Here is a 44,325-nt window from a genome sequence, read left to right as displayed (position 1 = left end):
AGGACATCGAATCTGATTTGCGCAAACTTGGGAATCCAGATTCAGTCAAAAGGCGAAGCGCTCTAGCCCGCAATTCTCACATTCCATGTCGCCTGCGTTGCTCTTCGGCGCGGCAGATACGGTGTCGGCCTGCGAAAAGCGTATAGAGACCTACGGTTGAGCAGCGCCACACCGTATCTGCCCGCCGAAGAGCAACCCGAAGGGCCGGTTGAAGAAGCCGCAGGCTGTGTCGCGGTGCTTGCCCGATGGGACTGCATCGCTCTGCGCGCGGCTCCTACCCTGCCGGCTTCTTGAACCGGCGCAGGCCACATCGAGTGTGAGAATTGCGGGCTAGCGCATGACCCCAAAATCGGGTTCGATTTGCAAAGGATCATGCGCAAAGTAAAAGTGCTACAGCGTCCTTTACACGTCCAAATGGGCGCACGGCGCTGTAGGCCTGTTGCCTCGGCGCAACAGGGGCGGACCCGTCACAGCTTTGCCTTTGTTTGTCCTCCGTCAGGCCAGAATCGGAACCGCCTATCGCGCCAGGCATTGGTAGGGCTGGCGCCGTACTGATCGGCATATTCATGTTTTGTTTCGATTTGAGACTAAAAAGGCAACCATGTTCACAACCGAAATCGAATCTTATCGCCTGAGCCGTCGCGGCTTTCTCAACGCCGCTGCGCTCGGTGCCGCCTCGATTGCGGTTTCCGCCTGCACCACGGTGGGAGGGCAGCCGGTCGAGCCGCCGCCGCTAACTAATGTCGAGCCGCCGCTCCTGGACTATGCAACAATGTACGCTCCGGTCAGCGACGGTGGGTTCGAGCTCCCGGGCATACCGTACGAGAAAATCGACGAGCAATTTCTGCGTCAGATCGTTCCCGATCCGACCGGCCAACCGCCCGGCACCATCATCGTCGATACGGCCGGCCACCACCTCTATCTCGTGCGTCCGGGCGGCCAAGCTATCCGTTATGGTGTCGGGCTGGGTCGCGCCGGTTTCGAATGGTCTGGCGACGCCGTCGTCCAGTGGAAGCAGAAGTGGCCGAAATGGACCCCGCCGGCCGAAATGATTGCCCGCCAGCCCGAGCTCGCGAAATACAGCGCCGAAAATGGCGGCATGCCCGGCGGGCTCACCAACCCGCTCGGAGCGCGGGCGCTGTATCTCTTCGAGGGCAACGAGGACACGCTTTACCGCCTGCACGGCTCGCCGGAGTGGTATTCCATAGGCAAATCGGTGTCATCTGGCTGCGTTCGCTTGATAAATCAGGACATTATCGACCTTTATGACCGTGTGCCCAACAAGACGCCGGTGATCGTTACCGCCGGTGTCGGTCAGGAGCTGGTTGCCACGGCAGACCGCAAAGCCATTCCAATCGATGCGGGCGTCCCGGATGGATCCATCCTGCTCGGCCCGGCAAGGTCGATCTCGGACTCGATCTTCTGAGCTGTTTGAAAGCGCTGGAGCGGCCGGCGTACCTCTGAACCCGATGCTCTTGCTTGAGCATCGGATATTCTCAAACCGAGGTCCAATACTGTCAGCGCCCTCTTGCCAGACTGCCGAGGATACCCCTCACAATCGCCCGGCCCACGGACGAGCCGACCGAGCGAACCACCGATTTGATCGCCGCCTCCGCCACCGTCTGGCGATTGGACGATCGCGGCGCCGGTGCCCGCCTGCCGCCGGTGGGTTGGGGGGCGGAATCGTCATTGCCGAAGCCTGGGATAGTCCAGCGTGAGCGGCCGCTCTCCTGCTGCTGCGCCTCTGCGTCGAGAGCGTCCTTGGCTTTTTTCTGCAGCATCTCGAAAGCCGATTCACGATCGATGGTTTGGTCGTATTGCCCGCTAACCGGGCTCTCAGTGATCAGCTTGCGGCGCTCGTCAGGCGTGATCGGGCCAAGGCGTGAAGACGGCGGGCGAACCAGCGTACGCTGGACCATGGACGGAACACCTTTGGCTTCCAGAGTCGAGACCAGCGCCTCTCCGGTGCCGAGCTGCGTGATCACGGTTGCACAGTCGAAGTCGGGATTTGGCCTGAAGGTCTCGGCGGCGGTTCTCACGGCCTTCTGCTCCCGCGGCGTGTAGGCGCGCAAGGCGTGCTGCACCCGGTTGCCGAGCTGGGCCAGAACCGTTTCGGGGATATCCAGCGGATTCTGGGTGACGAAGTAAACGCCGACGCCCTTCGAACGGATCAGGCGGACCACCTGTTCGACGCGGTCGATCAGCACCTTCGGCGCATCATCGAACAGAAGGTGCGCCTCGTCGAAGAAGAAGACCAGCCTCGGCTTGTCGGGATCGCCGACTTCGGGCAGCTCCTCGAACAGTTCCGACATCAGCCACAAAAGGAATGTCGCATAGAGCCGGGGATTCATCATCAGCTTGTCGGCAGCCAGCACGCTGATGGCGCCGCGGCCGTCGCGGGTAGTGCGCATGATGTCGGCGATCCGTAGTGCCGGCTCGCCGAAGAAATTCGTCGCTCCCTGCTGCTCCAGAACCAGCAGCGTGCGCTGGATCGCGCCGACCGAGGGCTTGGTCACGTTGCCGTAGCGAGCGCCGATTTCTTCGGCGCGTTCTGCGATGTTGGCAAGAAGCGCTTGCAGGTCCTTCAGGTCCAGCAGCAACAGGCCTTCCTCGTCGGCGATGCGGAAGGCGATGTTCATGATGCCTTCCTGCGCCTCGGAGAGGTTCATCAGGCGCGACAGAAGCAGAGGCCCCATTTCCGAGACGGTGGCGCGGATCGGATGGCCCTGCTCGCCGAACAAGTCCCAGAAGATGACCGGAAATTCCTGGAAATCATAGGGATCTAGCTTGACCTGCTCCGCACGCTTGACCAGAAAATCCTGTGGCGTGCCCATCATGGCGATACCGGACAGGTCGCCTTTGATGTCGGCGCAGAAGACCGGCACGCCGGCATTGGAGAAACCTTCCGCCAAAATCTGCAAGCTCACGGTCTTGCCAGTACCGGTCGCACCGGTGACCAGGCCGTGACGATTGCCATACTGAAGCAGCAGATTTTCGGCGCGCTGGTAGCTGTCGTCGGGCTTTCGGCTGGCTCCTATGAAAATACTGGTGTCGTCAGCCATGTGTCCGGTCTCCGCAAACCTGAAGTGTTGAAGCCCTGGTCTATTGAAAGTAGCGGGGCTCGCCGCAGGTATAATGACGCCATTGCGCAGCGACAATGGCCATGGTCGAAATTGAGTTTTTGGAGCTTGCGGATTTTGCGTATGTTTGGCAATCGGTTGACGGTTCATCGTCGCAGGACGCGTGTTGCATTGTGATATGGGACGGGGAACCGTAGACTGACGTTCCAGGCCTATCGGCCGAGAAGACGAGGAGAGCGGATGGGCGCCGGTGCCTTGAACCACGATGCCGAACTTCCGAACCCTGACCGGCAGCGGTGGCTGGGCCTTGCGGAAAAAGCCTTGGCCGGCGGATCCTTCGAGGAAAAGCTCGTATCCCATACAGACGATGGCATCCGCATCGAACCGCTCTACGACCGTTCGGTCACCGCAGAGCCTCTGGCGCGGGCAAATCCCGGTTCGCCGTGGATCGTCAGCCAGCGTATCGATGATCCGGATATCGGCCGCGCCAAAGCCCAGGCCCTGGAAGACGTCGCACAGGGCGCCACCGGATTGTCGCTTGTTTTCGAAGGCGCGCCGAATGCGTTCGGCTACGGCCTGCCGAGGACTGCCGAGGCGCTGGAGACCGTGCTCGACGGCGTGCCGCTCAACCGCATCCAGGTTCGCATCGACGCGCATCCCTGGAGCCGCGCCGTGGCCGACTGGCTGGTTGCGTTCTTGAGCAAGCGCCGGTCAGACCCGGCAAAGCTCAACCTGTCCTTCGGTATCGATCCGGCGGCGATCTTTGCCGGAACCGGCCGGTTGCGCATGTCGATCGAGGCCCTGCAGGCGTCGATGCCGCAGTCCCTGGCGCATTTTTTCTCGATGGGCGTGCCCGGGGTCCTGCTGGAGGCAGACGGACGCGTCTTCCACAATGCCGGCGCCACCGAAGCGCAGGAGCTGGGCACCATGATGGCTTCGGCGGTCTCCTATCTCAGGATGTTCGAGGAGGCGCGCCAGCCGCTTGTCTATGCGGCGCCCCATATCGGCTTCGCGCTCAGCGTCGACCATGACCAGTTCGTGTCGATGGCCAAGGTCAGGGCCCTGCGCAGGCTGTGGGCGCGGGTCCAGGAGGCATGTTCGATCGCCGCGTCCACCGCCAACATCCATGCCGAGACCTCCTTCCGCATGATGACTTCGGCGGACCCGGAGACAAACATCCTGCGCACCACGATCGCCGCTTTTGCCGCGGCAGCCGGCGGGGCGGATTCGATCTCCATCCTGCCGCATACGATCGCGCATGGCCTGCCGACGGGCTTTGCCCGCCGTGTCGCCCGCAATACGCAACTGATCATGGCCAACGAAAGCCATATCGATCATGTCGCCGACCCTGCTGGCGGTTCGGGCGCCGTTGAAGCGCTGACCGCCGAACTCGGCGAAGCGGCGTGGGAGGAATTCCAGCGGATCGAGGCGGAAGGCGGCGTGCTGTCCAGCCTGCAGCAAGGACACATCCAGAAACGAGTTCAGGCGGCGTCCGCCCGCCGCAATGCTGCCTATCAAGCGGGCGAGCGGGCCATCATCGGCACGACGCTTCACCCTTCGAAGACCGAACGCCCGGTCGAAACGCTGGCGGCGGAGCGGCGGCCTGCCGTCACCGAGGGCGTGGCGGTGTGCGAGCCGCTGTTTCCGATCCGCCTCGATCAATCGATCGGAGCAGCGCCATGATCCCGGACTTTAGCCAAATCGGCTGGTCGGCGCCGCGCCGGGCGCCGATCGAGGTCAAGGGCCAGCGGATGACCCCGGAAGGACTGGCCATCAAGCATCTGTACAACCAGGGCGACCTCAAGGGGTTGCCGCATCTCGACACTTATCCGGGCCTGCCGCCATTCGTGCGCGGCCCCTACCCGACCATGTATGTCCAGCAGCCCTGGACGATCAGGCAATATGCCGGCTTCTCGACGGCGGAAGAGTCGAACGCCTTTTACCGGCGCAACCTTGCAGCCGGCCAGAAGGGACTGTCGGTCGCTTTCGACCTCGCCACGCATCGCGGCTACGACAGCGATCATCCGCGTGTTGCCGGTGATGTCGGCATGGCGGGCGTCGCCATAGATTCCATCCTCGACATGCGCCAGCTCTTCGACGGCATCCCGCTTGACGAGATGACGGTGTCGATGACCATGAACGGCGCGGTACTGCCGATCATGGCGCTCTACATCGTGGCGGCGGAAGAACAGGGCGTTGCGCAGAAGGACCTCACTGGGACCATTCAGAACGACATTCTGAAAGAGTTCATGGTGCGCAACACCTACATCTATCCGCCAAAGCCTTCGATGCGGATCGTGTCCGACATCTTCTCCTACACGTCGCAGCACATGCCGAAGTTCAATTCGATTTCGATCTCCGGCTATCACATGCAGGAAGCAGGGGCGACCGCCGACCTCGAGCTCGCCTACACGATCGCCGACGGCATCGAATATGCCCGCGCCGGTGTCGCGGCGGGTCTCGATATCGACCGTTTCGCGCCGCGCCTTTCCTTCTTCTGGGCGATCGGCATGAACTTCTTCATGGAGGTCGCCAAGCTGAGGGCAGCCCGCCTTTTGTGGTCGACCCTGATGCTGAAGAACTTCTTGCCGAAGGACGAGCGCTCGCTGTCGCTGCGAGCCCATTGCCAGACTTCGGGCTGGTCGCTGACGGCGCAGGATCCTTACAACAACATCATCCGCACCATGATCGAGGCGATGGCGGCGACGCAGGGTCATACGCAATCGCTGCACACCAACTCCTTCGACGAGGCGATGGCGCTGCCGACCGACTATTCGGCCCGCATCGCCCGCAACACACAGCTCATCCTGCAAAAGGAATCCGGCACCACCCGCATCATCGACCCGTGGGGAGGCTCTGCCTATCTCGAACGGCTGACGCATGATCTGGCGGCGCGCGCGCTTGCCCATATCGAAGAGGTCGAGAGCCTGGGCGGCATGGCCGTCGCAACCGAAAAAAACATACCGAAGCTGCGCATCGAAGAGGCTGCCGCGCGCACGCAGGCGCGGATCGATTCCGGCGAGCAGATACTGGTCGGCGTCAACGCCCATCGTCCCGAGACGGATATCAAAGTCGACGTGCTGAAGATCGACAATGCCGAAGTCAGAGCCCGGCAATTGTCGAAACTGCAACGGCTGAAAGGCACGCGCGATGTCGGCGCCGTCGAGAGCGCACTGAGTGCGCTGAGCCGGGCCGCGGAGAGCGGCGAAAATCTGCTGGAGTTCGCCATTCGCGCCGCGCGCGCCAACGCCACGGTCGGCGAGATTTCGCTGGCTCTGGAAAAGGTTTTCGGCCGTCATGTCGCCTCGGTCCAGACGATCTCCGGCGTCTATCGCAAGGCGCTCGGCGACAATCCCGTGGTCGACCGCCTGCAGGACAAGATCGTGGCATTCGAGGAGAAGTCCGGCGGCAAGCCGCGCATTCTCGTCGCCAAGATGGGACAGGACGGCCACGATCGCGGCCAGAAGGTCATCGCCACGGCCTTTGCCGATCTCGGCTTCGACGTCACCGTTGGGCCGATGTTCCAGACGCCGGAGGAAATCGCCAGGCTCGCGGTCGAGCACGACGTGCATATCATCGGCGCCTCGTCGTTAGCGGCAGGACATTTGACGCTCATTCCCGAACTCAAGGACGCGCTGAAGAAGCTCGGCCGCGACGATATTCTGATCGTCGCCGGCGGCGTCATCCCGCCGCAGGATTACGATGCGGTACGTCAGGCAGGTGCCACCGAAATCTACCCGCCTGGCACGGTCATTCCGGAAGCGGCGGATCGGCTGATGGACCGGCTGCTGCAGGTCGGCTGACACCGGAGAGGGAGATCTATGGCGAACCCAACCTCTGCGAGCTGGCATCCGCTTATCTTTTCGGCATCGTCAAGAATCCATTCGTCGACGGCAACAAGCGCACCGCTTTTACCGCAGCCGATCTTTTTCTTTATTTCAATGGGCTAAGCATCGAAGCCGAGCAGGCGGACATCATTCAACTGGTCATGATGGTCGCGGCCGGCGAGATCGACGAGGCTGGCGCGGCAGCGTTCTTCCGCGACCATGTCGTCAAGGTCGAGGCCTAACTGGCAGTCAGCTTCACAATCTCCCATTCCTTGCCGTTCACCACGGCAATTTCGCCGACCTTCTTGCCGAACAAGGCCAGGGCCATAGGTGAAACATGGGAAATTGTGCCCTTGCCCGGATCGGCCTCATCCTCGCCGACAATCTTCCAGTGTACCTTCCTGCCGTCATCGCCTTCCAGCGTGACGCCCATGCCGAAGCGAACCAGATTGCTGCCCGATTCCGGCACGGACAGCTCGGCGCTTTCACGCCGCGCGGTCCAGTAGCGCAGGTCGCGCGAAATGAGCGCGATACGCTCGCGGTCGGCCCTCTTTTCCGCTCTGGCCAGATCATCACGCAGGGCCGCCAGTTCGGCGTCGATCAGCGCCAGGCCGCGTTGCGTCACCAGATTGCGGTGCTGACTGATCGGCCGCTCGCCGATGCCGGCGATGGCGTTTTCGCTATCCTCTTCGCGTGTGAAGGCTCTGCTCATCAGTCGAGCTTATGCCTCGCGCGGCGACTTCACAAGCTATTGCCGGCAAACCGGATCGGCCGATCCGGTCTGGCACGATTCCTGCGGCGCGACGGCCGAACGCTGGGGATCTGTGCCGATGTTGAACAGACGAAAATTTCTCGCACGAACCGCCGGCTTTGCCGTCCTGGGCCTCTCGCTCGGCAAGGCAGCTGCGGGCAGCCTGCCCGGAATCGACAATGCCTCGATGCGCGGCTCGATCAACGCTGCCGACCTCGGCGTGCGGCCCGGCGCGCTTGACGACCAGAGCAAGGCCTTCGCCAGGCTGCTGCGCGACGCAAACGACCGCGAAATGCCGGTGTTCCTGCCGCCGGGAACCTATGTCGTATCCAACCTGTCGCTGCCCAGCCGCGTCAGGCTTTCCGGCGTGCCGGGCGCATCGCGGATCGTCTATGGCGGCAACGGCCATCTGCTCATGGCCGAACAGGCCGGGCACATCGAATTCACCGGGCTGGTGTTCGACGGCACCAACCGCTGGATGGGCGATTACGCGCAAGGCCTGCTCGACCTCCGCCGCGTCGCTCACCTCGTCATCGACAATTGCCATATATCAGGCAGCGGCAAGAGCGGCCTCGCGCTCGAGCACGCTTCGGGCCGCATCGAGCGCTCGGAAATATCGGGCGCGGCCGACGCGGGAATCTATTCGGTCGAAGCCGCCGGCCTGGAGATATCAGGCAACACCGTGTCCGACTGCGCCAATGGCGGTATCCTAGTGCACCGCTGGCAAGCGGCCGAGGACGGCACCATCGTCAGCGGCAACCGCGTAGAACGCATTCAGGCGCGTAGCGGGGGAACCGGCCAGAACGGCAACGGCATCAATGCGTTCCGCGCCGGCAACGTCGTCATCTCGGGCAATATCGTCTCGGACTGCGCGTTTTCGGCGATCCGCGCCAACAGCGCCAGCAATCTGCACATCACCGGCAACACCTGTTCGCGGTCCGGCGAAACGGCACTCTATTCCGAATTCTCCTTCGAGGGAGCGATCGTCAGCAACAACATCGTCGATGGCGCCGCCAACGGCATCTCCATCGTCAATTTCAACGAGGGCGGCCGCATGGGCGTGTGTTCCGGAAACATCGTCCGCAACCTCTCGACCAGCGGCCCCTACCCTGCAGATGCGCCCGGTTTCGGCGTCGGCATCAGCGTTGAGGCGGATACCACGGTCTCCGGCAACGTCGTCGAGAATGCGCCGCTCTACGGCGTGCACATCGGCTGGGGGCCGTTCATGCGCAATGTGGTCGCTACCGCCAACATCATTCGCAAGGCCGGAACCGGCATCGCCGTCACCGTGGTCGAGGGCGCCGGGACGGCGGTCATCTCCGACAATGTCATCGACGGCGCCCAAAACGGCGCGATCGTTGGCCATCGCTGGGCCGAGCCGGTGACCGGCGATCTCGCCTCATCAGGCAATGCCGGCTATGCGCATCTGACTGTCGAGCGCAATCATGTGAGCTAAGCCGTTCTCAGCTCAATGCGGCGGTGGGGCGGAGTGCGCCGACTTTGGCGCCGATCCGGCTTTCGATGGGCGGATGTGCCTGTTCGATCAGTTTCGCCGCCAGCGCCTTGTCGGCGTGCAAAAGCCTGGCAATGCATGCCGCGACCATGACTTCAGCGGCGCGGCCAGCGCCATCATCGCATTTGAGCGCAATGCCAAGGCCAAGCTCCGGAAGTGCCGCGCAATAGACGCCTTCAGCCCCTCCCTTCACAAAAATCCGGTCGGGTGCGGCCTCCATCAGTGCAACATCAGCCCTGCCTGTGCCGGCGACCAGAAAGGGCTCGGCCATGCAGGCGGAAAGCAGCCGCTTTGCGGCCTTGGCGCGCACGGGTTCAAAGCCGACACCGGTCGCCATGCGGGCAAAGCCGAGCGCGAAGCTGCGTAGCGGCACGGCATAGGTCGGGATCGAGCAGCCGTCAGTGCCGCAATGATCGAAATCATGGGCAGCACCTGTCACCGCTTGCAATGCGTCGCGCACCATCTCCTGCGAGGCATGGCCTGATTTAACATAGCCGCGATGGGCGATGCCGGCGTGGACGCAGGTGCAGAGAAAGCCCGCATGCTTGCCTGAACAATTGTTGTGCAGTGCGTTTGGCGCCTTGCCGGCACGGGCGAGCGCAATTGTCTTCGCATGGCTGGACGGCCAATGGGCGCCGCATTCCAGCGCGGTCTCGTCCAGCCCGGCCTTCGCCAGCATCGCCCACGCAAGTTCGACATGCGCCGGCTCGCCGGAATGCGAAGCGCAGGCAAGCGCCAATTCGCGGTTGCCGAAACCGTACGCATCGGCCGCGCCGCTTTCGACCAGCGGCAGCGCCTGGATCGCCTTGACCGCCGAGCGCGGAAACACCGGGCGAGCCGTATCGCCGATTTCCCAGACCGGCTTTCCGTCGGCCTCGAAGACCGCAATAGCGCCACGATGCGCGCTCTCGACCACGGCGCCGCGCAAAACTTCGACCAGAACCGGATTTGTCATGAATTCCCCGCTAGAGCGGGATGCGTTCGATGGAACTTTGGCATCCCGCTCTATCTCTTTGTTTAGCCGCATTTCTGCGACGCCAAGCGATTCCACTTTTTGGCTGCAAAATGCTCTAGCGCATGACCTCGAAAATCGGAATCGATTTTCGAAAGGATCATGCGTAAATCAAAGTGTTACAGCGTCCTTTGCGCGCCGGAAGGGCGCGCGGCGCTGTAAGGCGGGCCGCTTTTATCTGATCCGATCGAGAATGGAAACGTAGTTGGCGACCGCGGCACCGCCCATATTGAAGATGCCGCCGAGCTTGGCCCCCGGCACCTGGTTGCCGCCGGCTTCGCCGACGAGCTGCATGGCGCTCAGCACGTGCATCGAGACGCCGGTGGCACCGATCGGATGCCCCTTGGCCTTCAGCCCGCCGGACGGATTGACCGGCAGGCGGCCGTCCTTCGCCGTCTCGCCGTCCAGCGCCAATTTTGCGCCGTCGCCCGGTTTCGCCAGGCCCATCGCCTCATACTCGATCAGCTCGGCGATGGTGAAACAGTCATGCGTCTCGACGAAAGATAGATCATCGAGCGTCACACCGGCGTTCTTCAGCGCCTGGTTCCATGCATGCTCGCAGCCTTCGAACGCCAGGATGTCGCGCTTCGACATCGGCAGGAAATCCTGCACATGCTCGTTGGCGCGGAAGGCAACGGCGCGGCGCATCTTCAACGCCGTCGCCGTGTCGGCAAGGACCAGAGCTGCGGCGCCGTCCGAAACCAGCGAGCAATCGGTGCGTTTCAGAGGGCCAGCGACGAAGGGGTTCTTCTCGCTCTCGTGCCGGCAGAACTCATAGCCGAAATCCTTGCGCATCTGCGCATAGGGATTGTCGACGCCGTTCTTGTGGTTCTTGGCGGCGATCATCGCCAGCGCGTCCGACTGGTCGCCATAGCGTTGGAAATAGGCTTGGGCGATCTTGCCGAAAACGCCGGCGAAGCCTGCCGGCGTGTCGCCCTCCTCGGGCAGATACGAAGCCTTGAGAAGGTTCTTGCCGATTTCTGCGCCTGATGTAGTCGTCATCTGCTCGGCGCCGACCACCAGCACGATACGGGCCGCATTGGCGTCGATGGCGCGGATGCCTTGCCTGACCGCTGCCGAGCCGGTGGCGCAGGCGTTCTCGACGCGCGTCGCCGGCTTGAAACGCAGCCGGTCGTCGGCCTGCAGGATCAGGCTTGCGGTGAAATCCTGTGCGGAAAAGCCGGCGTTGAAGTGGCCAAGCACGATCTCGTCGACCTCGTCCGGACCGATGCCGGCATGATCGAGCGCCTCGCTAGCCACCTTGGTGATCAGGCCCTCCAGCGTCTCGCCTTCGAGCTTGCCGAAGCGCGAATGCGCCCAGCCGACGATGCATGCTGTCATAGTTATCTCCATCCTGCGGGCCGGGCTACGCGACGTCGCGGCGCGCCAAAGCATTGTTCAAGCATGAACCGTTCCTGCGACTTCGTGAAGGGGCATAACCACACAATCGCTTGATCTTGATATCTGGTCACGGCACCTGACTTTTGCCACCAATTCAGCCCGGATTTTTGTTGATTGATCCGTCAATAAAAAATAACCTTGTCGCCACAGGCCGGAGCAAACTTGTCGCCACAGGCCGGAGCAAAGATGCCGAAAATTGGAATGGAGCCGTTGCGCCGCAAGGCGCTCATCGACGCGACGATCTCGGCGATCGGCGAGCGCGGCTCGCTTGATGTGACCATGTCGGAAATCGCCGGGCGCGCCGGCGTGTCCTCTGCGCTTGCCCATCACTATTTCGGCGCCAAGGACGAACTTTTGCTGGCGACGATGCGGCACATCCTGGCCGAGCTGACCGCCGATATGCGGCGCGCGCTTCGATCGGCCAGCACGGCGCGCGAGCGCGTTTCGGCGGTGGTCGCCGTCAATTTCTCTGACGGCCAGTTCCGCCCGGAAACGATCGCCGCCTGGCTCGCCTTCTATGTCGAGGCGCAGAAATCAGCAGCACTTCGCCGGCTGCTCAAGGTCTATGCGCGGCGGCTGCATTCCAATCTGTTGAGCGGGTTGACCGGCATCCTGCCAAGAAACGAAGCCGACCGCGTCGCCGAGGCGACAGCGGCGCTGATCGACGGGCTCTATATCAGGCGCGCGCTGAAGGACGGCGTGCCCAATGCCGCGACCGCGATCGCACTGATCGAGGATTATCTCGAAACGAAACTCAGCCGGCGGAGCGCACAGTGACGTCCAAGCGACCCAATTTCCTGATCGTCATGGTCGATCAGCTCAACGGCACATTGTTCCCGGATGGGCCGGCGGACTTCCTGCACGTGCCGCATTTGAAGGCATTGGCCGCCCGCTCGGCGCGCTTCAAGAACAACTACACCGCCTCGCCGCTCTGCGCGCCGGGCCGCGCCTCGTTCATGAGCGGCCAGTTACCATCGCGCACCGGAGTCTACGACAATGCCGCCGAATTCGTCTCGTCGATCCCGACCTTCGCCCATCACCTGCGGGCAGCCGGTTACTACACCTGCCTGTCGGGCAAGATGCATTTCGTTGGGCCGGACCAGTTGCACGGTTTCGAGGAGCGGCTGACCACCGACATATATCCCGCCGATTTCGGCTGGACACCGGACTATCGCAAGCCTGGCGAGCGGATCGATTGGTGGTATCACAATCTCGGCTCGGTGGCCGGTGCCGGTGTCGCCGAGATCACCAACCAGATGGAGTATGACGACGAGGTCGCCTTCCACGCGGTGCAGAAGCTCTATGATGTCGCCCGCGTCTCCGACGACGCTTCGCGCCGGCCGTGGTGCCTGACCGTTTCCTTCACCCATCCGCACGACCCCTATGTCGCCCGGCGGCGCTATTGGGATCTCTACGAGAACTGCCCGGCGCTTGAGCCTGAAGTGGGCTTCGTCGCCTATGAGGAACAGGACCCGCATTCGCAGCGGCTCTACCGGGCAAGCGACTACGATAGTTTCGATATCAACTCGGAGCAGATCCGCCGCGCGCGACGCGGCTATTTCGCCAATATCTCCTATGTCGACGACAAGCTCGGCGAGCTTCTGGATGTTCTCAAGCGAACACGCATGCTCGACGATACGATCATCCTGTTCTGCTCGGATCACGGCGACATGCTCGGCGAGCGCGGCCTGTGGTTCAAGATGTGCTTTTTCGAGGGCTCGGCGCGGGTGCCACTGATGATCGCCGGCAAGGGCGTACCAGCAGGACTGATCAAGGCCCCAGTCTCCAATCTCGATGTCACCCCGACGCTTTGCGACCTCGCCGGCATCGACATGAGCGCGATTGCGCCATGGACCGACGGCCAGTCGCTGCTGCCGCTGCTCGACGGCAAGACGCGCACCGCACCCGTGCTGATGGAATATGCGGCCGAAGGCTCCAACGCGCCGATGGTGGCGATCCGCGACGACCGATACAAATTCATCCATTGCGAGATCGATCCGCCGCAACTGTTTGATCTTGACTCGGATCCGCGGGAATTGACCAATCTCGCCGCCGACCCGGCTCACGCCCCCTTACTGGCTGCTTTCACCGAAAAGGTCCGGGCGCGCTGGGACATGGCCGCTTTCGACGCCGCCGTCCGGACCAGCCAGGCGCGCCGCTGGGTGGTCTATCCGGCGCTGCGCAACGGCACCCATTACCCCTGGGATTTCCAGCCGCTGCAGAAGGCATCTGAGCGCTACATGCGCAATCACATGAACCTCGACAATCTCGAAGAGAGCAAAAGGTATCCGCGAGGCGAATGATGACACCCCTTGTGCCCTCCCTAGATCATCTCAGGCAGGCCTATGCCGTCACCGCCAAGGCGACGCAGGTCACGCCATTGCTGGAATCGGCGGCGCTCGCCAGGGAGAGCGGAGCTGCCCGTGTCTTCGTCAAGCCGGAATCGCTCCAATGGGCGGGATCGTTCAAGGTGCGCGGCGCCTATTGGCGGCTGAAGCGGCTGTCGCCCGATGAAGCCAGGAAGGGCGTCGTCGCCTATTCCTCCGGCAATTTCGCGCAAGGACTGGCCGCCGCCGGCCAGGCGCTGGGCATTCCGGTCACCATCGTCATGCCGATCGACGCGCCGGCCGCCAAGCGCGACGCAACGGCCGGCTATGGCGCGCGCGTGGTGCTGACCGACCATGGCGAACGCGCGCGTGAGGAGGTTGCCGCCGCCAAGGCGCGCGAGATCGCCGAGACCGAGGGGCTGGCGCTGCTGCATCCGTTCGACGACCCCGAGATCGTCGCCGGCCAGGCTGGTGCGGGGCTGGAGGCGCTCGAGCAACTCGATGCCAGGAATGCCAGCGCCGATCTGCTGTTCTGCGCGGTCGGCGGCGGCGGGCTGATCGGCGGCGTTTCGCTGGCTTTCCACTATCTGTCGCCGGCGACCGAGATCATCGGCGTCGAGCCGGAAGGTTTCAACGGCATGGGTGCGTCGCTGGCGAATGGCGCCATCGAGACCATGCCGATCGGGCCGAAATCGATCTGCGACGGGCTGATGGCGCGAAAGCCCGGCGACGCGCCGTTCGCAGCGGTCAGGACCGCGGGCGTTCGCGGCATCACCGTCGACGACCGATCGGTGCGCTGTGCGATGCGGATCGCCTTCGAGCGGATGAAGCTGGTGCTGGAACCTTCGGGCGCTGCATCGCTGGCGGCGCTGCTCGGCGGCAAGGTGGATGTGAGCGGCAAGACGGTGCTCGTGGTGGCAACCGGCGGCAATGTCTCGCTCACCGATTTCATGGCGCATATGAACCATGCTTGAGGCGGATTTCGTCATCATCGGCGCCGGCTCGGCCGGCTCGGCCATGGCCTACCGGCTGTCGGAAGACGGCAAATATTCGGTGATCGTCATCGAATTTGGCGGCAGCGACATCGGGCCGCTGATCCAGATGCCGTCGGCGCTGTCGATCCCGCTCAACATGAGCCTCTACGACTGGGGTTTTGCCAGCGAGCCGGAGCCGCATCTCGGCGGCCGCGTGCTGGCGACGCCGCGCGGCAAGGTCATCGGCGGCTCGTCCTCGATCAACGGCATGGTCTATGTGCGCGGCCACGCCCGCGACTTCGACCACTGGGCCGAACAGGGCGCGGCCGGCTGGGGGTTTGCCGACGTGCTCCCCTACTTCAAGCGCATGGAGGACGCCAACGGCGGTGAGAATGGCTGGCGCGGCCACGGCGGCCCGCTGACCGTGCAGCGCGGCTCAAGAACGAATCCACTCTACGGCGCCTTCGTCGAGGCAGGCCGTCAGGCCGGCTTCGAGCTGACCGACGACTACAACGGCGCGAAGCAGGAAGGCTTTGGGCCGATGGAACAGACCATTCGCGGCGGCCGCCGCTGGTCGGCGGCGAGCGCCTATCTCAGGCCGGCGCTCAGGCGGAAAAACGTCAGCCTGGTCAAGGGTTTCGCCCGGCGGGTGATCATCGAGAATCAACGCGCCACCGGAGTCGAGATCGAAACGCGCAAACGGATTCAGGTGGTCAAGGCGCGACGTGAAGTGATCGTTGCCGCCTCCTCGATCAATTCGCCCAAGATCCTGATGCTGTCCGGCGTCGGCCCGGCCGAACATCTCAGGGAATACGGCATTCAGGTAATCGCCGACCGGCCCGGCGTCGGTCGCAACCTGCAGGACCATATGGAGCTCTACATCCAGCAGGAATCGACGCAGCCGATCACGCTGAATTCGGTGCTGAATCCCTTCTCCAAGGCAATGATCGGCGCGCAATGGCTGTTCTTCAAGTCGGGTCTCGGCGCAACCAACCATTTCGAGGCGGCCGCCTTCGTGCGCTCGCGCGCCGGCGTCGACTATCCCGATATCCAGTATCATTTCATCCCGGCGGCGGTCCGCTACGACGGCAGGGCGGCGGCGAAGGCGCACGGTTTCCAGGCGCATGTCGGGCCAATGCGATCGAAGTCGCGCGGTACTGTCACGCTGCGCTCGCCAGATCCCAAGTCGAAGCCGGTGATCCGCTTCAACTACATGTCGCATCCGGACGACTGGACCGAGTTCCGCCACTGCATCCGGCTGACGCGCGAGATCTTCGGCCAGTCGGCATTCGACCCTTATCGCGGCAAGGAGATCTCCCCGGGCTCGCACGTTCAGTCAGACGACGATCTCGACGCCTTTATCCGCGATCACGCCGAAAGCGCCTATCACCCTTGCGGCACCTGCAAGATGGGCCGCAAGGATGATCTGATGAGTGTCGTCGATCCGGAATGCCGTGTCATCGGCGTCGAGGGGCTGCGGGTCGCCGATTCCTCGATCTTCCCGCGCGTCACCAACGGCAATCTCAACGCACCGTCAATCATGACCGGCGAGAAGGCCGCCGACCACATTCTTGGCCGCACGCCGCAGGCGCCGTCCAACCAGGAACCATGGATCAACCCGCGCTGGCAGGTGTCGGACAGATAGGCGATGATCCGGCGGACTGTCCGCCCGCCGGCCCCCGGCGAAAGACAATTTGGAGAAGCTCCCATGCGCGCCCAGCCAAAGGCATCGCACTATGTCAACGGACGCTACATCGACGACGAGCAAGGTGCGCCGCTGCCGGTGATCTATCCGGCAACCGGCGAGACCATCGCGATGCTGCGTTCGGCGACGCCGAACATGCTGGAACTCGCGATCGAAGCCGCGCGTGCAGCACAACCGGCCTGGGCGCGGCTGAAGCCGGTCGAGCGCGGGCGCATCCTGCGCCGCGCTGCCGACATATTGCGTGCGCGCAACGCCGACCTGGCGCGCATCGAGACGCTGGATACCGGTAAGGCAATCCAGGAGACGCTGGTGGCGGATGCGCCATCGGCAGCCGACTGCCTCGAATATTTCGGCGGCGCGGTCGCTGCTTATAATGGCGAGTCCTTCGATCTCGGCGGACCCTTTGCCTATACAAGGCGCGAGGCCCTCGGCGTCTGCGTCGGTATCGGCGCCTGGAACTACCCGATCCAGATCGCCGGCTGGAAATCGGCACCCGCGCTCGCCATGGGCAACGCCATGGTGTTCAAGCCGTCGGAGAACACGCCGCTGTCGGCGCTGGCGCTCGCCGAAATCTATACCGAAGCTGGGCTGCCCGACGGGCTGTTCAATGTCGTGCAAGGCTACGGCGATGTCGGCGCCGGCCTCGTCGGGCACGATGTCGTCGCCAAGGTCTCGGTGACCGGTTCGGTGCCGACCGGCCGCAAGGTGCTGTCGCTCGCCGGCTCGAAGATGAAGCATGCCACCATGGAGCTCGGCGGCAAGTCGCCGCTGATCGTCTTCGACGACGCCGATCTCGAAAACGCCATTGGCGGCGCCATGCTCGGCAATTTCTATTCGACCGGCCAGATCTGCTCCAACGGCACGCGGGTCTTCGTGCAGAAGGGTATCCACGACCGTTTCGTCGAACGGCTAGTCGAGCGGACCAAGAAGATCCGTATCGGTGATCCGCTCGACCAGGAGACGCAGATGGGGCCGCTTGTCTCCAAGGACCAGCACGAAAAGGTCATCGGCTATATCGAAGCCGGCAAGCAGGATGGCGCCGTGCTCGCCTGCGGCGGCAACGTGCCCTCGCTGCAGGGTTTCCAAGGCGGCTTCTTCGTCGAGCCGACGGTCTTCACCGGCGTCACCGACACGATGCGCATCGCCCGCGAGGAGATTTTCGGGCCTGTGATGAGCGTGCTGAAATTCGACGATGAGGACGAGGTGATCGATCGCGCCAACGACACCGAATTCGGCCTTGCCGCCGGCGTGTTCACGCGCGACTTGCGACGCGCCCACCGCGTCATCGCCGAGCTGCAGGCCGGCACCTGCTGGATCAACGCCTACAATCTGACCCCCGTCGAAATCCCGTTCGGCGGCTTCAAGCAGTCCGGTATCGGCCGCGAAAATTCGCTGGCGGCGCTGGCGCTCTATTCGCAGCTGAAGTCGGTCTATGTCCAGATCGGCGATGTGGCGAGCCCGTATTGAGGCTCGCGGCTACTGCTGGTCAGCCGCTGTATTTGCCCGACTGGAAATCCGGTCGGATGCAAGCACGATGAATGCCTTGACGAGGGGCGAAAGATGCCGGCTGCTCGGATATAGAACATGCAGCCCGCCGACCGGCGTCGTGTAGTCCCGGAGAACGCGGCTCAGCCGCCCTCCATTGATGAGGGGCTCGGCGATGCTGTGCGGCAATTGGGCGATGCCGAAGCCTGCGAGCGTGGCCGCAACGACCGCCTGCATTTCATTAGCGGCGAAGCGCCCGGCCACCGTGACCGTTTCCTGACCGTGTGGCCCGTCCAGCACCCAATGGGTGCCCGAGGTCGAAGGGCCTGCGATGACGCACTGGTGGTGTGCGAGATCCGCCAGGCATTCCGGCATCCCGCGCCTTGCGAGATAGTCCGGGCTGGCGCAGAGCAGCCTGTGCGCGGAGCCGAGCTTGCGGGCGATCAGCGTCGAATCCTGAAGAACCCCGGTGCGGAAAGCGAGGTCTATGCCGTCCTCGACCAGGTTGAGCTTGTCGTCAGTCAGGCGAAGTTCGACTTTGGTCTTCGGATACATTGCCAGAAAGTCGACCACAGCAGCTGTGAGGAAATGACCCCCGAAGCCAACGGGCGCCGAGATGCGAATTGTGCCCGATGGCTCCGCCCTCGCTTCCGCGAGGCGCAGATTTGCTTCCTCGATCGTCCGCAGGGCCTGGCTGCTCTGCTCGTAATAGAGACGCCCGGCATCCGTCACGTTGAGGCTGCGCGTCGTGCGCTGCAGCAGGCGAACCCCAACCTCACGCTCGAGCGCGGCAACGCGTCGACTGACCGTCGTCTTGGGCATGGCAAGCATGCGCGCAGCAGCGGTGAAGCTGCCAGCTTCGACTACGCGAGCGAACACCACGATATCATTAAGATCGAGCATTGTATCATTGCATGGCACAAAGTTTTCCAATTGTAGGCAATTATGAACCAATGTGACAAACCCTAATTTTGCTCCATCGGAAAAAGAAGGAGCAAACACATGACCACCAAACGAAGCGTTCTGGTGACCGGTGCCACAGGCCAGCAAGGCGGCGCAGTTGCGCGTGCCTTGCTGTCGAGTGGGCACCGCGTCAAGGCACTAACGCGCAGGCCGGACAGCGATGCTGCGCGGCAATTGGCGTCGGCAGGCGTCGAGATCGTGGCCAGCGATCTTGGCGATACGGCCTCCGTTGTGAAGGCAGCAAAAGACGTCGATACCATGTTCCTGATGGGCAACAGCTACGAGGCTGGCATAGCACAGGAAACCCGCCAGGGGATCCTTGCCGCCGACGCGGCGAAGGCTGCCGGCGTCGGGCATTTGATCTATTCATCCGTTGCCGACGCCGACAAGAACACCGGCATTCCGCATTTCGAGAGCAAATATCTTGTCGAGCAACATGTCGCCGGGCTCGGCATCCCCTACACGATCAGCGCGCCGGTTGCCTTCATGGAGAATATCGTCGCGCCGTGGTCGATCGGCGCGCTCATCCAAGGCACGCATGCCTTTGCGATGCCTGCCAAACGTGTCCTCCAGCTGGTCGCACTTGCCGATATCGGAGCCTTCGTTGCCGCCCTGGTCGAGCGGCGCGAGCGCGTGTTCGGCAAGCGCTTCGATTTCGCCGGGAGCGAATTGTCCGGCGAAGACCAGGCCAAGATCCTTTCGCAGTCCATCGGCCGCCCGATCAACTATCAGGCAATTCCAATCGCGGTGGCCCGCCAACAAAGCGAAGATACGGCGCTGATGTTCGAGTGGTTCGACCGCGTCGGCTATGACGTCGATATCGCGGCTTTACACCGAGATTTCCCGGAGGTCCGCTGGCACAGTTTTGCCGACTGGGCGCGGGAGTTCGACTGGCGTGCCCTTGAGCGGGCTTATTCCGCTGCCTGAGTTCCTGTAGAGATCATCGGCCGATGAAAACCTGGGGGAGCGGACCAGCTGCAACCGGAAACCCGTGATCCGCTTCCCCATAGTGGCCTTTCTCGCGCCGCGATGAAATGAGAGAACCTAGAACGTCTGGTTGTAGGCGCCGACCTCAGGGCTGCGGCGCAGCACCGCATCGACGCCTTCGAACATCTGCCGGCGCCGCTCGGACGACACCGGGCTCTCTACCACCACGACCAGCTCCGGCTTGTTCGACGACGCCCGTACCAGGCCCCAGGTGCCGTCCTCGGCAACGACGCGAACGCCATTGACGGTGATCAGATCGGCGATCTTCTGGCCGGCGAAGACAGTGCCATCCTGCTTCATTGCCTGAAAGTCGGAAACGACTCGCTCGACCACGCCGTATTTCAGCTCGTCGGCGCAGTGCGGCGACATGGTCGGCGTGCCGAAGGTCAGCGGCAGGGCGCGATAGAGATCGGCCATGCTGCTGGTCGGGCTGCGATCCAGCATCTGGCAGATGGCGATAGCCGTGATGAGACCATCGTCATAGCCGCGCCCGATCGGCGGATTGAAGAAGAAATGACCGGATTTCTCGAACCCGGCGATGGCGCCGAGCTCGGCCACGCGCCGTTTTATGTAGGAGTGGCCGGTCTTCCAATAGTTGGTGACGGCGCCATCGGCACGCAGGGCGGCGTCGGTGTTGAACAATCCCGTCGACTTGACGTCGACGACGAAGGTCGAGCCGGGATGCAGTCGCGCGATGTCGCGGGCGAGCATGACGCCGACCTTGTCGGCGAAGATCTCGTTGCCTTCATTGTCGACCACGCCGCAGCGGTCGCCATCGCCGTCGAAGCCAAGCCCGACGTCGGCTCCCGTTTCCAGCACCTTGTCGCGGATGGCGTGCAGCATCTTCATGTCTTCGGGATTTGGATTATAGTTCGGAAACGTATGATCGAGCTCGACATCGAGCGGAATGACCTCGCAGCCGATCCGTTCCAGCGCTTCAGGTGCAAAGGCGCCGGCGGTGCCGTTGCCGCAGGCGGCGACCACCTTGAGCTTTCTCGCTATGCGCTTGTCCCGGGTCAGGTCGTCCAGATAGGTTTTGCGGAAATCCGCAACGAAGTCATAGGAGCCGCCGCCGACAAGGTCGAAGTCGCCGGCAAGGACGATCGTCTTCAATGCGCTCATTTCCTCCGGACCGAAGGTCAAGGGGCGCGCCGCCCCCATCTTGACGCCGCTCCAGCCGTTTTCGTTGTGAGAAGCGGTGACCATGGCGACGGACGGCGTATCGAGCGCGAACTGGGCGAAATAGGCCATCGGCGACAGCGCCAGCCCGATATCCTTAACTCGCGCGCCGGCGGCCATCAGCCCGGAAACCAGCGCCAGCTTGATCGCAAGCGAATAGGAGCGGAAATCATGACCGGTCACGATATCCGGCCCGGCGCCCAGGCGCCGGATCAGCGTGCCGAGCCCCATGCCCAGCGCCTGGACACCGATCAGGTTGAGCTCAGGCGGCTCCGCAGAGCCAGGATGGCCGAACCACCAGCGCGCATCATACTCACGAAAGCCGGACGCCTTGATCAGCGCCGAGGTTTCAAACTCGAAGGTGTTGGGACGGGCTTCGCTAACGATCTTCAGGGGCAAGACAGCAACTCCAAGCGGCTGGAATCAGGGTGTTTCAAGGTGGGTGGCCGATACCTATTACACGAGCCTTTAAGCAGTGTTTATCGCGCAGGAAACTGAAACCCGTATGACCTTAAGGCGAAAGCGGAAGAAATGCGACAGAAGCGCCGCCATTGGCGCTTGCAGGAACGAAGTGCGGCGGCTATAAGCCCGCGGTCTGGTCACGGAGTGTAGCGCAGCCTGGTAGCGCACATCGTTCGGGACGATGGGGTCGCAGGTTCAAATCCTGCCACTCCGACCAGAAGCTCCTCTCCTCTCCCATCAAGTTGGCCTGCCCGGGGTGATCATGTATCCCGGCGAACAGCGGTTTTGCCGAAGAACTCGCGTTTCGCGGCCTCACCGACCAGCCGCAGCCGTGAGGCATTGCGAAGCAGTCGCCTGGGTCGTTTGAGCGCGCCCCAGTTCAGGAAATACTTGGCCATGATACCGGGCGTCCTGCTGTGCGAGCCGGCATGGGCGACGCGATAGACGGCGCCGCGAAACGGCAGCGTCGCCAGAGGCGTACCGCGCTCGGCCAGAATGTCTGCAATCCGGATATGACTGCCGAGCATCGACTTCATCCAGTCGGGAGAGGCATCCCCGTAACGGTCGGGCAGACCATAGAGGTCCGACCGGATTATCAATGACGTCCCGCAAAGATGGTTAAAGTCGTCATAGCCGAGCAGGAGCTTGCCGCCGTCGTCCCAGACATAGCCGCGGTCGATGGTCCATCCGTTTGCGTTTCGGTTCTCCGACACGTGCTGGACAAGGCGGGCGCTCACGAAATCGTCGTCGTCGACGATCATGAAGAAGCGGCTGTCGCGTGCCCGCAGCATGCCCTTCAGCACGCGGCGGCCCTTGTCGACGCGGAAGGCGTCGTAGAAGTCCTCCTTGCTCGCCCCACCGCGCTCATGCGCATCGTTTGGCGGAAAGGTCACGCGTTCGACACTGAAGCGCTCGGGGAGATTTGGCAGATCGGCGCCCTCGTTTGCGACGATGATGCCCCGCCAGTCGTCGTTGGTCTGGCTCGATATCGAGCGAACCGTCTGGGCGAGATTCGCCTTGAGCCTGCTCCAGTCGCGCGCATTGTCCTGGTGGCGCACGGGAATGATGAAGGTGACGAGTGTCATCTCAACCTCAGCAAATGTCTTCTGCGTGCCAAAGATCACGCGGCGACAGCGGCTGCCTGCCGCGCCCAGCCGATCCCGTCGTCGAGCGAGGTCGCCTTGTAGGAAAGGTCGGTTCCGCCCGAGAATGCCGCCATGAACCGCCGTATCTTGCCGTAGCTGTTGTCGAGGACCGCATGCGGCCGACCGATCAGCAGCGAGCAGATATGGACGTGCAGGCGATCGGTGACGATCGCACGCCCGCGCGAAATCTGCCGGATGCCTCGCCGGAAGCGATTGTGCGCGGCCGCGTCCAGCTTGCGCAGCCGCACCTCTGCCGGTTTGAGCGCCAGTAGCGCGGAGGCAGCACCAATCGCCTTGGCGACGCGCACCTGCCGCGCAGATTCGGTGATCCAGTCCTCCATCGGAATGTCGGGGTAGGCCGAGCGATCCGCGTCACCTGCCTTCTCTAGGTCCGCCCTCAACATCGCCAGCACCGGAAACTCGGCTGCTTCCGGTTCGAGCGCGCCGATGCAGAATGCCATATCTGGGCAAAGCCGCACCTCGCAATCGAAGTGCTTCTCCGCGAACGCCTTCGATTCCTCGTCGCGCACCAGGAGAACAAAGTTCTTGTGCCCGCCGATGATGCGCGCGCTCCTTTCGCGGCGCTCCTGCGACTTGTAGTGAATCGATTGCGGAAACTGGATGATCCGGCGGTTGGGGAATTGCTCGAGCACGCGCTCGCGGAAATCCTGATGCGTGATCCAGAGGTCGCCGAAATTGCCGCCGCCATGGATGAAGATCGGTCCAGTCGGGACGGCCCGTTCGAGATCCTCCGCCGAGAAGTCGCGCATGCGCGAGACATAGGCCGGTCGCTTGTCGCAGCGGTCTTTCAGGTAGGCCATCTCGCCGAGCCAGATGGCTGAGTCGCCGCAATTGCGGATATCCGGAAAGTCGAGGATCGCCAGCGGCTCGTCCGCCCGGACATAGTCCTTCAGGCAGTCATGGATCATGTCCTGCAACCTGTCGATCAGAACCGGAGGCGTTTCCACTGGCATTCCTCTTCCTCCATCTGGCCGACCGTTCGGCTCGTGTTGCAGCAAATCCGACGTGCTAGCTTCAGCCATGGCGAACCTTCGACAGTATCTTGCCCAAGATGTTCAGGATTTCCCGCTCGGGGCCGTCGGGCCGCTTCATCGACAGCCACAACCCGAAGCTCGACCCGCAATAGAGGACCGCGCCCAACGGAACGAGGATCGCCAGCTGCCAGGCAAGCCCCACGCTGTCGTTCGCCGCGGGCAGCCAGGTCGAGGCGAACAAGACGCCCGCGGCCATGATCGCGATGCTTGCGAGCGCACGCCCGTTGGCGGCCAGCTGCTCCAGCACCGTTACGCCGATGAAGTGCTTGACCAGCACCATGTTGACGAGCGCTCCGAGCAGTCCGGTGAACACTCGGCTGTAGATGACACCTTCGAGCCCGTAGAGCATGAGGGCGCCGAAGATGATCGGTACGCGGACGAACAGCATCTGCGTGTCCCGGACGAATAGAAGCCTCGTCTTGCCCTTCGCCATGCCGAGCGGCTGCACCAGCGAGCCCAGCGTCTGCAGGGCGTACACCGAGGCGAGCGACTGGATGATGAAGATTGCCGGCGCCCATTTTTCACCCAGCGTCAGCCTGACCAGGGGATCGGCGATCAGCGCGACGCCGATGCCGGCAGGAAGCGCGATCGCGGCGACAAGTGCCTGGACGCGCTGATAGGCGGCGGCGAGGCGGCCTGGGTCGTCGCGAATTGTGGCGAAGCTCGGGTAGATCGTCTGGGTGAGCGGCGCCGTCGCCTCGCGTGTCGGCAGGCGGGCGAGATTGCTGCCGAAGGTGTAGTAGCCAAGCTGCGCATTGCCGAGCACCTTGCCGATCAGCAGGTGGTCGAAGCGCCAGTTGAGCGTGTTGACGATCTGGCCGGCCGTCAACCAGGCCGAGAAAGAGAAGAACTCCCGCATGTGCTTGAAGACGATCCTCGGGCGGAACGGCACCACCAGATAGGAGGTGACGAGATAGGTCGCCTGGCTCACGAGGGTACCCACCACGAGGGCCCAGTAGCTGTGGAAGATCATCGCGATGGCCACCGCCACGACGACCCCGACGAACTTCTGCGAAACGCTCAGCACGAATTCCTGCCAGAAGATCAGCTTGCGCTGCAGCATGATCAGCCGCGGATTCGTCATGCTGCCGAGCAGCACGCTGAAGCCCAGCGCAACCATGACGCCGGACAGGCGCGGGTCTTCATAGACCACCGATGCCGGCCAGGCACAGGCCGCGAAGAAAAGGCACAGTATCAGTCCGCGCGTGGCATTGAGGGTCCAGGCAGCGCTGAAATGCGATTCGGTGGGCGCCTCATGTCGGATGAGCGCCTGGGTGAGCGAGAGTTCGGTGACTGTGGTGACGATCAGGAGCATCGTCGTCGCCAATGCAACGAGGCCGAAATCGGCAGGCGAGAGGTACCACGCCAGCACGAAGGTGCTGAGCGTCGCCAGCCCGTTCACGATCGCTCGCGACAGGCTGAGCCACATGCTTCCCTTGATGAGCCGCCCGGTGATACTGCTCATGCTGCAGGCGATTCCCGATACTCTCAGCGCCATTTGGCGCTCTTGTTGCACCCCGAGCCGCAGCGCTTATACCGCGAACGAAGACGGGTAACGAGAACAAAGATCAGCGCCCATTTGCCGCACCGCACAATTACCGTGGAGAGCCGGCGCGGAGCGGATTTTTCACATTTGCGGTGGCGCCGATTTGCCGCACTGCACAACGGCTCGCGTTGGTCGAGAATGAGGCAACACCCGCGGTCGAATGTGCTACACCGCTTCCGGTGGCGGGTCTGGCAGAGAGCAAGCCCGAGGGAAGAGGTGTTCGTTTTGCTGGAAGAGGCCGCCGTGGCTCAAGGTGTGAGGAAAATTGTCCGCAAGGTGCGCGGTCTTGCTCGACGGGACAGAGGCTACGTGCCCCCTCCCCCGTTCCAGCCGAACACGATCGAGCTGTTCTACTGGAAGTCGCCCCTCGGCGTGAACTTCGGCGACTATCTCTCCTCGGTGATTGTCAACAAGATGGCGGCCGACGCCGGCTGCTTCCTGGACGAGGAACGTCCGAGGCCGGTGAGGCTCCTGGGCATAGGCTCGATCCTGCATTTCGCGCGCAACGGCGACGTCGTCTGGGGTTCCGGCATCAACGGCAAGATCCGAGACGAACGGCACGTGTTCAGCTCGCTCGACGTGCGCGCCGTCCGTGGTCCCCTCACCCGCGATTTTCTCATGCGGCGTGGCATCGACGTGCCCGAGGTGTTCGGCGACCCCGGGATCCTCGTTGCCGATCTTCTGGGTTCCCGTTTTCCGAAACCTGCCGAGCGCAAGACGCCGGTCGCGTTCGTCCCCAACTTGCACGACCTGCCGAAGATGGAGGGATGGGAAAACGTCGTCTCTCCACTCGACCATTGGGCGAGCGTGGTACGGCGCATTTCGGAAGCGAGCCATGTCATCTCGAGCTCGCTCCACGGGCTGGTTATTGCCGACGCGTTCGGCATTCCCTGTACGTACCTGCGCCTGTCGGAAGAAGAAAACACACTGAAATATGAGGACTATGTCCTCGGCGTCGGCCGCGCGCAACTGGACATCACGCGATCGCGCGAGGAGGCCGTCCGCGCGAGCCCGATGGGCACGGCCCGGCCAGATCTCGCGAGGCTGAAGGCGAGCTTCCCCTACGATCTCTGGGATTGCTGAGAGGCCGTCGGGGTCGGCTCGACAGCAGCGCGCCGCGCGGTCAGCGATTTCAGGAAGCGCGTGACATCCGATCCGACCCTCGTCCACTCAAATGGCGACAGATCCGGGCGCGGCGACGTGGACTTGCGGAGTGCGGCGAGGAAGCTCTCGAGAGTGGCGGCCGATATTTCGCCGTCGAACAGATGCACCCACTCCGCTCCGACCACCTCCTGAAGCTCCGGCAGGCTGCCGATCCGCGGGGCCAGGAGCGGCTTGTTGCGGCCGAGCGAATGCAAGGCGACGCCGCTGTTCAGGATGTTGCGGTATGGCAGCACGACGGCGTCGTGTGAATCGATGACGCGCTCTAACTCGTCGTCCGGCACGAACTCCCTTCGGATGTCCAGCTTGATCCGCTTGTCGTCGCCCGCGGCTGTGCGGATCCTGCGTTCGAGATCCTCTTCCGGGCAAACGCCGATCACCGTGAGCGAAAACGCGGCCGTCGCCTTGCGGGCCTCGGTAACCAGCTTTTCGACGTTCTTGTACTCCCTGATCAGTCCGAAGAAGAGAAGCCTGTTGTGTCGCTCGGATGGTCTGGCGTCCCGCGGCGGTTCGGCGACCGATTCATAACGACCATGGACCGTGACCAGCGTGGCGAGCGAACGGGCCGCGGGATGCAGGCGATGCAACTCGCGGCGGGAATGTTCGGAGAGGAGGATCACGCCGTCGAGCAGCTTCAGAAACAGGTAGGTGGTCAGCCCCGATTTCAAGCTGCCGCCGTCATGGGGCTCCAAGTTGTGTACCACCCACAGAAACCTGGTTCCGTGAAAGACCCTGTCCCAGAGCATGCGGCCGAGAAGCTTGAGTGTCGCCTTGCGGCTGCTCGGCCGAAAGAATTCAGTCGGCCAGTGGAAGAGGACGATGTCGTAGCGGCCGCGGCCCAGGTGCTCCCAGTCGAACTGAACCCGCTCGAAGCTTGTGCCGTCGATGTGGCCGGAGAAGAGACCCGTAAAGCTGTTGCCCGGAGCATTGAGGGGTTTCAGCGCCAGAACAGGTTTCTGCGCGAAATGTGTCTTGTCGGTCATCGGCAATGTTCCGTGGCAACGCTTGATCCCGAAGGGGAGCCTAGGCCTGTCCCGTGCCAGCGCAAGCGCGGGTGTCGGGTCAATTGGTCGCGGCTTCTGACTCGACGCGTTCAGGAACGAAGTGCGGCGGCTATAAGCCCGCGGTCTGGTCACGGAGTGTAGCGCAGCCTGGTAGCGCACATTGTTCGGGACGATGGGGTCGCAGGTTCAAATCCTGCCACTCCGACCAGAAAAAACAAGCACTTAGCTTTTTCCCGAAGCCGCCTCCCACCTGAAACTCACTCACAAGCCGAACCCTTCTGCGCGTTTTCGGGCCTGACCATGCCGTATGGCCGGCGGTTAACGCGCCATAAGGATCGGCATCGACGGGTCTTCAAGCATCGAGATGGTGACGCCGCCGAAGATGCGCTCGCGCAACCGGGAATGACCATAGGCGCCCATCACCATCAGATCGGCGGCGATGTCGACCGCGTGCCTGCGAAGCACGTCGGCGACTAAACGGTCCAAGCTGGGCAGCCGGTCGACCGTGACATTCACGCCATGCCGCGCGAGATAGGCAGCGGCGTCGGCTCCGGGTTCGGCCCCGTGACGGTACTGGTCCTCCACCGGATCGACCATGACAAGGTGCACCTCTTCGGCACCTGGCAGCATGTCGAGAGATTCGCGGACGGCACGCGACGACTCCAGACGAGCGTCCCATGCAATCAGAACGCGTTTCGGCTTCAGTGTCGGCCGCGATCCCACGGGGATGAGCAGCAAGGGCTTTCCTGAAGAAAACAACGCGCCTTCGATCGCTTTGCTTTTCAGCGTTTCATTGGCAAGCAACTCCGGTCCAATAACCGTAATGTCGGCGTAGCGGGCACGGCGGCCAATGGTGTCGTCGGCCCAGCCGGCTTCCGGATATTCGTTGGAGACATCGGCCGAAAGCACCCTGCCGGCGAGAAAAGCCGACACGGCAGCGGTTCGCTTCTTCAACAGATTCTCGTCGGCCCGACGCTCCTCGAGCCAGGCTTCCGAAACGACTGCGGCATACTCCCCGACCGGTGGCGGCGCAGCTACGGCAACGACCAGAACCGCAAGATGGGCGCCGATTTCGGTGCACAGGCCGGCGGCGAGCTTGAGATCACCGTCACCCTTGTTCGGTCCCGCAACGGTAAGTATCGTCCTGAAAGCCATAGCGGCTGCTCCCGATCCTCAAAGTCCAATCGTCGTTGCAACAACAGCGAGACGGCTCGGCGCGTTCCTAGCGCTGCGACAAGAACGTCGCCGCGCATCATTTTGATCCGTATCAACATGCCCACGTGCCGACGCTAACAGGCGCAGGCCGCTACGTCGTGCCGAAACATGGCGATCGCGATATGCCGTTGTGGGGCCGCCAAGGTCTTCCGAAGGACGCCAACAAATACGGCCGAACGCCGGAGAAGTCGCACTAGGGAACGCATCCGTGACTTGGCTGGTTATATCCAGACGCTGCAGCAGGAAGGGCCCGATGGCGCGGAATTTCAGCGACCACGCCCATCGGATTCCAGGGTGGATACAAACAAAGAGGCATCCGATGATCGTCGAAGATCAGGAATCCGTGGTCGCGATGTTGATGGACCCTGCCGCATATGGCGAGACTGGGCCGGTCGAGGCGATCGAAACCCATATCTCGCGTATCTTCCTGGTTGGCCAGCGCGCCTACAAGATCAAGCGAGCTGTAAAGCTGCCCTATGTCGACTTCTCGACCCCGGTGCTGCGGCTCGCCGCTTGCGAGAAGGAGGTGGAGCTTAACTCCAAGACCGCGCCCGGCCTCTATCTGGGTGTGCGGCGCGTCACGCGAGAGGCCGACGGCAAGCTCGCCTTCGACGGGAGCGGCGAACTGGTCGATGCGACGATCGAAATGGTCCGCTTCCACCAGTCGAAGCTGCTCGATCGAATGGCAGTCGGTGGCGAACTGACGCCTGCGCTGATGACGGCGGTCGCGCGCATGATCGTGCGCTATCATCGCGGCGCGCCGGAGGTCCACAAGGGCAGCGGATCCTCGAACCTGGCAGGCGTGCTCGCCATCAACGAAGCCGGCTTTGCCACCAGCCATGTTTTCGACGAAGCCGAGATCAACGCATTCACCGGGATTTTCAGCACCGCCCTCGCCCGTCATCGCGAACTGCTCGACCGGCGGGAAGCGGCAGGCAAGATCCGGCGATGCCACGGCGATCTGCATCTGCGCAACATCTGTCTCTTCGACGGAGAGCCCCGCCTCTTCGATTGCATCGAATTCAACGACCAGATCGCCAGCATCGATGTGCTTTACGATCTGGCCTTCCTGCTGATGGACCTCTGGCATCGCGGCTTTCCGGAACTCGCCAACCTGGTGATGAACCGCTACCTCGACGAGGCAGACGACGAGGACGGCTTCATTCTCCTGCCGTTTTTCATGGCAGTGCGGGCCGCAGTGCGCGCGCACGTCACCGCAACCCAGATCGAGGAAGGCAGTGCCGATTCCGGCGGGCTGATTGCCGAGGCGAGATCCTATTTCGAGCTTGCCCGAACACTTCTCCAGGCAAGGCCTCCTCGGCTGATCGCTATCGGCGGCTTGAGTGGTTCCGGCAAGACGGCCGTTGCCGAGGCACTCGCCGCGCATGTCGGCGCGCCGCCCGGCGCCCGCATTGTCGAGAGCGATCGCATCCGCAAAGCGATGCATGGGGTACCGGCCGAGACGAAGCTGCCGGACAGGGCTTATCGACCGGAGGTGTCCGACCGCGTCTACCGCGAAATGGCATGGCGCGCCGACTTGATCCTTTCCCAAGGCGGTTCGGTGGTCGCCGATGCCGTCTTCGACAGGCCGGCCGATCGCGACCGCATCGAGAAGGTGTACGGCAGAGACGTTGCTTTCGCCGGATTCTGGCTGGAGGCGGATCCGCTCGTTCTTTGGCAGCGGGTGAGCGAGCGCAGCGGCGGTCCTTCCGACGCCACTGTCGATATCTTGTCGCGGCAATTGCAACGAAAGGCCACCCCGTCCACCTGGCGCAAGGTCGACGCCGATCGAAAGCTCGCCGACATCGCCGCCGAGTTGGCGAGCGTTTCGGACGCGGCCGCTCCTGCGCAGGGTACTGCACTCAAGACAGCATCGTGACGGCGACGCGCATAAAGATGGGTGAATGGGCATGACGCTGGAAAAACTGGTGGTTTGCGGCAAATGCGGCGGGGTCAATCGCCTGCCGCCGGGACGGGATGCCGGGGACGCGAAATGCGGAAAGTGCGGCTCTAAACTGTTCTCGGGTCACCCGGCAGACGTCGACGCACAGAGCTTCGATCGCCAGGTCAAACGAAGCAGTCTCCCCGTTGTCGTCGACATCTGGGCACCGTGGTGCGGCCCCTGCAAGATGATGGCGCCGGCCTATGAAGCAGCAGCAAACGAACTGGAGCCGCACGTTCGCCTGATCAAGCTCAATTCCGACAATGAGCAGGCCGTTGCAGCCAGGCTCGGCATTCGCAGCATCCCGACCATGATCCTCTTCCATAGCGGCCAGGAGGTTGCGCGCACATCCGGCGCCATGACGGCGGGGCAGATCGTCAGGTGGATCCGCGATCACCTGCCGACGGCCGCGGCCTGAAAGTCGGCACGCTGTCGATGATCGCCGTGGCCGCATCAGCAAGCGAGCGCAGAAAGCCATATGATGACCTGAGGGCTTTGACAAATTTCATATGATGATCTCGCTTTTGACCCGCACTGGGAGTATGGATCCTCATGACCCGGCAAAGTTTGGAGGACCCATGCAGCAGGTCGAACATCGAACATCCCGCAGGTCATTCGTTTCTCAGGTCGCAGATGCGCTGCGCGGCCAGATCGAAGCCGGCTTTTATGCGCCTGGCGACAAATTGCCGACAGAACCCGCGCTGATTGACCGGTTCGGATTCAGCCGCACTGTGGTCCGGGAGGCCATTGCCGCGCTTCGCGCTGATGGGCTGGTGGAATCGCGGCAAGGCGCCGGCGTCTTCGTTCTCGGCCCGAAGCCCGTCGACGAGGGATTGAAGCTCTTCACCGACGAAACGAACAAGATCTCGGACATCATCGAAGAGCTCGAGCTGCGCATCGGCATCGAAGTCGAGGCAGCCGGCCTTGCCGCAGCCCGCAGTTCGCCGGCGCAGGAGGCCGAAATCGAGGCCCAGGTCGAAAGGTTCGCCGAACTCATGGCGCAAGGGCAACCCACCGACGAGGCGGACTTCCAGTTCCACATGGCGATCGCCACCGCAACGAACAACGCCAGGTTCAAGGCATTCCTCGAACATGTCGGCCGGAGGATGATCCCGCGGGTGAAGTTCAAGACGATGATGGGTGGCATCGACCCCTTGCCCAATCGCGACCATCCGATTCTGGAGGAGCACAGGGAAATCGCGGATGCGATTCTCGCCCGCGACCCGGAAAAGGCGCGTGAGGCGATGCGCCGCCATCTGGTGACGGGGATAAAGCGCTATCGCACCCTCACCGTCCGGCGCTCGACAAACCAGGACAACACCGGCGGTTGACTCGCCCGGATACTCATCATATGAATCGAAATGACATCATATTAATTTGCGGGATGAGTTCCTTTGTCGCCAGATGAAATCAAGTCGCGTGTCGCTTCAGGGCTGCTGTCGTTTCCGGTCACACATTTCAACGAGGATTTCAGCCTCAATCTCGAAAGCTATCGCGCGCATGTGGCATGGCTCTCGGGGTTCGGTGCCGCTGCCCTGTTCGCGGCTGGCGGCACGGGTGAATTCTTCTCCCTGTCGCCGGAAGAGGTCGCCGATGTTACCCGCGCGGCCAAGGATGCCTCAGGAGACGTGCCTATCATCGCCGGCTGTGGCTACGGCACGGCGCTCGCCACGGAAATTGCTCGCCGCGCCGAGGCTGCGGGGGCCGACGGTCTTTTGCTTCTGCCTCATTATCTGATGGAAGCCTCCCAAGAAGGGATATTCCGGCATGTCAAAGCCGTGTGCGAATCCACCGGCCTCGGCGTCATCATCTACAACCGTGCGAACTCGGTCGCCAATGCCGACACGGTTGCTCGCCTTGCCGACGCGTGCCCAAACCTCATCGGCTTCAAGGACGGCACTGGCAAGATCGATCTTGTCCGCCACGTCACCGCAAAACTTGGCGATCGGCTCTGCTACATCGGTGGCATGCCCACGCATGAGCTCTTTGCCGAAGGCTTCAACGGCGCCGGAGTGACGACGTATTCCTCTGCGGTCTTCAACTTCGTGCCGGAATTGGCACAGCGCTTCTACATGGCGATGCGGACAAGCGATCGCGCCGCAATGGAAGAAATCCTGCACAACTTCTTCTTCCCCTTCGCGGCTTTGCGCGATCGAGAACAAGGTTATCCGGTGTCGATCATCAAGGCAGGCGTCGAAGTCATAGGACGGACACCCGGCCCACTTCGTCCGCCGCTGACGGATCTGAAGCCGCAGGAAAAAGACGTGCTGCGCGGACTGATCGAGAAGATCGCCGCCTAGTCGCCGGGAGATCGGCAAATTGTTGGACGAACGGGACGAGGAGGTTCGTCCGTCGCACGCCAGCCAAAACGGATCAAAGGGAGGAGAGACATGAATAGAAGCGTTCATACGATTGCAGCTGTCGTATTGATGACCGCTGCCGCGTCATCGGCTGTCGCACAAGGTGCGGCGCAGGAAATCGGCGTCGTCCTGCCGGAGCAGCCGGCCAATCTGGAGCCCTGCGGCACCATCATCACAAATGTCGGCCAGATACTCAGCCAAAACGTTGTTGAATCGTTGACCGTCATCGATCCGACCACCGGGCAACCTCAGCCGAAACTGGCGACCGAGTGGACCAGCGTGGACCCGACGACCTGGCGGATCAAGCTGCGCGAGGGCGTGAAGTTCCAGGACGGAACCGAACTCAACGCGGATGCGGTTGCATTCTCCATCGACAGGATGATCAGCGGCAAGATCACTTGCAGCAACATAGCGAAATTCGGCGATGCCAAACTAACGCTAACGCCGGTCGACGACCTGACCGTCGAAATAAAATCGGACAGGCCCGAGCCCATCATGCCGACGCTGTTGAGCGTGGTCATGATCGTCTCGCCGAAGACACCAGTCGACCAGGCGGTGAACGATCCGGTCGGGACCGGCCCCTTCAAGCTGTCGACCTTCTCCCCGCAAACCGTGGTGCTGGACGCGTTCGACGGCTATTGGGGCAAGAAGCCGGAGATCACGAAGGCAACCTATGTCTGGCGGCCCGAATCCTCGATTCGAGCGGCCATGGTGGAAACCGGGGAAGCCGACCTGACGCCGTCGATTGCCATCCAGGACGCCAGCAATCCGGAGACGGATTTCGCCTATCTGAACTCCGAAACCACCGCGATCCGTATCGATGCCGCCGAGCCGCCACTCAATGACCTGCGCGTCCGCAAGGCGCTCAACCTCGCGATCGACTGGGAAGGCCTTGCGCAGCTGTTCGGCGACGACGTCAAGCGTGCGTCGCAGATGGTCGTCTCCGGGATCAACGGCCATGACGATGCACTCGAGCCTTGGCCGTATGATCCGGAAGAGGCGAAAAAGCTCATCGAAGAGGCGCGCGCGGCGGGTGTGGCGGTCGACACCGAGATCAAGCTCATCGGACGAAACGGCATCTATCCCAACGGCGCCGAAGCGATGGAGGCCATGATGACGATGTGGCAAGACGCCGGCCTCGACGTCAAGCTTACGATGCTCGACGTCGCCGACTGGCTACGCTATCTGCAAAAGCCGTTCCCGCCGGAGCGTGGCCCCAATCTCCTGCAGATGATGCACGACAACAACAAGGGCGATGCGGCCTTCACGGTTCCGATCTTCTATCGGTCGAGCGGCAGCTACTCGACCGTGGCCGATCAGGCATTCGACAAGGAGATAGACGAGGCCCTGGCGGCGACCGGCGAGGCCCGCACGAACAGCTTCAAGGCGATCTTCGGCAAAGCCCGCAACGAAGTGGTGGCGGACATCCCGATGTTCCATATGATCGGCTATACCCGCGTTGGCACCAGGCTGGAATGGAAGCCCGATATCACCACCAACAGCGAAATACCGCTGGCCAACATCGCTATCAAAAAAGACTGAGTGATACGCGGGCGCCGGGTCCGATCGTGGTCCTGCGCCCCTGACCCGTTGCCTCCGTCGATATCCGTCCAAGGGCATCCCAAATGATTACCTATCTTGGACGCCGGGCGTTCCACAGCATTCTGTCGGTCATCGGTCTGTTGACGCTGGTCTTTTTCCTGACACGGCTCACCGGCGATCCTTCCGCCTTGTACCTGCCTCTGGACTCGACTGCGGAAGCCCGGGCCGCGTTCGCGCGGTTGAACGGCCTCGATCAGCCGATCTATTGGCAGTTTCTGGAGTATCTGCGCGATCTTCTGCAGCTGGATTTCGGTGAATCGCTGCGCCAGAACCGCTCGGCGATGCAGGTCGCGCTTGAGGCGTTCCCGGAAACGCTGAAGCTTGCCGCCGTCGCGATCACGCTGTCGACCGCTTTGGCTATCCTTGTCGGCTCTCTTGCGGCGGCGCGACCGGGCGGCATGTTCGACCGTGTCGCCAGTCTCATCTCTCTGGCCGGCGCAAGCGCACCGGATTTTTGGGTCGCCATCGTCGGCATCCTGGTCTTCGCCGTGGGGCTCGGACTTTTGCCGACATCGGGCACCGGAACCTGGGCCCATTGGATCATGCCCACCTTCGTGCTGATGCTTCGCCCGTTCGGTCTCCTGGTGCAGGTCGTGCGCGGAACGATGCTGTCCGCGCTTGCCTCTCCATACATCAAGACCGCAAGGGCCAAGGGCCTGCCCCGACAGAAGATCATCTTCGGGCATGCGCTTCGCAACTCGCTGCTGCCCGTCGTCACGGTCGCCGGCGACCTGGCGACCAGTCTTGTCAACGGCGCCGTCGTCGTGGAGTCGATATTCGGCTGGCCCGGCATCGGCAAGCTGATGATCGACTCGATCATCCAGCGCGATTTTGCCGTCGTCCAGTCGACCATTCTGGTGACGGCTACCGCCATCTTCATCCTGAACATCGCGATCGACCTGCTCTACGCGGTTCTCGATCCGCGCATCCGGTACTGAGCCATGACGATCATCACCCCCGACACCAAGCCGGCGGCCGTTCCAGGCAGCGGCAGCATGCTTCTCGCCTATTTGACTCGCGACAAGCTTGCGCTCGCCGCCGCTATTTTCCTGGCGATCGTCGTGATCGCGGCGATCCTTGGCCCGTGGCTGGTGGGCGACGCCGCTTCGCGGCTGGGGCTGCGCCAGCGTAACCTCGCCCCCTTCTCGCTGACCAGCGGCTGGATCTACGTCCTTGGCGCCGATACCCTCGGCCGGCCCATCCTGGCCAGGCTGATTGTCGGCGCGCAGAATACGTTCGGCATTGCCGCGGCGGCGGTATTCGCGTCCATGCTGGTTGGTGGAACACTCGGCCTGATAGCGGGCTATTCGGAGCGCTGGTACAGCCATCTCATTCTGCGCCTGGCCGATGTCGTCATGAGCTTTCCGTCGCTGCTGCTGGCGCTCATCGTGCTCTATACGCTCGGCCCGAGCATCACCAACCTGGTAATCGTTCTCGCCGTCACGCGAATGCCGATCTACCTCCGAACGGCGCGCGCAGAAGTGTTGGAGTTGCGCGAGCGCATGTTTGTGAGCGCGGCGCGCGCCATGGGTGCGAAGCCGGCCCGGATCATCACCCGCCATATCGCACCCCTCGTCCTGCCGACACTGGTGACGATTTCCGCCATTGATTTCGCGACCGTCATTTTATCGGAATCAGCGCTGAGTTTCCTTGGCCTCGGCATTCAGCCGCCGGATTTTACCTGGGGTGCAATGGTAGCAAACGGCCGCGGCTATCTCGCGACCGCCTGGTGGATCGCATTCTGGCCAGGTCTTGCAATCATGCTGACCACGCTGTCGCTCAACATCCTCTCGAACTGGGCGCGCACCGTCGCCGATCCGCAGCAACGCTGGCGTCTTCAGACATTGCGAAAAGCTGCCCGATGAGCAACACAACCAATCCCATTCTCAAAGTCGACGGCCTGACCGTTGATTTCCTTTCGGACAATGAGCCGGTACGCGCCGTCGACGACGTCTCTTTCCACGTCAGCCGTGGCGAGACGCTCGTGATCCTCGGCGAAAGCGGTTCGGGAAAGAGTGTGAGCACCAGCACGGTGATGGATCTCATCGATTGTCCGCCAGGCGATATCGTGGCCGGCTCCTGCCTCTTCGATGGCGTCGAACTCTCAGGCCTCGGCGCGGAGTCGCGCAGAAGCATCAACGGCCGCAGGATTGCGATGATCTTTCAGGATCCGCTCGCTTACCTGAACCCCGTCTACACGGTGGGGCGCCAGATCGGGGAGGTCTATGAGAGCCACGACGCGGGCAGCAAGGACGCACGCGCCAAGACGATAGAACTGCTTCGGCGCGTGGGCATTCCAGAGCCGGAAAACCGCGTCGACTTCTATCCGCATCAGTTCTCGGGCGGACAGCGCCAGCGCGTGATGATTGCCATGGCGATCGCGTTGAAACCGGACATCCTGATCGCCGATGAGCCGACGACCGCTCTGGACGTCAGCGTGCAAGCTCAGATCCTCGATCTGCTGCGCGATCTCCAGCGTGAGACCGGCATGGCGTTGATCATGATCACCCACGACCTCGAAGTCGCCTCGTCCATGGCGGACCGGATTATCGTCATGAACGGCGGAAAGGTCGTGGAGACAGGCATCGCCAAGGATGTCTTCAGCAATCCGCAGCACGCCTATACGCGCCGCCTCATCTCCGCCCTGCCCCACGGCAACGCAGCGGAGGCGCCGAACAAGCGTTCGACGACGATTGCAGGCGAAATCCTGCTCAAGGTGGAACATCTCACCAAGCACTATGTGCTTGCTTCCGGAGCCTTCACCAGCAAGCGGACGTTCAAGGCGGTGGATGACATAAGCTTCGAGGTCAGGAGAGGAGAAACGCTCGGCATCGTCGGCGAGTCCGGCTCCGGCAAATCGAGCGTCGCACGCATGCTGTTGGGGCTGAACGCGCCAAGCTCGGGCAAGGCCGTCTTCGCCGGGGAAAACATCTTCGAGATGAACGAGAAGCGTCTTATGGCGTTTCGGCGCAAGGTCCAGATGGTCTTCCAGGATCCATACGGATCGATGAATCCCCGTATGCGCGTTTACTCCATCATTTCCGAACCCTGGGTGATCCACCGCGATATTCTGCCGAAGAACAGGTGGAAGGCTCGAGTGGCAGAGCTCCTGGAATTAGTTGGGCTGTTGCCGGAGCACGCCGACCGCTACCCGCACCAGTTTTCCGGCGGTCAGCGGCAGCGCATCGCCATTGCGCGCGCGCTTGCGAGCGAGCCGGAACTGATCGTCTGCGACGAGGCGGTTTCGGCGCTCGACGTCTCTATTCAGGCGCAGGTGATCGACCTTCTGGCCGACCTTAGGACCAGGCTCAGCCTCTCATATATCTTTATCACACATGATTTGCCGATCGTGCGCCATTTCGCGGACCGGATCATGGTCATGAAAGATGGAAGGATCGTCGAGGAAGGCCAAACCTCGGCGCTGTTCGGGGCGCCTCGCCACGAATATACGCAAAGCCTGTTACAGGCTGTTCCCAGGCCCAAATGGCTTACGCAAGCTCAATAGCTCTCATCCGGGCTTAGCGCGACCAACGCTTTGCCAGTGCCAATGCCCGTGGCGCGGAGACTGCTCGGCTCGGGAATAAGGACGCTAGCGACCTTGTTCCACGCGCCACGCCTTGAAGGCTTCGGCGTGCTCGTCTCGTGTGCAGGGATAGAGCCCGATGATCGGGACTCCGTCTTTCACCCGTTCGACCACGAAATCCTCGTAGACTGTCATCTCCACCGCCTCGTCCGCGATCTCGCCGGCAATTCCTTGGGGAACCACTATCACGCAGTCGTCGTCCCCGACGACGATGTCGCCTGGGAAGACTGCGACGTCGCCGCAGCCGATCGGCATGTTGAGATCGAGCGCCTCGTGCAGGGTCAGGTTGGTGGGGCTTGAAGGCCGGGCGTGGTAGGCGGGCATATCCAGCTCACCAATCACGGCCGCGTCGCGGAAGCCGCCGTCGGTGACCACACCGGCCACGCCGCGCACCATCATACGCGTGACCAGAATGTCGCCTGCCGAGGCGGCTCGGGCATCCTTGCGGCTGTCCATCACCAGAACGTGCCCCGCCGGGCAGGTCTCGACGGCGACGCGCTGTGGATGATCCGGCTTGCGGAACTCGACGAGTTGGTTGCGGTCCTCGCGCGCGGGAATGTAGCGCAGCGTGAAGGCAGGGCCGACCATGTTGCGGCCTTTGCGCTTCAACGGATGCACACCCTGGATCACCTGGTTGCGTAGCCCGTGCTTGAAGAGCGCGGTGGCGAGGGTAGCGACGGACACGCCCATAAATTTCTCGCGCAGTTTTTCGTCCATTGTCGGGGTCCTCAATTGCGGTTCAAAGCTCGTTGCGGCGCCCCCGCCCTCAGCTCGTTGGCGTTGAGGAAGGCATCGAGCCGTGCCTGCTGCACCGCGGTGAGCGGCCAAGCCGAAGGTGGGCGCGTGGGCCCGCAGTCGATACCCTGCGCGATCAGCGCTGCCTTCACGCCCGTGACGTTGGTGCCGGCCATCTCCTCGGCGCGAATGTCCTCGAAGGTACGCATCCCCTCGATAAGCGCGTTCGCCTTCGCGAAATCGCCGGCCTCCAGGGCCGCATGGATCGCAAGCGAACGTTCGGGCCAGACATTGATCAGCCCCGACGTGAACCCTCGCGCGCCGACCGCGTAGAAGACCGGCGCCCAGACCTCGGCCAGTCCTCCGACCCAGACGATGGACGGGTCGCAACCAGCCCGCGCTTCAGCCAGCCGAAGCGGATTGGGCGTCGCCCATTTGACACCCTTGACACCGGGGAGGTTGCAAAGCTCGGCGATGGCGCGCGTGCCGATCGCATCGTTGCGCAGATAGAGCATCATGGGCAGGCCACCCGAAGCATCGGCCACCGCGTTCATATAGTCGACGAGCCCGCGCGGCGCGACAAACGCATCGGGAGGCTGGTGAACCATCAGCGCCACGGCTCCGGCCTCGGCGGAGGCTCTCGCGAGCCGCTGCGCGTCGCGAAGACCCCGTCCCACCCCTGCAAGCACTGGCGCACGACCGGCTGCGAGGGCAACGACCTCGCGCACCATCGTGACCGCCTCGTCGGTGGTAAGTGCGTAGAACTCGCCCGTGTTGCCGTTGACCACCGGCATGTGCAGGCCGGCATCGAGCGCCCTGTCAAGGATCGGGGCCAGCCGTTCGGGCGCGATCTCGCCCCGCTCGTCGTACGGAGTAACCAGTATACCCGATATTCCGGTCAGCGCCTGGTCGAGGGAAAGTGTCATGTCGGGCCTTTCAGAAAATGTCCGGCTCGCCCGCCGGCGCGCCGAAATCGCGTTCGAGGAAATCGAAGTCGCAGCCCTTGTCGGCCTGAGTCACATGGCGCGAGAACATCCAGCCCCAGCCCCGCTCGAAGTGCGGCACCGGATGCCGCCACGCAGCGCGGCGCCGGGCCAATTCGTCGTCGTCCACCAGCATGTCCAGACGTCGGTTCGGAAGGTCCAGCCGCACGATATCGCCGGTGCTTAGCAGGGCGAGTGGCCCGCCGATGTAGGATTCCGGCGCAACATGCAGCACGCAGGCTCCGTAAGACGTTCCCGACATCCGCGCGTCCGAGATGCGCAGCATGTCGCGATGACCCCGCTTGATCAGTGCCTTGGGAATGGGAAGCATGCCCCATTCGGGAAAGCCCGGTCCGCCCTGCGGGCCCGCGTTGCGCAGCACCAGAACATGATCTGGCGAGACGTCCAGATCTTCGTCGTCGATCGCCGCCTTCATCTCCGGATAGCTGTCGAAGACCAGCGCGGGCCCTTCGTGGACATGGAATCTGGGATCACAGGCGGCTGGCTTTATCACGGCACCGTCCGGGCAGAGATTGCCGCGCAGCACGGCGAGCGACCCTTCGTCATAGACCGGGTTGGACAGCGGACGGATCACGTCGTCGTTCCACACCTGTGCGCCCTCGAGCGTCTCGCCGAGTATCTTTCCAGTGACCGTCAGCACTGAAAGGTCCAGCCGGTCCTTCAGCTGCGCCATCAGCGCGCGCAGGCCGCCGGCATAGTAGAAGTCCTCCATCAGGTAGTCCTTGCCCGAAGGTCGGACATTGGCGATCAGCGGAGTGATGCGGCCGAGCGCGTCGAGATCATCGAGCGTGAGCGGCACGCCGGCGCGCCGTGCCATCGCGATGAGGTGGACCACGGCGTTCGTCGAACACCCCGTGGCCATGGCCACGATCGCAGCGTTCCTGATGGCCGCGTCGGTAACGATCCTCTCGGGCGTGAGGTCCTCCCACACCATCTCGACGATCCGCCGCCCGCATGCCGCCGACATGCGTTGGTGGTTGGAATCGACGGCCGGGATGGAGGAGGCGCCCGGCAGGGAAAGGCCCATTGCCTCGGCAATGGCGGCCATCGTCGAGGCGGTGCCCATGGTCATGCAGACGCCTGCCGATCGCGCGATGCCGCCTTGGATGCCCAGCCACTCGTCGTCGGAAATGTTGCCCGCGCGCCTCTCGTCCCAGAATTTCCACGCGTCCGAACCAGAGCCCAAAGCCTTCCCGGCATAGTTCCCGCGCAGCATCGGCCCGGCAGGCAGATATATCATTGGGACGCCGGCGCTTAGCGCGCCCATGACAAGCCCTGGCGTGGTCTTGTCGCAGCCCCCCATCAGCACCACGCCGTCGAGCGGATGTGAGCGGATCATCTCCTCAGTCTCCATCGCCAGCATGTTGCGGTAGAGCATCGAGGTGGGCTTGGTGAAACTTTCGTCCACGGAAAGCGCGGGCAACTCCACGGCAAAGCCGCCGGCCTGGGCGACACCGCGCTTCACGTCCTGCGCGCGCTCGCGAAAATGCGCATGGCAGGAGTTCAGCTCCGACCAGGTGTTGAGGACGCCGATCACCGGCTTGTCGCGAAAATCCTCTTCGGAATAACCGAGCTGCATCAAGCGCGACCGATGACCGAAGCTGCGCAGATCGTCCGGCGCGAACCAACGCGCCGACCGTAGCGACTCCGGTGTCCTTCGCTTGTCTTCGGGCATGACATCCTCCATGCGTATTGCTTGATGTATGCGGTAACATTCATGTTTGTCAATTTGGCGTGACCACACAGATTGCGGTTTTCTGCCTGCTAGATCGTCATGGTTGACAAAAGCGCCCGTTTTCGTGCATGAGAATGTATGCGCTAACATCAAGCGCATGGGAGTGGGTTGCGTGGCAGCGGGAGATTGCCGCGCGACCCTGAGATCGCGCCGCGGGATCCGCGGCCTAGGGAGGACATCATGAAACTGACCCGCAGATCCCTTCTCGCAACAGGCGCCGGGGCCGCCGTCGCGCTTGCAAGCCCGTTCGTTGCGCGTGCGCAGAGCTTGCCGCGCAACATCCGCATGGTCATCGGTTCGACTTCGACGGGCGGCGACACTTACCAGAACTCGTCGATCGTCGCCGAAGCGCTGGCGCAGAAGCTGGGCGTGAACATTCGCGTCGACCCGGTGGGCACCAATGAGGCGCTGAACGCCACCGGCCGCGATTCCCGCGGCACGACGATCATGCTGCACCACGACCAGATCTACCTCTCCTACCTCTACGGGGTGCCGGGCGTCCCCGATGCCTTCGCTGATTTCGCGATCGGGCCAACGGTGGCGATCAACCCCGGCGATTGCTTCCTCGTCCCCAAGAAGTCCCCCTATCAGTCGATGGAGGACGTCTTCGCGGCGGCCGCAAAAGGCGAGAAGGTTCGCGTCGCTATCCAGCCGGGCGGCGTCTCGGAGATCGGATTCACCGGCATGCGCAATGCTGCCAGGGTGCGCAATGCCGGATCGGAAGCCAACATCGTGGCGGTCAACACCGGCTCGCAGGCCGACAAGAACCAGGCGATGTGGGACGACCTGGCCGACGTCATCAACGGCTCGATCCAGGCCAACGAGCAGTTCACGCAACTGCCGGAGCACGACCGCACCGCGATGCGCTTCGTCTGGATCACCGCGCGTCCCGAGACGCTGGCGCAGGCCCCCGAGGCGGGAATGGGTGGAACGAGCCGGGAAGCGATGCTCAAATTCGCCAGCCCCCAGACCAGCGTCACGCTCGACGGCAGTAAGGACTTCACCTTCGACAAGGAGTTTTTCCTGCTGTTCAACAAGGAGATGGACGCCGGCATCGCGTCCGAGATCGACGGCGCGCTGAAGGAAATCTACGCCGCCGGAGAAATCCAGAAGCGGCAGACCAAGGCCTTTTTCATCCCCAACTACCTGCCGCAGGCCGAGGCGAAGGCGCATCTGACGTCCAAGCGGGATACAGTGGCCTCGATCATCGAGAAGCTGAAGGGCTAGGGGTACAGCCTTTCGTCTTCAACCGCGTCCGGCCCTGCACGCAGGCCGGGCGCTGCACTTGCATGGAGGAGCACACGGCAGATGGGCGATTTCACGCGCGTCACGATCGATTTCCAGACATCACACCTGGTGTTTCCGACACTGATCGGCGGTATTCTGCTTTTCTTGGGGATGGCCATACTCGTCACGCGCCGGCAGGCGATCGCCGGCGCCGGCCGCTACTGGTCGCAGACCCTGGCGGCGATGGACAAGCCGCGCTTCTTCGGGACGATCGCTTTGACGCTGGTTTATTTCCTGCTGATGGTGCCGGTCGGCGACATCTGGCCGAACACAGGGATGGGGTTCCTCATCTGCTCGATCCCGTTCGTGGCGCTTAGCGGGCTGCTCTACTTGCAGGAGCGGACGAGATCCGCCATCGCCGTGCTCGGCGTGGTGGCGGTCGCGGCGCCCCTGCTGGTGTGGTGGGTGTTCGCCCACGTGTTCTTCCTGACGCTGCCCTGACCAGGAGAACCCAATGGAACTGTTCGGTTTCGTCACGCCTCTGTTCGTTCTGCTGATCGCCGGCGGAACGGCGATCGGCATCATATTCGGCGTCATTCCCGGCCTGACGGCGACGATGGCGGTGGCCGTCTGCCTGCCGATGACCTACTCGCTCGGGCTCGAGAACGGTCTCGCTTTGCTGATCGGACTCTATGTCGGGGGCATTTCGGGCGGGGTCGTGCCGGCGATCCTCATCGGCATACCAGGCACGCCGTCGTCGATCGCGACCACGTTCGACGGCTTTCAGATGGCCCGCCAGGGCAAGGGCGAACAGGCGATGCGCATCAGCATCATAGGCTCGCTTATCGGCGGACTAATCTCCCTGGCGGCGCTCTACCTGTTCACGCCCTGGCTGGCCGATTTCGCGATCCGCTTTTCCTATGTCGAGAAATTCCTGATCATCCTGTTCGCGCTGACGGTGATGGGCGCGCTGTCGAGCGATATGCTGTTGGGCATCTTCTCCGGCTTCCTCGGCATATTCATTAGCCTCGTCGGGGTCTACGACGTCACCGACGGCGGCAACGGGCACTCTCGGCTGATACCGCCCGGCATGGAAGAGATCCTCTACGGGGGCTTCTCACTGCTACCCGTGTTGATCGCGCTGTTCGGACTGACGACTGTTTTGGAGGAGGCCGAGATCGGCATGCCGAAGGGGCCATCCGTCAACGACCTCGAATCCGGGAGCAGGTCGAAGTTTTCGTGGTCGATCTTTCGCGGCCAGACGCTCAATCTCATCCGCTCGTCGGGCATCGGCACCTTTGTCGGCATCCTGCCGGGGATCGGCGGGTCGGCGGCGTCGATCCTT

General features: G+C 62.8%; 36 protein-coding genes, 2 tRNA genes and 1 pseudogene (1 of these 39 only partly in view). 25 read left to right on the top strand and 14 right to left on the bottom strand.

The window, feature by feature from the left end; all coding sequences use genetic code 11:
- Positions 1-601 precede the first annotated feature (601 nt).
- Positions 602-1,426: a L,D-transpeptidase gene (locus tag ACWUKX_RS23645; RefSeq protein ID WP_287338023.1), complete on the top strand. Its 825-nt coding sequence runs from the start codon at positions 602-604 to the stop codon at positions 1,424-1,426.
- Between the two features lie 91 nt (positions 1,427-1,517).
- Here the strand turns inward: ACWUKX_RS23645 and ACWUKX_RS23640 are convergent, their stop codons facing one another.
- Positions 1,518-3,062 (bottom strand): helicase HerA-like C-terminal domain-containing protein, encoded by a 1,545-nt coding sequence (locus ACWUKX_RS23640; protein ID WP_456009309.1) that lies wholly within the window; start codon positions 3,060-3,062, stop codon positions 1,518-1,520.
- Between the two features lie 258 nt (positions 3,063-3,320).
- Here ACWUKX_RS23640 and ACWUKX_RS23635 point away from each other — a divergent pair, with 258 nt between their 5' ends.
- From ACWUKX_RS23635 to ACWUKX_RS23625, 3 genes and pseudogenes are all read left to right on the top strand, one after another.
- Complete coding sequence (locus ACWUKX_RS23635; protein ID WP_456009308.1) at positions 3,321-4,763, top strand: methylmalonyl-CoA mutase subunit beta; 1,443 nt, start codon at positions 3,321-3,323, stop codon at positions 4,761-4,763.
- A complete protein-coding gene (scpA, locus tag ACWUKX_RS23630) occupies positions 4,760-6,883 on the top strand; it encodes a methylmalonyl-CoA mutase (protein ID WP_456009306.1) in 2,124 nt (707 codons plus the stop codon). Before ACWUKX_RS23635 ends, scpA begins: the two co-directional genes overlap by 4 nt.
- Positions 6,884-6,900: 17 nt before the next feature.
- Positions 6,901-7,149: pseudogene (locus ACWUKX_RS23625) on the top strand (type II toxin-antitoxin system death-on-curing family toxin); the annotation flags it as partial.
- Here the strand turns inward: ACWUKX_RS23625 and ACWUKX_RS23620 are convergent.
- Positions 7,146-7,619, bottom strand: coding sequence for a GreA/GreB family elongation factor (locus ACWUKX_RS23620; protein WP_029354644.1), 474 nt, complete (start codon positions 7,617-7,619; stop codon positions 7,146-7,148). The pseudogene ACWUKX_RS23625 and the gene ACWUKX_RS23620 sit on opposite strands and share 4 nt — an antisense overlap.
- A gap of 118 nt (positions 7,620-7,737) precedes the next feature.
- Here ACWUKX_RS23620 and ACWUKX_RS23615 point away from each other — a divergent pair, with 118 nt between their 5' ends.
- Positions 7,738-9,114: a TIGR03808 family TAT-translocated repetitive protein gene (locus ACWUKX_RS23615; protein ID WP_456009304.1), complete on the top strand. Its 1,377-nt coding sequence runs from the start codon at positions 7,738-7,740 to the stop codon at positions 9,112-9,114.
- A gap of 7 nt (positions 9,115-9,121) precedes the next feature.
- On the opposite strand, the gene ACWUKX_RS23610 is transcribed toward ACWUKX_RS23615, so the two are convergent.
- Positions 9,122-10,126 carry an asparaginase gene (locus ACWUKX_RS23610; protein ID WP_456009303.1) on the bottom strand — a complete coding sequence of 335 codons (1,005 nt, stop codon included), beginning with the start codon at positions 10,124-10,126 and terminating at the stop codon, positions 9,122-9,124.
- A gap of 231 nt (positions 10,127-10,357) precedes the next feature.
- Positions 10,358-11,524 carry an acetyl-CoA acetyltransferase gene (locus ACWUKX_RS23605; RefSeq protein ID WP_456009301.1) on the bottom strand — a complete coding sequence of 389 codons (1,167 nt, stop codon included), beginning with the start codon at positions 11,522-11,524 and terminating at the stop codon, positions 10,358-10,360.
- A 246-nt stretch (positions 11,525-11,770) separates the two neighbouring features.
- Here ACWUKX_RS23605 and betI point away from each other — a divergent pair, with 246 nt between their 5' ends.
- The 5 genes from betI to betB all read left to right on the top strand — a co-directional run bounded on the left by betI (position 11,771) and on the right by betB (position 18,057).
- Complete coding sequence (gene betI / locus ACWUKX_RS23600; protein WP_456009300.1) at positions 11,771-12,361, top strand: choline-binding transcriptional repressor BetI; 591 nt, start codon at positions 11,771-11,773, stop codon at positions 12,359-12,361.
- Positions 12,358-13,887, top strand: a complete 1,530-nt coding sequence (betC, locus tag ACWUKX_RS23595) for a choline-sulfatase (protein WP_456009298.1) — start codon at positions 12,358-12,360, stop codon at positions 13,885-13,887. The genes betI and betC overlap by 4 nt, the downstream gene beginning before the upstream one ends.
- Complete coding sequence (locus ACWUKX_RS23590; protein ID WP_456009297.1) at positions 13,884-14,885, top strand: threonine/serine dehydratase; 1,002 nt, start codon at positions 13,884-13,886, stop codon at positions 14,883-14,885. The genes betC and ACWUKX_RS23590 overlap by 4 nt, the downstream gene beginning before the upstream one ends.
- Positions 14,878-16,530, top strand: coding sequence for a choline dehydrogenase (gene betA / locus ACWUKX_RS23585; RefSeq protein ID WP_456009295.1), 1,653 nt, complete (start codon positions 14,878-14,880; stop codon positions 16,528-16,530). Before ACWUKX_RS23590 ends, betA begins: the two co-directional genes overlap by 8 nt.
- A 63-nt stretch (positions 16,531-16,593) precedes the next feature.
- Positions 16,594-18,057, top strand: coding sequence for a betaine-aldehyde dehydrogenase (gene betB / locus ACWUKX_RS23580; protein ID WP_456009293.1), 1,464 nt, complete (start codon positions 16,594-16,596; stop codon positions 18,055-18,057).
- 9 nt (positions 18,058-18,066) lie between these two features.
- On the opposite strand, the gene ACWUKX_RS23575 is transcribed toward betB, so the two are convergent.
- On the bottom strand, positions 18,067-18,978 hold the full coding sequence (locus tag ACWUKX_RS23575; protein ID WP_456009292.1) for a LysR family transcriptional regulator: 912 nt from the start codon (positions 18,976-18,978) through the stop codon (positions 18,067-18,069).
- Between the two features lie 99 nt (positions 18,979-19,077).
- Between ACWUKX_RS23575 and ACWUKX_RS23570 the strand changes: the two genes are divergently transcribed.
- Entirely contained in the window at positions 19,078-19,965 is an 888-nt protein-coding gene (locus ACWUKX_RS23570; protein WP_456009290.1) for an NmrA/HSCARG family protein, read from the top strand.
- Between the two features lie 117 nt (positions 19,966-20,082).
- On the opposite strand, the gene ACWUKX_RS23565 is transcribed toward ACWUKX_RS23570, so the two are convergent.
- Positions 20,083-21,603, bottom strand: coding sequence for a phosphomannomutase/phosphoglucomutase (locus ACWUKX_RS23565; protein WP_456009288.1), 1,521 nt, complete (start codon positions 21,601-21,603; stop codon positions 20,083-20,085).
- 203 nt (positions 21,604-21,806) lie between these two features.
- On the opposite strand from ACWUKX_RS23565, the gene ACWUKX_RS23560 reads away from it, so the two are divergent.
- A tRNA-Pro gene (locus ACWUKX_RS23560) sits at positions 21,807-21,883 on the top strand.
- Positions 21,884-21,926: 43 nt separating this feature from the next.
- On the opposite strand, the gene ACWUKX_RS23555 is transcribed toward ACWUKX_RS23560, so the two are convergent.
- From ACWUKX_RS23555 to ACWUKX_RS23545, 3 genes are all read right to left on the bottom strand, one after another.
- Complete coding sequence (locus ACWUKX_RS23555; protein ID WP_065010395.1) at positions 21,927-22,751, bottom strand: galactosyl transferase; 825 nt, start codon at positions 22,749-22,751, stop codon at positions 21,927-21,929.
- Positions 22,752-22,786: 35 nt separating this feature from the next.
- The gene (locus ACWUKX_RS23550; RefSeq protein ID WP_456009287.1) at positions 22,787-23,785 is read right to left on the bottom strand and encodes a polysaccharide pyruvyl transferase family protein; all 999 of its coding nucleotides are present in this window, start codon (positions 23,783-23,785) and stop codon (positions 22,787-22,789) included.
- Positions 23,786-23,846: 61 nt separating this feature from the next.
- The gene (locus ACWUKX_RS23545) at positions 23,847-25,331 is read right to left on the bottom strand and encodes a lipopolysaccharide biosynthesis protein (protein ID WP_455841712.1); all 1,485 of its coding nucleotides are present in this window, start codon (positions 25,329-25,331) and stop codon (positions 23,847-23,849) included.
- A gap of 297 nt (positions 25,332-25,628) precedes the next feature.
- Here ACWUKX_RS23545 and ACWUKX_RS23540 point away from each other — a divergent pair, with 297 nt between their 5' ends.
- Positions 25,629-26,495: a polysaccharide pyruvyl transferase family protein gene (locus ACWUKX_RS23540; RefSeq protein WP_456009285.1), complete on the top strand. Its 867-nt coding sequence runs from the start codon at positions 25,629-25,631 to the stop codon at positions 26,493-26,495.
- Here the strand turns inward: ACWUKX_RS23540 and ACWUKX_RS23535 are convergent.
- Positions 26,474-27,556: a hypothetical protein gene (locus tag ACWUKX_RS23535; RefSeq protein ID WP_456009283.1), complete on the bottom strand. Its 1,083-nt coding sequence runs from the start codon at positions 27,554-27,556 to the stop codon at positions 26,474-26,476. The two genes, ACWUKX_RS23540 and ACWUKX_RS23535, sit on opposite strands and share 22 nt — an antisense overlap.
- A gap of 152 nt (positions 27,557-27,708) precedes the next feature.
- Here ACWUKX_RS23535 and ACWUKX_RS23530 point away from each other — a divergent pair.
- Positions 27,709-27,785 (top strand) — tRNA-Pro (locus ACWUKX_RS23530).
- Between the two features lie 110 nt (positions 27,786-27,895).
- On the opposite strand, the gene ACWUKX_RS23525 is transcribed toward ACWUKX_RS23530, so the two are convergent.
- Positions 27,896-28,732 (bottom strand): universal stress protein, encoded by an 837-nt coding sequence (locus ACWUKX_RS23525; protein WP_456009281.1) that lies wholly within the window; start codon positions 28,730-28,732, stop codon positions 27,896-27,898.
- 379 nt (positions 28,733-29,111) lie between these two features.
- On the opposite strand from ACWUKX_RS23525, the gene ACWUKX_RS23520 reads away from it, so the two are divergent.
- The 8 genes from ACWUKX_RS23520 to ACWUKX_RS23485 all read left to right on the top strand — a co-directional run bounded on the left by ACWUKX_RS23520 (position 29,112) and on the right by ACWUKX_RS23485 (position 38,201).
- Positions 29,112-30,671, top strand: a complete 1,560-nt coding sequence (locus tag ACWUKX_RS23520; RefSeq protein ID WP_456009280.1) for a bifunctional aminoglycoside phosphotransferase/ATP-binding protein — start codon at positions 29,112-29,114, stop codon at positions 30,669-30,671.
- 31 nt (positions 30,672-30,702) lie between these two features.
- Positions 30,703-31,152: a thioredoxin TrxC gene (gene trxC, locus ACWUKX_RS23515; RefSeq protein WP_456009314.1), complete on the top strand. Its 450-nt coding sequence runs from the start codon at positions 30,703-30,705 to the stop codon at positions 31,150-31,152.
- A gap of 160 nt (positions 31,153-31,312) precedes the next feature.
- Positions 31,313-32,065: a FadR/GntR family transcriptional regulator gene (locus tag ACWUKX_RS23510; RefSeq protein WP_456009278.1), complete on the top strand. Its 753-nt coding sequence runs from the start codon at positions 31,313-31,315 to the stop codon at positions 32,063-32,065.
- 63 nt (positions 32,066-32,128) lie between these two features.
- The gene (gene kdgD / locus ACWUKX_RS23505; protein WP_456009276.1) at positions 32,129-33,034 is read left to right on the top strand and encodes a 5-dehydro-4-deoxyglucarate dehydratase; all 906 of its coding nucleotides are present in this window, start codon (positions 32,129-32,131) and stop codon (positions 33,032-33,034) included.
- A gap of 90 nt (positions 33,035-33,124) precedes the next feature.
- Positions 33,125-34,636: an ABC transporter substrate-binding protein gene (locus ACWUKX_RS23500; RefSeq protein ID WP_456009274.1), complete on the top strand. Its 1,512-nt coding sequence runs from the start codon at positions 33,125-33,127 to the stop codon at positions 34,634-34,636.
- Between the two features lie 83 nt (positions 34,637-34,719).
- Entirely contained in the window at positions 34,720-35,634 is a 915-nt protein-coding gene (locus tag ACWUKX_RS23495; RefSeq protein ID WP_456009272.1) for an ABC transporter permease, read from the top strand.
- A 3-nt stretch (positions 35,635-35,637) separates the two neighbouring features.
- Positions 35,638-36,561: an ABC transporter permease gene (locus ACWUKX_RS23490; RefSeq protein WP_456009270.1), complete on the top strand. Its 924-nt coding sequence runs from the start codon at positions 35,638-35,640 to the stop codon at positions 36,559-36,561.
- Positions 36,558-38,201, top strand: a complete 1,644-nt coding sequence (locus ACWUKX_RS23485; protein ID WP_456009268.1) for an ABC transporter ATP-binding protein — start codon at positions 36,558-36,560, stop codon at positions 38,199-38,201. The genes ACWUKX_RS23490 and ACWUKX_RS23485 overlap by 4 nt, the downstream gene beginning before the upstream one ends.
- 84 nt (positions 38,202-38,285) lie before the next feature.
- Here ACWUKX_RS23485 and ACWUKX_RS23480 read toward each other — a convergent pair whose 3' ends face one another.
- Genes ACWUKX_RS23480 through araD form a run of 3 tightly spaced genes read right to left on the bottom strand, consistent with a single transcriptional unit; the run spans position 38,286 to position 41,693 of the window.
- Complete coding sequence (locus ACWUKX_RS23480) at positions 38,286-38,996, bottom strand: ribonuclease activity regulator RraA (protein WP_456009267.1); 711 nt, start codon at positions 38,994-38,996, stop codon at positions 38,286-38,288.
- A gap of 11 nt (positions 38,997-39,007) precedes the next feature.
- Positions 39,008-39,940 carry a dihydrodipicolinate synthase family protein gene (locus tag ACWUKX_RS23475; RefSeq protein ID WP_456009266.1) on the bottom strand — a complete coding sequence of 311 codons (933 nt, stop codon included), beginning with the start codon at positions 39,938-39,940 and terminating at the stop codon, positions 39,008-39,010.
- A 10-nt stretch (positions 39,941-39,950) separates the two neighbouring features.
- Entirely contained in the window at positions 39,951-41,693 is a 1,743-nt protein-coding gene (gene araD / locus ACWUKX_RS23470; RefSeq protein ID WP_456009265.1) for an L-arabinonate dehydratase, read from the bottom strand.
- Positions 41,694-41,933: 240 nt separating this feature from the next.
- Here araD and ACWUKX_RS23465 point away from each other — a divergent pair, with 240 nt between their 5' ends.
- The 3 genes from ACWUKX_RS23465 to ACWUKX_RS23455 form a co-directional block, all read left to right on the top strand.
- The gene (locus ACWUKX_RS23465; RefSeq protein ID WP_456009264.1) at positions 41,934-42,980 is read left to right on the top strand and encodes a Bug family tripartite tricarboxylate transporter substrate binding protein; all 1,047 of its coding nucleotides are present in this window, start codon (positions 41,934-41,936) and stop codon (positions 42,978-42,980) included.
- 81 nt (positions 42,981-43,061) lie between these two features.
- On the top strand, positions 43,062-43,481 hold the full coding sequence (locus ACWUKX_RS23460; protein WP_456009262.1) for a tripartite tricarboxylate transporter TctB family protein: 420 nt from the start codon (positions 43,062-43,064) through the stop codon (positions 43,479-43,481).
- A gap of 13 nt (positions 43,482-43,494) precedes the next feature.
- A protein-coding gene (locus ACWUKX_RS23455; RefSeq protein ID WP_456009260.1) for a tripartite tricarboxylate transporter permease crosses the window boundary here: on the top strand, positions 43,495-44,325 show its 5' portion. 672 nt of this gene lie beyond the right edge of the window; 831 of the gene's 1,503 nt are visible here — the first part of the coding sequence; its start codon is at positions 43,495-43,497; its stop codon lies beyond the right edge, outside the window.

Source organism: Mesorhizobium sp. f-mel (assembly GCF_053850215.1).
This window is presented reverse-complemented; position numbering and strand designations above follow the sequence as displayed.

Coding starts and splice junctions, on each gene's coding strand:
- ACWUKX_RS23645 (WP_287338023.1), top strand. CDS start 602: ATGTTCACAACCGAAATCGAATCTTATCGCCTGAGCCGTCGCGGCTTT.
- ACWUKX_RS23640 (WP_456009309.1), bottom strand. CDS start 3,062: ATGGCTGACGACACCAGTATTTTCATAGGAGCCAGCCGAAAGCCCGAC.
- ACWUKX_RS23635 (WP_456009308.1), top strand. CDS start 3,321: ATGGGCGCCGGTGCCTTGAACCACGATGCCGAACTTCCGAACCCTGAC.
- scpA (WP_456009306.1), top strand. CDS start 4,760: ATGATCCCGGACTTTAGCCAAATCGGCTGGTCGGCGCCGCGCCGGGCG.
- ACWUKX_RS23620 (WP_029354644.1), bottom strand. CDS start 7,619: ATGAGCAGAGCCTTCACACGCGAAGAGGATAGCGAAAACGCCATCGCC.
- ACWUKX_RS23615 (WP_456009304.1), top strand. CDS start 7,738: ATGTTGAACAGACGAAAATTTCTCGCACGAACCGCCGGCTTTGCCGTC.
- ACWUKX_RS23610 (WP_456009303.1), bottom strand. CDS start 10,126: ATGACAAATCCGGTTCTGGTCGAAGTTTTGCGCGGCGCCGTGGTCGAG.
- ACWUKX_RS23605 (WP_456009301.1), bottom strand. CDS start 11,524: ATGACAGCATGCATCGTCGGCTGGGCGCATTCGCGCTTCGGCAAGCTC.
- betI (WP_456009300.1), top strand. CDS start 11,771: ATGCCGAAAATTGGAATGGAGCCGTTGCGCCGCAAGGCGCTCATCGAC.
- ACWUKX_RS23590 (WP_456009297.1), top strand. CDS start 13,884: ATGATGACACCCCTTGTGCCCTCCCTAGATCATCTCAGGCAGGCCTAT.
- betA (WP_456009295.1), top strand. CDS start 14,878: ATGCTTGAGGCGGATTTCGTCATCATCGGCGCCGGCTCGGCCGGCTCG.
- betB (WP_456009293.1), top strand. CDS start 16,594: ATGCGCGCCCAGCCAAAGGCATCGCACTATGTCAACGGACGCTACATC.
- ACWUKX_RS23575 (WP_456009292.1), bottom strand. CDS start 18,978: ATGCTCGATCTTAATGATATCGTGGTGTTCGCTCGCGTAGTCGAAGCT.
- ACWUKX_RS23570 (WP_456009290.1), top strand. CDS start 19,078: ATGACCACCAAACGAAGCGTTCTGGTGACCGGTGCCACAGGCCAGCAA.
- ACWUKX_RS23555 (WP_065010395.1), bottom strand. CDS start 22,751: ATGACACTCGTCACCTTCATCATTCCCGTGCGCCACCAGGACAATGCG.
- ACWUKX_RS23550 (WP_456009287.1), bottom strand. CDS start 23,785: ATGCCAGTGGAAACGCCTCCGGTTCTGATCGACAGGTTGCAGGACATG.
- ACWUKX_RS23545 (WP_455841712.1), bottom strand. CDS start 25,331: ATGAGCAGTATCACCGGGCGGCTCATCAAGGGAAGCATGTGGCTCAGC.
- ACWUKX_RS23535 (WP_456009283.1), bottom strand. CDS start 27,556: ATGACCGACAAGACACATTTCGCGCAGAAACCTGTTCTGGCGCTGAAA.
- ACWUKX_RS23525 (WP_456009281.1), bottom strand. CDS start 28,732: ATGGCTTTCAGGACGATACTTACCGTTGCGGGACCGAACAAGGGTGAC.
- ACWUKX_RS23520 (WP_456009280.1), top strand. CDS start 29,112: ATGATCGTCGAAGATCAGGAATCCGTGGTCGCGATGTTGATGGACCCT.
- trxC (WP_456009314.1), top strand. CDS start 30,703: ATGACGCTGGAAAAACTGGTGGTTTGCGGCAAATGCGGCGGGGTCAAT.
- ACWUKX_RS23510 (WP_456009278.1), top strand. CDS start 31,313: ATGCAGCAGGTCGAACATCGAACATCCCGCAGGTCATTCGTTTCTCAG.
- ACWUKX_RS23500 (WP_456009274.1), top strand. CDS start 33,125: ATGAATAGAAGCGTTCATACGATTGCAGCTGTCGTATTGATGACCGCT.
- ACWUKX_RS23495 (WP_456009272.1), top strand. CDS start 34,720: ATGATTACCTATCTTGGACGCCGGGCGTTCCACAGCATTCTGTCGGTC.
- ACWUKX_RS23490 (WP_456009270.1), top strand. CDS start 35,638: ATGACGATCATCACCCCCGACACCAAGCCGGCGGCCGTTCCAGGCAGC.
- ACWUKX_RS23485 (WP_456009268.1), top strand. CDS start 36,558: ATGAGCAACACAACCAATCCCATTCTCAAAGTCGACGGCCTGACCGTT.
- ACWUKX_RS23480 (WP_456009267.1), bottom strand. CDS start 38,996: ATGGACGAAAAACTGCGCGAGAAATTTATGGGCGTGTCCGTCGCTACC.
- ACWUKX_RS23475 (WP_456009266.1), bottom strand. CDS start 39,940: ATGACACTTTCCCTCGACCAGGCGCTGACCGGAATATCGGGTATACTG.
- araD (WP_456009265.1), bottom strand. CDS start 41,693: ATGCCCGAAGACAAGCGAAGGACACCGGAGTCGCTACGGTCGGCGCGT.
- ACWUKX_RS23465 (WP_456009264.1), top strand. CDS start 41,934: ATGAAACTGACCCGCAGATCCCTTCTCGCAACAGGCGCCGGGGCCGCC.
- ACWUKX_RS23460 (WP_456009262.1), top strand. CDS start 43,062: ATGGGCGATTTCACGCGCGTCACGATCGATTTCCAGACATCACACCTG.